The following is a 56,686-nucleotide window of genomic DNA, read 5'->3' on the forward strand; positions in this document are numbered from 1 at the left end:
TCTCCAGCGGCAGCACCAGATACCGGCCTTCGGCGAGCTGCTCTCGCCAAGCCGGGGAGAGGTCCCAGCAGTTGTGGGTGATCACGCTGCCGTCGAAGCCACCGCGCGGCAGGTGCCCGGGTGCGCCCCGGCCGCCGTCGCCGAGCAGCACCGTCACCTGTCCGCGGCCGGCCTCCGCGGTGAACCGCCGGGTGCGCTGGACGACGTACGGGTCGAGGTCCACGGTGACCACGCGCCCGGCCGGTCCGACGACGTCGGCGATCAGTTCGGCGTTGTAGCCGCCGGAACCGGCCTCGAATACCGTCATCCCGGGCTCCAGGCGCAGCTTCTCGATCATGCCGGCTTGCAGCCAGGGCGCGCTCACCGAACTGACCGCCGTCCCCGACTCGTCCCGGCTGGTGACCACGGCAAGATTGTCGTCGTAAGCGGTCCGCAACGGGCTTTCCGGGGTGAACCGGTGTCGCGGCACCGTCCTCAGCGCCCTTTGGACCGCGGCGGAGGGCGCCCGGCCTCCGGAAACGACGCGCTCGGCCATCTCCTGCCGCAGCCGGACCGCTTCGGCCGGTTCGCCGCCGACAGCCGGGGGCGCGTCCGCGTGCGGGTAGGAGTGCACCGGTGGCAGGCCGGGCAGGACGCCGGGCCAAACCGCTTCCAGTGCGTGGGCGGTGGGCGTGAAGAGGGCGCCGAGGCCGGAGAGGGCGTGCAGGTCGTGCCATTCCCACCGCCGGAACCGGTGTGGTTCGGGCAGGGCGGGTGTCCCGCCCCACGCACTCATGCGGACCACCGCGGACAGGCGCCGGACGTCCGCCCTGTCGTCGTGGAGGACGGCCAGCAGGTGGGCGTCGCCGATGCCGGCCGTCAGGCCGGTCTCCTCGGCCAGCTCCCGCACGGCCGCCGCCGGGAAGGACTCTCCGGCCTCGACGCGCCCGCCGGGCAGCTCCCACATGCCCCGCGTCGACCGGCCGAGCAGCACGCGCCCGGAGCCGTCGGTGACCACCGCGCACACACCGACGACGGACTGCGGCTCCGGCCTGCCCTTCTCCACCGCGGCGAAGTCACGGGCGGGGCCGCGCAGCACGAGGAACGCCAGGCCCTCCGCGTCGAACCGCTCCACCTGCGACCAGCCCTCCGCCAGCAGGCTGATCTCCTCCTCGTCCAGCGCGATGTGCCGCCGCTCCTCGGGCGTGGTCGCCACCACCGGGGTGATCACCACCAGCGCGCCGCCCACGTGCAGGCGGGCGGCGAGGCTGTGCAGGACCCGGCTGCGGTCGTGCAGGAAGGGGAACACCAGGCGCAGGGTGATCAGGTCGTAGCCGTCGTCGCTCAGCTCTGCGGGATCGTCGCGCTCGAAGTCCAGGCACAGCCACCGCACCCGCACGGCGTTCGCGCGTTCCTTCCGGGCACGCGTCAGGGCGCCCTCGGCGAAGTCGACCGCATCGACGGTGTAGCCGAGTCCGGCGAGGAAGACGGCGAGTTCGCCGGTTCCGCAGCCCAGCTCCAGAGCGCGCCCGCCGTCCGGGGCGGGCGCGTGCCGGGTCAGCAGGTCTCTCTCCGCGTCGCGGAGCGGACGGAAGCCGCGATCGTCGTCGTAGTGCCGGGACCAGTCGGCTCGGTCGTATGCCACGGGGCACTCCTAGTCAGCGGTGGTGTACGGCGGTTGGGGAGCAGGGAGGCACGGCATCAGGTCAGATGCGGTGGCTCCGCCGGGTATCCGGCACCTGGGGAAGCCAGGCGACCGCGTCGTCACGGAAGCTCTGGTCGACCGGCACGAGGCCGGAGGCGTCATCCAGCGCCGAGAGAGTGATCGCGATGCCGCCGGCCCCGTCGTCGAGCGCGCACAACTGGCTGCCGCAGTCCGGGCAGACGCCGCGCAGACCGGCCTCCTCCCATAACTCCCGTCTGGCCGTGTCCTCCAGGGACCGGTCCCCCGGTTCACGGCCGCCGCCGAGCAGGGACCATGACCCTGGCTCCCAGGTGCCGGGATGTCGTCCCGCAGGTGCAGCAGGTATGCGCCCGCTCCGTTGTGAATCAGAGTCGAAGCGTTCGCCCGCGGCGGTTGGCCGGTCGGGGCTGCGTCGGTCTGTGTGGTCTGTTCGGTCATGGATGCCCCGTCCTTGCTTCGGAGTGGGAGACCACGGAGGCGGCCTGGTGGCCGGCCGTTGGCGGGTGGGCATCGGGGCCCAATTGCCTTCGAGAGTCCTGAGTTGCTGCTGCGAGCCAGTCAGTTACACGATCGAGGAGGCCCGCCACCAGGGACATGAGCTGCCGCAGTTCGATCCGAAGGGGGAAGCGCGAGGACGTACCGAGGGCTCATGGCGTCTCCGGAGGGAGCCTTGATGGGTACAGGTGCTCTAAAGAACGGCCCTTTTCGCTCCCCGTAACGGGTGAAGAGGGAGCAGATCGTGGACGGGTGTTCCCTTTGATGGTGAAGGGCAGGCGAGGCGGGGCACCCCTCCCCGCCGCCCCCGCGATGGCCGTGCTTCGAGGTCTCCGGGGGCGGGCTCAGGCTCTGGGGCCTGTCGGGAGGGCGGTCTGATATGGGGGCTCTTGCCGGATATTGGGTTGATCATCGTCTTGTTCTGTTTTGGGAGGTTACGTGTATCCTCCTCAGAGGCAGATCCCGAGCGTCATGGGACTGGGAGGCATGATGAAGAAGATCATCGCGATAGCGTTCGTCACCGCACTGTTCGGCGCCGGCAGTGCCGGTATTGCCTCTGCGGCCTCGGCTGAGCCAGGGCCCCCGCCGGGTCGTGGCATCGTCACCACGACGTTCCACTGCCCCTCCCCGCGCGGCACCTTCGCGATCACGGCGGACCCGTGGGTGATGGGTCAGTACGAGTGGTATTACGGCGGGCAAGGCTGCACGTACAGCACGTAGCCGTCGGCGCCCTCGGCGCCTTCCGTTCCGGTCCTGCTCCGGACTCCGATTCCTCCGGCCTTCTCCGGGCCTCCCACTGGCACACGCCGAGGCACTCGGGTGTGCGCGGTTGGGCACGTTCCGGTCGAGGGGATGCAGGGCTCGGTGCGCCCGTGGCCCCGTTTGCCTGCACACCCGGGCACCTGCGCACTCGTGCACGGCGTTGCGGGTGCGCGTGATCTGTACGGGCCCGAGCCCCTGACCGCCGTAGAGTACGGAGGACGGGACCTGACCGGAGCCATCGGGCCTTCCTGCGGCGGCAGTTGTGGGCGGTGGCGTGCGGATGGGGCGCGGTTTCGGCGGTGCGTGGCGGTCGGCCTTCGCACGGGTCGCCTTGATGGCGGCGAGCGGCGCGGTGGCCCGCGTGGGGGCGTCGAGGGGCCGGGCGTTGGTGGGTGCCCGAGAAGGCCGGTCGTCGGGAACGAAACGCACCGCGCATCGGCCGTCAGGAATGTTCTGGGTGGCTTGATGGCGTGGCTGTTGCTGCGTTCTTGCGCGTATGCCGTCGCGGACGCACTAGGGGAGGGATGGAGATGTATCTGATGAGTTCCGGAGCAGGTGCGGGGCCGGGGGAGAGGGCGGGCGCGGCGGATCATGTCGCCGGCCGGGGCCGGGGGTGTGGTCATGATTCATGAGGTGGATGAGGCGCTGCGGCGGGTGCTGCGGGCGGGGGCGTTGCCGGACGGGGCGGGGGATGTCGCGTTCGAGGCGCCGAGCCGTGACTGGGCGGCGCGGCGCAACACGCCCACGCTCAACGCGTATCTCTACGACATCCGCGAGAACGTGGCCCGCCGTGAGCGCGGGGCGATCGCCGAGCGGGATGCGAGCGGCATGGTGGTGCGCCGGCGTCAGCCGCCGCGCTGGTTCCGGCTGTCTTACCTGGTCACGGCGTGGACCAGCCGTCCGGAGGACGAGCACCGGCTGTTGTCGGCCGCGCTGGGCTGCCTGCTCGGGCAGGAAACCCTGCCCCCGGAGGCACTGACGGACGCCCTCCGGAACCTGGAGGCGACCATCCCGATCACCGTTGCGGTGCCGCCCGCCGAGTCGCGCTCGATCGCCGACATCTGGTCCGCGCTCGGGGGCGAACTCAAACCGTCCCTGGATGTGGTGATCACCGTGCCCTTCCCGGTCACGCCGTCGTACGAGGTGGCGCCGCCGGTCACCCAGGGCGCGGCGGTGGTCGTCCGGAGCGTGGACGGCTCGCCGGACGACTCGCGGCTCCGGATGCTCCGGTCGGCTCCGGACGGTGCGCCGTCGGGGACGGGCTCCCGCGAGGGCGAGCGGTGAGCGGCACCACGGTGGGGGGTACGGCAGGGCCTGGGGGCGCGAGTGGTGCGTTGCTGGGGCGGCTGGCGGTGCTGCGGGAGGGGGTGGCGGCGCTCGTCGAGCGGCGGAGCGACGGTGATCCCACGGCTGCGGATCCGCTGCGCGGGCTGTATGTGACGGCGGAGACGGCACGGCGGCTGGCCGCGCGGCCTTCGCCGGCCGCCTCGGGTGAGATGCCGGAGGACGAGGCGTGGGTGGGGGAGGCGGCCGGGCTCTCGGTGGATCGGGTCGGGGTGCTCGCCGGGCGGTTCGGGCTGTCAGGGCTGGATCTGCGGGTTCTCCTGGCCGCACTCGCGCCTGACGTGGACCGGCACTTCGAGCCGCTCTACGGCTACCTCAACGACGATGTCGGGCGCCGTCGGGCCACCGTCGCCCTGGCGCTGGAGCTCGCCGGCACCGGCCCGCACGAGCCCGCGGCGCGTGCCCGGTTCCATCCCGCGGCGCCGTTGCGGTCCGGTGAGCTGCTCGTCGTCGAGGAGGAGGACCGGCCGTTGCCCAGCCGGGCGCTGCGGGTGCCGGAGCGGGTGGTGGCCCATCTGCTGGGGGACGACGGGCTCGATCCCGAACTGTGGGGTGCGGGAGTGGAGTTGCTGCCGCCCGGGGCGGGTGCCGGGGCGGGCCCGGACGCCGCCGGAGGTGGTGACGAGCGCGCGTTCTTCGGGCGGCTCGCCGCGCTCGTGGGGGAGCGGCCGATCGCCGTACACCTGCGGGAGCGGCGGGCCGGGGCCGTTGCCGGGCCGGTGACCGATGAGGTGCGGCGCGTCGGGCTGCCCGTATTGCGGTACCGGCCGGACGGCAGCCAGGACGGCAGTCACGGAGACGGTGCGGGGCGGCCGGTGGGTGCGCTGGTGCGCGAGGCGCGGTTGCGGGGGGCGGTGCTCGTCGTGGGGCCGCTGCCGGAGCGGGCCGGAGGGCTCGTACGGGCGCTGGCGGGGCGGGAGGTGCCGGTGGTGTTCTTCGGGAGCGAGCCGTACGACCCCGGGTGGGCCCCCGAGGCCGGCCTGCTGGCGCTGGACGCGCCGGACGGGGCGGTGGCGGCGGCCGATGTGTGGCGTGCCGAACTGGGCGCGGTGAGCGATGCGGCCGGTCTCGGTGCCGTGGACGGGGAGTTCGATCTCGGGGCGGCCGTGGCGCCGTACCGGCTGGCCGCCGGGCAGATCCGCCGGGCGGCCCGTGCGGCCGGTGCTCTCGCCGCGTTCGACGGGACGCCGCTGACCGCCGCCCACGTCCAGCGCAGCGCGCGTCAGCAGTCCGCCCCGCTGCTGGACCGGCACGCCCGGCGCGTCCGGCCCGCCGTCGGCTTCGACGGGCTGGTGCTGCCGTCCGAGCCGCTGGGGCTGCTGCACGAACTGGTGCAGCGGGCCCGGCACCGGGAGCAGGTGCTCGGCGGGTGGGGGCTGCGTACCGGCGGGGGCAGGGGCAGGGGTGTGGTGGCCCTGTTCGCCGGGGAGTCCGGCACCGGCAAGACGCTCTCCGCCGAGGTCGTGGCCGGTGAACTGGGCCTGGACCTGTATGTGGTGGAGCTGTCCGCGGTGGTGGACAAGTACGTGGGGGAGACGGAGAAGAACCTGGAACGGATCTTCTCCGAGGCCGACCGCACGGACGCCCTGCTGCTCTTCGACGAGGCCGACGCCGTCTTCGGCAAGCGCTCGGAGGTCAAGAGTTCGCACGACCGCTACGCCAACCTGGAGAGTGCGTATCTGCTCCAGCGGCTGGAGGCGTTCGACGGGATCGCCGTGCTCACCACCAACCTGCGGGCCAACATCGACGACGCGTTCACCCGGCGGCTGGACCTGGTGGTCGACTTCCCGTTCCCGGACGCCGAGCAGCGGATCGCGCTGTGGCGGTCCTGCCTGACGGCCGCGCCCTGTGCGGACGACCTCGGACTGGACGCCTGCGCCAAGGAGTTCGAGCTGTCCGGCGGGGCGATCCGCTCGGCCGCGGTGACCGCCGGCTACCTGGCCGCGGGCCGTGGCGAGCCGGTGTCGGCCGAGGACATCCGGGCCGGGGCGCGGCGCGAATACCGCAAGATGGGGCGGCTGGTGCCGGACGCGTCACCTTTGTGGGACTGAGCCGCCTGGCCGTCCGCGTCACGTCAGCGGGCACGAGCGTCCCGGGTGGCCGGGCGGCCCGCCCCGCTGGGAGGCAGGGCGGGCCGCCACGGTGCCTACGCTGACGCGCATGGACCAGAAGACGGAGCCGGAGACCGAGAAGGACCCGGAGACAGACCCGGAGCTGGAGCCGGAGATTCCGTTGGCCGGGGGCCGGATCACAGAGGGTGTGGTCCGGGTCGGGGACACGGTGCGGCGGCCGGTCGGGCCGCATTCGCCGTTCGTGCACCGACTGCTCCGGCATCTGGCGGACACCGGCTCCGACGCCGCGCCGAGGCTGCTCGGGATCGACCCCAGGGGCCGCGAGATCCTCAGCTTCCAGCAGGGGGCGACCGTGACCGAGTTCCGGGCCCGTGACTGGTCGCCGGCCCAGATCTCCGCCGCGGCGCGTCTGCTGCGCCGGCTGCACGACGCGACCGCCGGCACGCCGGTCGCGGGCGGCGAGGAGACGGTGTGCCACAACGACTTCTCCCCGCTCAACGTCGCCTTCGTCGACGGCCTGCCGGTGCGCGCCTTCGACTTCGACCAGGCCGCCCCCGGCCCCCGCACACGTGACCTCGCGTACGCCGCCTGGCTGTGGCTGCTCGGCGCCGACATCGCCGGGCCGCTCGACCATCAGCTGGCCCTCCTGCGTACCTTCCTCGACGCGTACGGGCCGGCGGACGAGCGCCGTCGGGGCCGCCGGGCCCGGTGACGGCTCACGGACCGTCGGAGATCTTCCAGTCCTGCTGTTCGTTGGGCCCGTCGGAGCACTGCCAGGTGATGGCGCCCTTGTCGTTCTGCATGTCGGTGAGGCACTCGTTGTTGGACATGTTGACGATGCGGGTGCGGCCGTTGTCCGTGTCCTCCAGCCGCCACTTCTGGTGCTCGCCGAGTTTGCCCGACTCCAGGTTCTCCGCGGAGACACCCTCGATCTGGACCTGGTTGGTGTTCTCCTTCAGGTCGACGACGCTGCCCGGTGCGCTGGCCGCCTCCAGGGAGACCGAGTTGTTCTCGGGGTAGTGATGGATGATCCACCACTGGTTGCGGCCGAACTCCTCGCCCGTCCACCGCGGGTTCTGGCCGACCTGTGTGCCGTCCTCCTGACCGCCCTGGTTGACCTGGAGGTACCAGCCTTCGCCCGAGGCGTCCCGGATGGTCTGGGCCTGGGGACCCTCGTCCTTCTGCTCGTCGCCGCCCTCGGGCTTTTCGTCCTTCGGCTCCTGCGGGGGAGGCGCGGAGGGGGAGGGCTGCTCGGGCGGCGGCGAGGGCGCCGGTTTCGTGGGCTGCTCGATGGGGCGTCCGACGGGGCCGGGCTTGTCCTTCGCGCTGGTGGCCACCGAGGGCTGGGCCGTGAACCACAGCGCCACGAAGGCCAGCGTCGCCGCCAGCAGCAGCGAGCACACCGCCATCGCCCAGCGCGGCAGGACGGACGGCTGGACGTAGGTGCCGCGCAGTTCGGCCGGCTCCGGTACGCCGGCCCGCAGCGCCGAGACCGTGAAGGGATGTTTGTTGGTGCCGCCGACCCAGCTGACCCGACCGGGGCGGATGTTGAGCCGGGCGAAGGCGGCGCGCCCCGGGGCGACCTGCACCGAGCTCGGCACGGCCTCGACGGAGAGCGCGTCCCCGTTCTCCCGGCCGGAGAGCGAGACGGTCAGCGGCTGGTTGCCGAGGTTGTCGATGGCGACCGCCGCTTTGGCGCGCCATCGGCCCTGCACGGTCAACGGGACCAGTTCGCTGCGGAGTTCGGTGAAGGTGCCGACCGTCACCTGCCCCTCGACCACATCGCGGATCTCGGGGTGCTCGGCCGGCTCGACGCGGATGCCGAAGGGCGTCGGCCCGGCCACGGCGTCCGGTGTCCGCGGGGGCGCGAAGACGACCTCCGCGGTGCCCTCCGCCCCCGGATAGAGCCGCAGCACGTCCGGCTCCACCCGCGTCCACCCCGCGGGGTCGCCGGCCGGCCGCAGCCGGTACTCCTCGACGGTGTCGCCCGTGTTGCGGATGCGTAGCCGTACGCGCGCGACGGAACCCGGGTCGACGGTGATCGCGGCCGGTTCCAGTGAAGTCCACATACTCACCCGGGCAGTCAACCCGTCCGGCGGGCGCGGGTCAGTGTCCGAACGGGCAGAGCCAGGGGCAGAGGCGGGTGTCCCGATGGCCGGTCACGCGGCGAGCGGCGCCCCTCGTGCCCGAACGGGCAGGCGCCCTGCCCGTGGCGGGGCCCGTTCGTCTCTATGGCCGGGCGCGCCCGCCCGCCAGGATCGAAAGCGTAGAAGCGGCACAAGAGCGGCAGCGGTGACCGGCAGCGAACAGCGCCGGTCGGCAGTGAGCGGGACGGGGGATCGACATGCGGGCACAGGACCGGCGGCAGGAAGCCGGAGGTGAGCGCCCGGGGGCGGCGCACGCGGCGTGTCCGGTGGCCCCGGCCGCTGCCGGGACGGCCCGCCGGACGGCCGGGGCCGGGGAGGCCCGGCACGTTGTTCAGCGCACCCGGCCGGTCGCGGGCACCGACCGCGGCGACGGGGCCGGTGCCAGGGTCTTCGAGCGCTCCGGCCGGTCCGAGCGGGAGGCGCAGGCGCATGCCCCGCGGGCGATGAGCCGCCGCACCGCGCCCGTGCGGCACACCGAAGAGCCGTGGCGCACCGCGCAGCCGGGGTCGTCGAGGCCCGTGCACATCCCGTACGACGTCTCCCCCTGAGCGCGATGCCGCCTCCGCCCTCTTTCCACCCTCATGCCTACTAGGAGCAACGTCCCATGCCCAACTACCTGTCGCCCGGCGTCTACGTCGAGGAGGTCGCCAGCGGATCCCGGCCCATCGAAGGCGTCGGAACGTCCGTTGCCGCCTTCGTCGGGCTGGCGCCCACCGGCCCGCTGAACGATCCGACGCTGGTGACGAACTGGTCCCAGTACGTGGCGGCCTTCGGGGAGTTCACGGACGGGTACTACCTGGCGCATTCCGTGTACGGCTTCTTCAACAACGGCGGGACGGCGGCGTACGTCGTACGCGTGGGCGGTGCCCCGGACGGCACGGAACCCGCCGCGGCCGTACAGAGCGCGCCCAGGGCGCTGACCGCCGGGGAGCCGGTGGCGCTGGGCACCTTCAAGGTCGCCGCGATCGCGCCCGCTTCCGCCGGCGGGGCGCTCTCCGTCGAGGTGCAGGACGCCGAGGGCGAGGGCGGCGCCGACCGCTTCAAGCTGGTCGTCAAGGACGGCGACAAGGCCGTCGAGAGCTTCGACGTCAGCGCGAAGAAGAGCGCCCGCAACTACGTCGTCACGCAGGTGAAGCAGCGCTCGAAGACGATCGTCGTCGAAGAGGCCGCCGCGGCCGCGCAGTTGACGAAGCCGGACGCCCAGAGCGTCACCCTGGCCCCGCCCGCCCCGGCACCCGCAGCCCCCGCGGCGTCCGGCGCCGTCGAGCGGCTGGACTCCGGCCGGTTCATCGGCGACTCCGCCGACCGCACCGGATTCGGCGGCCTGGAGGCGCTCGACGAGGTCAACATGGTCGCCGTACCGGACCTGATGGCCGCCTACCAGCAGGGCCTGATCGACGAGGAGCAGGTCAAGGCCGTCCAGCTCGGGCTCATCGCGCACTGCGAGCTGATGGGCGACCGGATGGCCGTCCTCGACCCGCCGCCCGCCCTGAACGCCCGTGACATCCGCAAGTGGCGCCAGGAGATCGCGGGGTACGACTCCCGGTACGCCGCGCTCTACTACCCGTGGATCAAGGTCTTCGACCCGACCTCCGGCCAGTCGCGCATCGTGCCGCCGTCCGGCCACATGGCCGGCGTGTGGGCCCGCAACGACAGCGAGCGGGGTGTCCACAAGGCGCCGGCCAATGAGATCGTCCGCGGGGCGGTCGATCTGGAACTGCAGATCACCCGTGGTGAGCAGGACCTGCTCAACCCGGTCGGGGTGAACTGCATTCGCGCCTTCCCCGGACGCGGAATCCGGGTGTGGGGCGCGCGGACCCTGGCGTCCGACCCGGCGTGGCGCTACCTGAACGTCCGGCGCTACTTCAACTACCTCGAAGAGTCGATTCTCATCGGGACCCAGTGGGTGGTGTTCGAGCCGAACGACGAGGCGCTGTGGGCCCGCATCCGGCGCAACATCTCGGCGTTCCTGGTCAACGAGTGGCGCTCGGGCGCACTGTTCGGGCAGCGGCCCGAGGACGCCTTCTACGTCAAGTGTGACGCCGAGACCAACCCCGTCGAATCCGTCGACCTGGGACGGGTCGTGTGCGAGATCGGCATCGCGCCGGTCAAGCCCGCCGAATTCGTGGTCTTCCGGCTGGCGCAGTTCTCCGGCGGCGGCGGGGAGCTGGAGGAGTAGCCCTCCGGGTCTCTCCCCCTCCGCTCCTCTCCCGAACCGACATCCCTTCACCGCAACAGGAGTAAAACCCCGTGTCCCTTCAGCCCGGTGATGCTCTCACCTCACACAATTTCGGCCTGCAGATCGACGGTGTGATGGTCGAATATCTGCAGGAGGTCAGCGGCCTGACCATGGAACAGGACGTCATCGAATACCAGCAGGTCTCGGCGGACGGAAAGCCCGTCGTGAAGAAGATGCCCGGCACGAAGAAGGCCGGCGAATGCACGGTGACCCGCGGTATGACGCAGAGCGGCGCGTTCAGCGAATGGATCAACAAGTCCATCGCGGGCGACATGGGTTCGGCCCGTAAGAACGCCACGATCATGATGATGGACTACCAGAACAACCCGGTGAAGCGTTACAACATGCGCAACGCCTGGTGCAGCAAGGTGGAGACCAGCGGGGTCAAGGCGGGCGACGCGGCCGCACTGACCGAGCAGGTCACCATCGTCTTCGAAGAGCTGGTCATCGAATAATGCGGCGCGCAGGCCCGGGGGCGCAGACGGCCACCACGGCGAACATGGCGAATGCGGCGGGCGCGGCAGGGGCTCCAGGCACGACGAGCACGGCGCATGCGTCCGGGCCGGCGGGTGCGTCGCCTGGAGTGAGTTCGTCCCCTGCCATGGATGCATCCCGTGCGGCCGGTCGTGAACCGCTGCGGACGGAATTCGAGTTCGAGCTGCCGCGCGGATTCGTGGACGAGTCCGGCACCGTCCACCGCAATGGCGCGATGCGTCTGGCGACGGCACGGGACGAATTGATTCCGCTGCGGGACGTCCGCGTACGGGAGAACCCGGCATACCTGTCGGTCGTGCTGCTGGGCCGGGTCATCACCCGGCTCGGCACGCTCGGGTCCGTGCACGACGGCACGGTGGAGAACATGTTCGCCTCCGACCTTGCCTTTCTGCAGGACTTCTACCGGCAGATCAACGCCGAGGGACACACCCGCGCCGCCGTGGCCTGCCCGCACTGCGAGGAGTCCTTCGAGGTGGAGCTGGCCGGGAGCCGCCTGGGGGAATCGTGACGTACGCGACCGATCGGATCGAGGAGGAAGTTGCCTACCTCGCCTACCACTTCCACTGGGGGCTGGACGACATTCTCGACCTCGAACACGCCGACCGGCGCGCGTACGTGGCGCAGAGCGCGGCCCTGGTCGAACGGGCCGAAGGGAAGCAGTGACGGGGATGGGCATGTTCGGGTGGCTGCGGGGGCCACGGAGCGCGCGCGGCGCGGAGCGGCCGGCTGCGCCGGAGGGCGCGGCGGCGGCGATGGATGCCGCGGCCGGGAGCGAGGGGATCGGCGGGAGTGAGGCGGCGCAGGGGATCCGCAGGGGGCCGGTGGGTGGCTGGGCTGCCGTGCCGCCGGTCCAGAGGGTCCTGGGGGCGCCCCGTACCGTCGCGGAGACCGGCTTCGCCGCGTCGTCGCTGAGCGCGCACCGCGATCCGTCGTTCGGCGGCGAGTTGGGGCACGACGTGCGTGCCTCGGCACCTGGCGGGACGCTCCGGGGTGTCCTCACGCCGGTTCCGGTGACGGGTGCCGGGGCCCCTGGCCGCCTTGAACTGCCGGCCCTGCGACTGCCGGTGGTGGGGCGGGGGAGCGGGGAGGCGGAGACCGGAGGGGCCGGCGACTCCGGAGAGTTCGGTGTGGTGGGCAGGAGCGGTGGATTTCCGGGGGCGGTTGGTGCTGGGGCGGCGGGTTCGGCGGGTGCTGGGCCGATGCGGCGTGCGACGGGCGTGCAGCGTGTGCGGGCGGTGACGCCTGAGGCGTTGCTGTCGTCGGCTGCGACTTCGGCTTCGACTTCCGCTGCGACTGCGATTGCGGCTTCGACCTCGGCTTCGACGTCGGCTTCGGCTGTTGCGTCGCCTGTGGCCGGGGAGCCGTCGGCGTCTTCCGCGTCGTCCGGTTCCTCTGCGTCGTCTGTGACCTCCGCGTCGTCCGTGGCGTCTGCCGCCTCCACGGGGGGCGCGGCGGCTGTGTCGGCGGCGGGCTCTGGGGCGCCTGTGCCGGTGGGCAGGGCGCGGGGAGCGCGGCGTCCCGCATTGATGTCGGCGCCCCGGGCGGTCGGTCTGCCGGTGCGTCGGGTGGCGGTGGTGGGCCGGGCCCAGAGCCCTGCGGAGCCGGCGTCCGCGGCACGGGGTGCGGCGGAGCCGGCACAGGACGCGGCGGCGCCGGCGTCCGCCGTGGCGGTGCCGCCCGTTGGTGCAGAGCCGGGGCCCCTGGCCGATGACCGGCCCCCAGCTGTCCCGGGCCCGAATCCCCCGTCGGGGCCCGGGACACCCGCCGCGGCCTCCGGGAACGCAGCGGAGTCGTCGGCCCCCGTCGCCGCCCGCCCGGAGAACGCCGGGCGGGCAGTGCAGCGACGGCCGGCCGTGCGCCGGGTACGCCGCTCCGCCCCGGAGTCGGGAGCCGCTCCCGCGGTGGCCCCCGACGGGAGCGGCCCTGAGCGGGGTGCCGGCCCCGTGGCCGCATCGACGAGTCCGGCCGGTGGTGAGGACGTTCCGTCTGCGCCGGCTGCAGGGTCGCCTGCACCGGTGGTCCAGCGGCTTGCTACGTCCCCGGCGGTGGCGCCGCCTGGTCCCGCCTCGGTGCCCGGTCCCGCTTCGGCGTCCGGTCCTGTTTCGACACCTGCGCCTACGGCCGCGTCCGGGGGAGTGCAGGCGTCCGGGCCTGCGAACGCGGCTGAGCCTGCGAGCGCCTCCGGGCCTGCGCGCGCGCCGGGGGCTGTGACTGCGCCTCGGTCTGCGCCTACGCCTGCGCCTGCGCCCGGGACGGTGTCGGTGTCCCGGGCGATGCCCACGTCCGCGCCGGTGCAGGCGTCTGCCCCTGTGCAGATGCCCGGGTCCCCGGCCGTGTCGGGACCCCTGTCGGCTTCCGTGCCTACGGCCGCACCCGAGCCTGTGTCGTCATCCGCGCCCCCTGCCGTATCCGTGCCTCCGGTCGAATCCGGGACCCGCGCGGCATCCCCGGCTGCGTCCACGTCCCCGTCCGCTCCGCGCGCCATCGGGCCGGGCGCGCAGGAGAGCCGGACGGAGCGTCCTCGAACTCGTCCCGCTGTGCAGCGTTCTACGGCAACACCGACTCCACGTCCGGGACTTGGGGCTCCACTCCAGCCGCCCCGTCGGCCCGTCCAGCAGGAACGGCTGCCCGGGTCCGCCGGACGGGAAGCCACCACATCGCGGACGGAGGCAGCAGGTATCGGGATGACGTCCCAAGGAAACCCCACTGCCCCGGTGTCCGCTGCCCCTGTGCCTCCTGCCCCGGGCGACGAATCCGTCCGTAGGCCGGCGCGCTCCGCTCCGGCGGATGACCGTCCGGTGGCGCCGCAACGATCGGCGAGGACCGACGTGCCCCCGGTACGGGCACGCAGCACAGGAGACGCGCCCTCGGGAACGGCGCCCCATGCTGAGGGTGCGTCCTCAGCACCGGTACGCGGCGTCGAGAGGGGTACCCCGCCACCGGCACGCGCTGGTCGGCGACGGCCGTTGATCGGCGCACCGCTCAAGCCTGGTGAGCCGTCGGGAAGTGCCGCGACGCCGGCGGCCGTGCAGCGTGCGACCGCCGCGCCGGCCACTCCTGCGCGCAATCGCCATGCCGTCCGCCCGTCCGGTCCCTCCGATGGCGGGTCCGTCCCTGTGGAGGCAGCGTCGGACGCCGCCGGGCGGGCTGCCGTACAACGCGTCGCCACGCCTGCTGCGACGCGCCCCACGCACGGTGGGGCGGACGCGTCGGCGCCTACGCCGCAGGCGCGGTCCGGCCTCGCGGCACCCGCGACTCCCGTACCGGCGCCGGCCGAGCCGATGGCCGAGCCGACGGCCGTGGCGACGAACCGGGGCGGTGCCGGGGTTTCCGTGCCCGGGACGCGGCCCTTGCCACGTACGCCGGTTGAGGATCGGCCGACCGAACGAGGCCCGCTGCCGGGTGTGCGGCGCGCGCCTCTCGCGACGGCTCGGGCACTGACCGCCCGGGAGCCCGCCCACCGGAACACGGGAAGCGCCGGAACCGTCGGAGGCACCGGAGGCACCGGATCCGCCGGTCCCATCAGTGCACCGGTGCCGGTACCGATGCCGGGAAGGGGGCCAGGTCCAGGGCCGGAGCCTCGTCGTCAGGCCATGCCCGCAGTGCCCCTGCGTGCACTGACGGGTGGCCTGCCCGAGACGCCGGCCGGCCCGACGTCCCCGCCCTCGGCTCACCAGCCGCCGGCTGCCTCACCGCTCGCTCACCCGCGGCCGGTCCAGCGAACCTCCGCTGCCGCACCGATCTCAGCCCACGCCCCGACCCTCGCGCCGGCCCACCCCCTCGCGCCGGCCCAGGCCCACGCCCCGTCGTCGTCCTCAGCCCCGGCTGTGCAACGGCGCATCGCCACGTCATCCACGTCACCGGCGCCGCTGGTCGTCCCGCTGGCCGTGCCCACGCGCATGCCCTCGCCCCCGACCAGCCCCCCGCCCCCGACCGTGACCACCCGCCCGCCCCAACCGCTGCAACGCACCAGCAGCCCCACGACAAGCTCCCCCGTGACAAGCCTCCTCACGGCCCCTTCGGCGCACACCGCGATCCACGTCCCCACAAGCCCCGCAGCAACCATGCCGACACGGACCACGAGCCCGACCCAGATCACGAGCACGACCCAGACCGCGAGCACCACCCAGACCGCGACACGGCCCACACCAAGGGCCACCACCAGCACTCCCGCAACCGCCCCCACCAACACCCCGCCGGCAGCCTCCACACCACCCCCACCCCCCCTCCAGCGCACCGGTTCCACCACCCACCGACCCGCCACCCCGTCATCACGCCCCACACCCACCACGCCACCCCCACCCCCGGCTCCCGCCCCACCCCCGCCCCGTCCGCGCCCGCCACCCCCGCCGAGCTCGATGAGCTCGCCCGGCGGCTGGTGGCGCCGCTGTCGCGGTTGCTGCGGGCGGAGTTGCGCAGCGACCGGGAACGGATCGGCCGCCTGCGGGACCGCGGCCGCTGAGCAGACCAGCCGCACGCCCCGGAACACCGCCACCCGCCCAACCCGATCCCACCCCCGACACGATCCGCCCCGACCCCAACCAGATCCCGATCCGCCCCGACCCAAAACGTCCACCCGCCCCACCCCAGAAAGCCCACCTCATGCCCGCGCCCAAGGACCCCGGATCCACCGTCTTCTTCAAGCTGTCCATCGACGGGCAGGACCTCGGCCTGTTCAACGGCTGTGACGGGCTGGCCTCCGAGGTGGAGGTGGAGCAGCGGCAGGAGGGCGGCAACAACGGATTCGTCTGGCAGTTGCCGACCCGCGTGACGTTCTCCACGATCCGGCTCACCCGCCCCCTCACCGCCGACACCGCCCGCGTGGCGGCCTGGATCTCCTCCCTCGCCACCGGTATCCGCAGGCCGACCGCGCAGATCGCGGCCCTGCGCGCGGACGGGTCGATCGTCGCGCAGTGGGGGCTGGTCGAGGTGCTGCCCGTGCGGTGGCAGGGGCCGAGCCTGGACCCGGCCAGTCCGGGGGTGGCGACCGAGACGCTGGAGATCGCGCACCACGGGTTCACCGACGCGGGGGGTGCCTGAGATGGCCGCGCCGACCGGCGGGAAGGCGGGGGCGAGTCTCGTACGGGCCGCGCTCGCGATCCATCAGCCGCCCACCGATCTCGGCGGCTCCATCGGCGGCCGGATCGGCGAGGTGGAGTTCCAGTTCAACCCGACGCAGTTGCAGCTGGGGCGGGAGGCGGAGTGGCACACCCAGGCCGCGGTCGCGTACACGCGCGGCGCGCCGCCGAAGTTCACCGGCACCCGGCCCGCCACCCTCCAGCTGGAGGTGTTCCTGGACGCCTCCGGGACCCCGAACGCCGGGAAGGTGCAGAAGCAGGTGGAACTCCTGCTCTCGTGCTGCGAGGTGACGCCGCAGAGCGTCAACTCCAAGCGGCCCTCGCCCCCGTGGGTCCGGTTCTCCTGGGGGGCGTTCAACACCGTGCAGTTCGTCGCGTACGTGACGAGCGTGCAGGCCACCTACACCCTGTTCAACCCCACCGGGGAGCCGATCCGCGCCACCTGCGCGCTGTCCCTGACCGAGGTGGCCATGCCCACCAAGGGGCAGAACCCCACCTCCGGCGCGCTCTCCGCCCGCCGTATCCACCGCACGGTCGCGGGTGACTCGCTCGCCTCGCTGGCCTGGCGGGAGTACGGGGACGCGACCCGCTGGCGGCTGATCGCCGAGGCCAACGAGATCGACGATCCGATGCGGCTGCGGCCGGGCACCGAGCTGCTGCTGCCCGCCGCCGACGAAGCCCCGCCCGAAGGCCGTCTCCCGCACGGCCCCTCAGGCCACCCCACCTTCCAGGAGACCCACCGATGAGCGAGAAGACGTACACCAGCGTCCTGCACGTCGAGATCGGCGGGACGGTACTGCCCGACAAGCTCGCCACCCTCCTCACCGAGGGCTGGGTGGACGCCAGCGTCAACGTGCCCTCCGCCTTCCAGCTCACCTTCGCCGACCGCGGCTCCGACATCCTGCAGACCTTCCCGCAGCTGAAGATCGGCGCGAAGGCGGTGCTGTCGCCCTTCACCGACGGGCAGCGCGGCACCCCCATGCTGACCGGCGAGATCACCGCGCTGGAGGTGGACGCGGACGCGAGCGGCAAGTCCCTGGTGGTACGGGGCTACGACCCGGGGCACCGGCTGCTGCGCAACCGCCGGGTCGCCGGCTACCCCCAGATGACCGCGAGCGACATCGTGCGCCGCCTGGCCGGCCGCAACAAGCTCTCCCTCGGCACGGTGGAGGCCACCCGCACCGTCTACGAGCTGGCCACCCAGCCCAATATCACCGACTGGGACTTCCTGCTGCGCCTGGCCCAGGAGAACGACGTCCACCTGTCCTTCGACCCGTACGGCAAACTGCGGTTCGGCAAGCTCGCCCCCGCCTCCTCCGCGCCGGCGGACACCACACCGGCCGCGCAGAGCCCGTACGTCCTGGAGTTCGGGCACAACGCGCTGCACAGCCGGATCGCCGTCACCGCCGCCGGGCAGGTCGCCAAGGCGGGCGCGCGCGGCTGGAACATGCGCGCCAAGCGCGCCCTGACCGCCGAGTCCCCGGCCACGACGAGCAAGGACATCGTCGCCGACATCGCGCCCGGAGCCCTCAGCAGGCCCTTCGGTGCCGCCGAACTGACCGCCACGGACACCCCGTTCACCACCCAGGCGCAGGTCACCCACGCCGCCCGCGCGCTCGCCGACGACGTGGCGGGCTCCTTCGCCGAGCTGGAGGTCGCGGTCACCGGGAATCCGCAGCTGGCGCCGGGCCGGCCGGTCGCGCTCAAGGGCGCCGGCTTCCCGTTCGAGGGGAAGTACACCGCGACCGGAGTGCGCCATGTCTTCGAGTCCGGGCGGCAGTTCACCACCTGGCTGACCGTCTCGGGGCGGCAGTTCCGGTCGCTGTACGGGCTGGCGTCCGGCGGGGCGGAGGCGGCGCCGCCCATGCCGGGCGTGGCGATGGCGCTGGTCAGCAACGCCAAGGACCCGCTGAAGCTGGGCCGGGTCAGGCTGCGCTTCCCCTGGCTGTCGGACACCTACGAGAGCGACTGGTGCCGGGTCGCGCAGCTGGGCGGCGTCCGGGGCGGCGGACTGATCCTGCCGGAGGTCGGCGACGAGGTGCTGTGCGCCTTCGACCGGGGCTCGCTGGAGCACCCGTACGTGCTCGCCGGACTCTACAACGGCATCGACAAGCCGACCCGGCAGACGGACGGGCTGCCCGCGGTGGATCCGACCAGCGGCCGGGTCAACTGGCGCTCCCTCGCCTCGCGCAGCGGCCACACCGTCGAACTCGTCGACGCCAAGTCCCGGATGAAGAGCGGCATCCGGCTGCAGACCGGCAACGGCAAGCTCACCGTCCACATGGACGAGACGCGCACCCAGGTCACCATCCGCAGCGACGGCTCCGTCTCCATCACCGGCACCCGGAACGTGAGCATCAAGGCGGGCGGCAACCTGTCGCTGACCGCGGGCGGCTCGCTGACGATGAGCGCCGGCGGGGCGGTCGACATCAAGGCGGGCGCGAAGTTCGGCGTCGCGGCGGGCGCCGTGGCGGACATCAACGCGACCGGCGCCATCAGCCTCAAGTCGGCCGGCGCGGTGGCCGTCAACTCGGTCGGCGCGGTCTCCGTCTCCGCGGTCGGCGCGGTGGCCGTCAACGCGGGCGCCGCGGCGGCCATCAACTCGCCGGCCACGGTCACGCTGAACGCACCGGCCGTCCTGCGCAACGGCATTCCCTTCTAGGAGTCCGAGAAAGGTGAGGGACATGCATCTCAAGGGGGCCACCGGACATGAGTGAACAGTTCGTCGGCGCGGGCTGGACCTTCCCGCTGCGCACCGACCCGGCCGGCGGGATCGCACTGGCCCGCAGGGAGCGGGAGATCGAGGAGTCGATCCGGCTCGTCCTGGCCACCGCGCCCGGTGAGCGGCCGATGCGGCCGGAATTCGGCTGCGCCGTCCACGACATGGTCTTCGCGCCGGTCAACGAGGCCACGGCCGGCCGCATCCGCTACGAGGTGCGGTCCTCGCTCGACCGCTGGGAGCCGCGCATCGAGGTCCAGGACGTCGAGGTGAGCCCGGCGCCCGACGAGCCGACCGTGCTGTTCATCGACGTCCGCTACAGCGTGCGCGGCACCAACAACCCGCGCAGCCTCGTCTTCCCCTTCTACGTGATCCCGTCCGCGGACGCACCGTCCACCGAAAGCGAAGCCTGATGGCCCTGCCCGCACCCCACCTCGACGACCGCCGCTTCCAGCAGTTCGTCGACGACGCCAAGCGCTATGTCCAGCAGCGCTGCCCCGAGTGGACCGACCACAACGTCTCGGACCCGGGCGTGACCCTCATCGAGGCCGTCGCGCACATGGCCGACCAGATCGTCTACCGCCTCAACCGGGTACCGGAGAAGAACCACCTGGCCTTCCTCGACCTGCTCGGCGTCACCCTCTTCCCGCCCTCCGCGGCCCGCGCCGACGTCACCTTCTGGCTCTCCGCCCCGCAGGCCGAGCCCGTGGTGCTGCCCGCGGGGACGGAGGTGGCCACCGGCCGCACCGAGTCCGAGGAGTCGGTGTCCTTCGCCACCGAGGACGACCTGACGGTGGTGCCCTGCGAACTGGCGGCCGTGCTGCGGCAGGAGGCGGGAGCCACCCCCGAGGACCGCGGTGACGACATCTTCGCCGGCACCGACGTCGCCGTCTTCGCTCCTGCCCCCCGGCCCGGCGACACCCTGCTGTTCGGGCTGTCGGCGGCGGTGCCGCGGTGCGCGGCCGTCCTGCGGCTGGACAGCCGGGTGGACGGCGTCGGCGTCGACCCGCGTCAGCCCCCGCTGGTCTGGGAGGCCTGGACCGCCGACGGGTGGACCGGGTGCGAGCTGGCGGAGGACACCACCGGCGGCCTCAACCGCCCCGGCGAGGTCGTCCTGCACGTCCCCGCCGGGCACATCGTCTCGCGCGTGGGACGGACCGACTCCGCCTGGCTGCGCTGCCGGGTCGTCGAGGCCGCGCCCGGCCAGCCCTTCTACAGCGCCTCGCCGACCGTCCGGTCCGCCTCCGCCTTCACCATCGGGGGCACGACCGCGGTCGCGCACGCCGACGTGGTGCGGGACGAACCGCTCGGCGAGTCCACGGGCGTGCCCGGCCAGCGGCTGCGCCTGGCCCACGCCCCCGTCGTCGCCGACCGTCCGCCGCTGCGCCTGGAGGTCTCCGACGGGGACGGCTGGCAGGAGTGGCAGGTCGTCTCCGACTTCGCGGCCTCCGGTCCGTACGACCGGCACCTCACCCTCGACGCGACCACCGGCGAGATCGCCTTCGGCCCCTCGGTACGCCAACCGGACGGCACGACCACCCAGTTCGGGGCCGTACCGCCCAAGGGCGCGGTGCTCCGTGCCGCGCACTACCGCACCGGCGGCGGGCGGGCGGGAAATGTGGCGCGCGGCGCGATCCAGGTGCTGCGCAGCTCCATCCCGTACGTGGCGCGGGTGGAGAACCGGGAAGCCGCGCGCGGCGGGGTCGACGGCGAGACGGTGCAGGAGGCGAAGGTGCGGGCGCCGATCGCGCTGCGCGCCCAGGAACGCGCCGTGACCGCCCGCGACTACGAGGAGCTGGCGGGACGCGCGGCCCCCGAAGCGGCCCGGATCGCCTGCCTCGCGGTCGATCCCGCCGAGCCCGCCCCGGGCACCGGCGCGGCGGGCCAGGGCGGCGCGGCGAGCCGGACCGGGGAGAACGCCGTCCGCGTCCTGGTCGTCCCCCAGGCCGTCCCCGACCGCGGCGGGCGCCTGCGCTTCGAGCAGCTGGTGCCCGGCGAGGAACTCCTCGGCCGGATCACCCGCTTCCTGGACGAGCGCCGCCCCCTGGGCACCCGCCTCGCGGTCGGCCCGCCCTTCTACCAGGGCGTCACGGTCGTCGCGACGCTGCACTCCTTCCGGGCGGCGCGCGCCGAGCGGGTACGGGCCGAGGCCCTGGACGCGCTGTACGCCTACCTCGACCCGCTGACCGGCGGCGCGCACGGCGAGGGCTGGCCGTTCGGCCGTCCGCTGCGCTCCGGCGAGATCTTCGCGGCCCTGCAGCGCGTCCCCGGCGTGGAACTCGTCGACGAGGTCCTGCTGCACCCCGCCGACCCGCTCACCGGCCGCCGCGGCGACGCCACCGACCGCATCGAACTGGCCCCGTCCGCCGTGCTGTTCCCGTTCGACCACCGCGTCCGCGTGATCGAGGCGCGATGAGGGGCACCACCGCGGGGCTGCCCTCCCCGCACCCGCTGGGCGCGGCGCTGCCCGCCGTCTACGCCGACGACGACTTCACCCAGCGCTTCGTGGCGGGACTCGACGTCGTCCTCGCCCCGCTCTTCCACGTGCTGGACTGCCTGGAGAGCTACTTCACGCCCGCCCTCGCGCCGGAGGACTTCGTCGACTGGCTGACGACCTGGGTCGGCACCGAACTCGACGGGACGGAGCCGCCGGCCACCCGGCGCCGCGCGGTGGCCACGGCCGTCGCGCTGCACCGGGTCCGCGGCACCCGGCGCGGCCTGTCCGAAGCCGTCCACCTGGCCTTCGGCGTCCGCCCGGAGATCATCGAGAGCGGCGGCGCGGCCTGGTCCGCCCGCCCCCTCGGCCCGTTCCCCGGCTCCCCGCACTCCGGCCTGCGGGTGATCCTGCGGGTCGACGACCCCGCCGGCGCCGACCCGCACCGCCTGCACGCCGTCGTCGCGGCGGCCCGCCCCGCGCACCTCCCCTTCACGGTCGAGGTGACCGCGCGGTCCGCCCCCGGCGCCCTCCCCGAAGCCATGCCCGACGCCACCTCCGAAGGAACCTGACCCATGGCCACCGATCACACCACCTGCCCGGACTGCGGCGCTCCGGCTCCCCAGACGGGGCAGTCGTTCTGCGACTCCTGCGGGGCCTTTCTGCGCTGGGAGCGGCCCACGGCGTCGACGTCCGGGCCGCCCCCCTCGTCCGCGGCCGCGCCGCCGGCACCGTCGGGGCCGTCCGGGGCGTCGTCTCCGGCACCGCCGTCCGCCTCCGGACCGGCCGCGGCGGGCGCGCACCCCGCGCCGAACGGCCCGTACGCCGCCCCCGGCCACCCCGCCGAACCGGGCGCCGCCGCACGGACCGACGCCGCCGCGCCCCGGACCGGCCCGGCCGCCCCCGCCGCCGGGCACGCCACCGCTCCCGCCGCCGCCCCGCAACAGGGCAGCGAGGACCCGACCGCCCCGCTCCCGCCGGTCGACGGCGGCGACGGGGGAGCGGCCCCCTCCCGGCCCGCCCCGCACACCCCGGAGCGTCCGGACGGCGCCGACCCCTCGCACGACCCGGCCCACCCGCAAGGCCAAGGCACCCCGCCCCACCGCCCGGCCGGCCAGGGCAACGTCTCCGAAACCGGCATCCGCGCCCTCCTGGTGCCCGTGCCGGACGCCTCGCCCCTCGTCGCCCCGTCGGCACCCGGCAGTGTGCTGCCCGGCCGGCCCGACGCGGCCCGGCCGCGGGTCCGTACCCCGCAGGCCGCCCCCGAGCCCGTCGACGGCACGCCCTGCCCGAGCTGCGCCAAGCCCAACCGGCCGGGCCGGCACTTCTGTCACAGCTGCGCCACCCCCCTGAACGACATCGCCCGCCCGGAGGCCGAGGGCCCGTACGCCGGAGAGCGCCCGAAGCTGCACCGCGACCGCACCCGGTGGATCGCCCGTGCCGTCGTCGCGGTCGTGATCGCCGGCGTCGTGGCCGGGGGCATCATCGGCGGACCGCCGGCCGCGCGGGCCGTTCAGGACCACTTCGCCGAGCGCGTCCCGGTGCCCGCCGCCACCTGGAAGGCCTCGCACTCCGGCCCCCGGAACGGCCCGAAGCTCGCCTTCGACGGCTACTCCAACACCTGGTGGGGGACGGGCTATTCGGGCGCCTCCACCGGCCAGTACCTGGAGGCCGGATTCGGCCAGCCCACCGATCTGCTGAACGTGGTGATCACGCCCGGTGCCTCCGCGCGCACCCCGCAGGCCGCCGACCCGGCCCGCCCGCACGAGTTCGACGTGATCGTGACGGACTCCGCGGGCAAGCGGCACCTCTCGCACTACCGGGTCAACGACGGCGGGCCGCAGCGGATCGACGTGCGGGTACGGGACGCGATGACCGTACGGCTGGTGCTGCGCTCCGCGTACGGCGCCACGGACAAGAAGCAAGTGGCCATCGCCGAGCTGGAGTTCTTCGGCCGCTCGACCGGATAGCGGCGGCCGGTCGCGGCGGAGGCTGCTTCGGCCCGCGAACGGCCGGAGCCGGGAAGAGCCCTCGTGGCACGGGGGAGACCGGCCCTTCCCGGCAGACCCATCGTCGGCCGTCCGCCGCCGTGGCCCCCAGGGCCGAACGGCCCTCTTCCGCACCGCATTTGGCCCTCCGGGCGAGGTGGCGGGGCCCTGGTCCGGGCCTGCGGCGGATGGCCGGTCGGCGCCGGTGCCCGCCGGCGTCCCCGTACTGATCACGTAGGCTGCCGAGCAGACGTACGGGATCTTTGGAGCGGCACGGTCATGTCGGAATCGCAGCAGTTCGCACCGGCCATGAGTGGTCCGCACGGGCCGCAGCTGCACGAACCGGACCGGGTGCGCGGCCTGCTCGACGCCGTGATGAGCCTGGGCCGGGGGCTCGAACTCCCGCAGGTGCTCAAGGGCATCGTGGAGGCCGCGGTCACCCTCACCGACGCGGAGTACGGGGCGCTGGGCGTGGTCGGGGACGGGCAGCTGTCGCAGTTCCTGCCCGTCGGGATGTCCGACGAGCTGATCGGGCTGATCGGCCGGACGCCGTGCGGCCGCGGCATCCTCGGGGAGCTGATCCGCAATCCGGAGCCGCTGCGGCTCGCCGACCTGACGGAGCATCCGCACAGCTTCGGATTTCCGGCCGACCATCCCCCGATGCGGACCTTCCTCGGAGTGCCGGTCCGGGTCCGCGAGGAGGTGTTCGGCAACCTCTACCTCACCGAGAAGCGCGGCGGCGGCTCGTTCGACGCGGACGACGAGGCGGTGCTGACCACGCTGTCCACCGCGGCGGGTGTGGCCATCGACAACGCCCGTATGTACCACGAGAGCCGCCGCCGCGAACGGTGGCTGGAGGCGCTCGGCGAGATCACCCGCAGCCTGCTGTCCGGCACCGCCGCCGACGAGGTGCTGCGGCTGATCGCCGAGCGGGCGCGGGAGGTCGCGGGGGCGGACTGCGCGGCGGTGCTGCTGCCGGTGCCCTCGTCCGCGGACCAGCTGTCGGTGGCGGTGGCCTGCGGCACGGGCGCGAGCCGGATCCTCGGGCTGCGGGTGCCGGCCGACGCGTCCCTGTCCGGAATGGCCGCCCGCAGCGGCCGGCCGGTGGTCAGCGCCGACTTACGGGACGACCCGCGGGCGTACCCGCTCGGCCCGGACGCGGCCGGCGACGGTACCGGCCACCGGGACGCGGACGGGGACGGTACCGGGCAGCGGGAAGGGGAGGACACCGGGCACCGGGAGGGGGACGGTGCCGGGCGCCGGGACGGGGACGAGGGCCCGGACGGTGCCGCGTCGCGGGGGGAGCCCGCGGAGCGGCACGGGCCGGTGATCGCCGTCCCCCTTCAGCTGGACACCGGCTGCGGCGCGCTGCGGCTGAGCCGTCTGGCCGGGCGGCCCGCCTTCGACGACGCCGAGGTCGCCCTGATATCGGGCTTCGCCGACCAGGCCGTGATCGCCCTGGAACTCGCCCGCCGGCGGGCCGAGTCGGAGGAGCTGACGGTCCTTCACGACCGCGACCGGATCGCCCGGGACCTGCACGACCTCGCCATCCAGCGGCTGTTCGCGACCGGCATCACCCTGCAGAGCGCGACCCGGCTGATCGACCGCCCGGAGGCCGTCGAACGGGTCGGCCGCGCGGTGAACGACCTGGACACCACCATCAAGATCATCCGGTCCACCATCTTCGGACTGCGCACCACCGGCGACGGCAAGGGCGGCCGCGGTCTGCGGCGCGACCTGACCGAGACCGTGCAGCGGGCGGCCGCCGCCCTCGGCTTCAGCCCGGCGCTGCGGATCGACGGACCGGTGGACGCCGCGATCCCCGACGACCTGGCCCCGCACCTCCTGGCGGTGGCCGCGGAGGCCCTCAGCAACGCCACCCGGCACGCCCGCGCCCGCCACCTGGACGTGACACTGTCGGTGACCGCGGCCGCGGTGACGCTGACCGTGACGGACGACGGGGCCGGGGTCGGCGCGGAGCCGCACACCGGAGGTCTGGCCAACATGCGGGCCCGGGCCGAGATGCACGGCGGCCGCCTGGCCGTCGAGACCCCGGAGGGCGGCGGCACCCGCATCGTCTGGACGGTACCCCTGCGGACGGTGCCCCAGCCCGGTTGACCGGATCGCGTCCGGCCTGAGCCGTCCGGCTCGATGCGGTCGGTCCGACGCCTCCGGTCCGACGCCTCCGGCCCGACGCCTCCGGCCCGACGCGTCCGACCCGATCCGTACGACCCGGATCAGGCCCCTCCGGTCCCCGCTGCCGCCCTCACGCCCGGGGCCCCTTCAGCCGTTCGACGACCATCGCCGCCTGGACCCGGCGGCCCACCCCCAGCTTGGAGAGGATCGCGGAGACCCGGTTCTTGACCGTCTTCTCCGACAGGTACAGCCGGTCCGCGATCTGGCGGTTCGTCAGGCCCTCGCCGATCAGGTCCAGCACCTCCCGTTCGCGCGGGGAGAGCCGGTCGAGTTCGGATGGCTCGGCCTCGGCGGTCCGGGACCGGTCCGGGGCGCGCAGGCGCTCCATCACCCGTGCCGCGGTGCGCGGGTCCAGCATCGACTGCCCCGCGGCGACCGTGCGGACCGCGCGCACCAGCGCGGTGCCGTCGATCTGCTTGAGCACATAGCCGGCCGCCCCGGCCATGATGGCGTCGAACAGCGCCTCGTCGTCGTCGAAGGACGTCAGCATCAGGCAGGCCAGCTCCGGCAGGCGGGCCCGCAACTCCCGGCAGACCTCGATCCCCTCGTGGTCGCCGCCGGGCCCATCGGTGCCGCCCAGCCGGACGTCGAGCACCGCCACCTGCGGCCGGGCCGCCGGCACCCGGGCCAGGGCCTGCCGGGCGTCCCCCGCCTCCCCGACGACCTCGATGTCCTCCTCCGCCTCCAACAGGTCCCGCACACCGCGGCGGACCACCTCGTGGTCGTCCAGGATGAAGACGCGCAGCGGCGCCCCGGGGACGACGACGGGCGCGGCGGGGGCAGGGGGAACGGGCTGCTGGTTCATGCACTCTCGCTCGGTGGTTCGCGCGGATGGGCGGGGCACAAGGGTCCCGACCACGAGGTTCGCCGGACCCGGTGGTCCCGGGCAAGGGCCGAACGGCCCTGGGGGATCGGGGCCCTTCGGGACCGGCACCGCGTTGCGACACTGGCGCTCCCGTCAGGAGGTCGATCCCATGCAGCAGTCCTACCACCGGTCATTGCGCTCCGCCCCGGCCGTGCCGCCCGCTCGGTCCGTGCCCTCCGTGCCCTCCGCTCGGTCCGTGCCCTCCGCGCCGTCCGCCCCGTCCCAGCGGTCCGCCGCGGACACCGTCGGCGGCGAGTACCACGCCCTCCTCGCCCGGCACGACGCGATGCGGCTGCGGCGCCGCATGCTCGGCCAGGGCCGGGCACCCGGACCGGGCCGGACGGCCGCCGGCTACGACGGCGCCGCCGACCAGCGCCTGATCACCCAGTACCTCGACCTGGTCACGCCGTTCGCCGACCTGATCGCCCGCCTCTACGACGAGATGTTCGCCCGCTGGCCCTACCTGCGGACGCTGTTCCCCGCGTCCATGGACTTCCAGCGGGCGCATCTGGCCCGCGCCTTCTGGTACCTGATCGAGCATCTGCACCGCCCCGACGAGGTGGCCGCCCGCTTCCGGCAGCTCGGCCACGACCACCGCAAGCTCGGGGTGCGGCCGGTGCACTACGAGGCGTTCGAGGAAGCACTGTGCGTGGCGCTGCGGCGCACGGCCGGGCCCCGCTGGGCCGAGGCGGTGGAAGAGGCATGGGTGCGGATGGTGCGGCTCGCCGTCGCGTCCATGGTCGAGGGCGCCGACGCCGCGCTCGCCGAACCCCCCTGCTGGCAGGCCACGGTGACGTCCCATGAGCGGCGCCGCCCGGACCTCGCCGTGCTGCGGGTCCGGCCGCACGAGCCGTACCCGTACCGGGCCGGCCAGTTCGCGGCGGTCGAGTCCCCGCTGATGCCCCAGGCGTGGCGGCACTACTCCCTCGCGTCGGCCCCGGCGCCGGACGGCGAAGTGGCGCTCCACATCCGGCGCACCGGCCCCGGCGGGGTCAGCGACGCCCTGGTCGGCGGCACCCGGGTCGGCGACACCCTGCGGCTGGGCCCGGCACACGGCACGATGACGCTCCGGGACGAGGACCGCTCCCGCGATCTGCTGATGGTGGCGGGCGGGACGGGCTGGGCGCCGATCAAGGCCCTGCTGGAGGAGTGGGCGGGCCGCCGCCGCGGGCCCGGTGGCCTTCCCCAGCGCCCGGCCGGCCGGGTTCACCTCTTCGTCGGTGCCCGCAGCCGCGCCGAGCTGTACGACGCGGCGGCGCTGGCCGAGTTGGCGGCACGCCACGACCGGCTGCGGGTGGTCCGGGTGCTGGACGACGACGTCGTCCCGGAGGGCGGCTTCCCGCATGCCGGGTACGGTCCGCTGGCCGAGGCGGTGGCCCGGGACGGGGAGTGGTCGCCCGGCCTCGCCTTCGTCAGCGGACCGGCGGCCATGGTCGGCGCGACGGTCGCACGGCTGACCGCGGCCGGCATGCCGGCCGACCGCATCCGCCACGACCCGGTGCCCGACCCGCGCCCGGACCGCTGACTCCCGAGGGCGTCCGCCGCGCCGCGTACCCGGATGACGGGACGGAGCCCGGCGCGCCGGAGTGACGTCCACCGGGCCCCGCAGGGCACACGCCCCTACCGGACGCCCGCCGCCGCCCGCCGCCCGCCGCGGAGTCCGACGGCCCCCGGGACGGACCGAACGGCCCCTGGCGGGTCGCGGGCCGAGGATCTTCTACTGACGGGAGACGCCCCCGGCACGCTGACGGCCGGGACCCGTTCGCTCGGCGCGTCAGCAGCTCACAAGGACAGGGAGCACCCGTGAACCACTTCCCGGCCCGGCACACCGCCGAGGCCGCCACCGACGCCGTACTGGTGGCCCGCGCCGACCGCGAGGCGTCCCGCCGCCGCACCGAACTGGACCGCGCCGAGTCCCTCCGCCTGCTGGGCAGCGTCTCGCTGGGCCGGATCGTCTTCACCCAGGACGCGCTGCCGGCCATCCGCCCGGTCAACCACCTCCTCCACCACGGCGAGGTGATCATCCGCACCCATGAGGGCGCGGCGCTGGCCGGCCTGACCGGGCACGCGGGCGACGAGGGCGTGGTCGTCGCCTACGAGGCCGACGCCATCGACCCGGCCACGCACTGCGGCTGGAGCGTGGTGGTGACCGGCTACTGCCAGCTGGTGACCGACCCCGACGACCTGGCGCACTACCGGGCGCTGCTGCACCCATGGGCCGATCACCGGATGTCCTACGCGCTACGGATCCGCCCGGACCTGGTCACGGGGCTGCGACTGTCCCCGAGGCCGGGCGGCTGACGGGGGCTCAGGCTCAGGACGGCGCGGACGCGGGCCCGTAAGACTCAGCCGCCCGCCGCCAGCCTTGTGCGCCCTCGCGCGGTCGTCAGCCCTCCCCTCCCGCGCCGGGTGTGACGGATCCCGGCCGGGTGAAGTCCGTGTACCAGTTGGTGGGACCGGCCTCCGAGCTGGGACTGGGCTCGGTGCTCGCGGCGGTCGAACTCAAGCGAGAGCCTCGACCACGCGGCCTCCGAACTGCTGCGGCTGGGACCGGAGGTGGAGGTCCTCGCCCCGGCCGCAGTGCGGGACCGCATCACGGCGACGATCCGTGCCATGGCGGCCCTCTACGGCTGAAGCGCCCGCCGGGGACGACGTCCCCGCGCGCCCCGCCGGCACGACGGCCCTGCCCGCCTGCCCGCCTGCCCGCCTGCCCGGCACAACGGCCTCGCCCGCCCGCCCTTCCCCGGGGAACGCCGCGGTCCCCGGACGGGCGCCTCACCCTGCAGTCACGCCACTCCACCTCCTCCGGAAACTTTTTCAACACGCCACCCATCCGCGGGCGTTGCTGCTCCGAATCACGGTCGGCACCTCGCCGAGGTGTCGGTCTCGAACCCTGACGACGTGCGGTCTTCCCCCTTCCCCTGGGGAGACCGCCGGAAAAGGATCGAACGTGATAGCCAAGCGCACCAGCCGCCTCGCCGCACTCGTCGCTCTTCCCGCCGCCCTGGCCCTCACCGTGGGCGCCTCGTCCCAGGCCGTCGCCCAGGGCACCGGAGCGTTCCAGATCAATCTGGCGCAGCTGAACAACTCCGGTTCCAAGGGCACGGCGATGCTCAGCCTCCAGGGCAACCGGCTGACCGTGAAGATCGAGTCCGAGGGCCTCGTCCCCGGACAGCCCTCGGCCCAGCACCTCCACGGCTCCACCGACGGCCATGACTTCCACTGCCCGGACGCGAGCGATGACACCAACGGCGACGGTGTCCTCGACAACACCGAGGCCACGGTCGACTACGGCAACATCAACATCTCCCTCACCACCAAGGGCCCCACCGACATGATGAGCGGCCTCGCCGTCGACCGCATGCCCGTGGCGGACGCGCAGGGCAAGCTCTCCTACCAGCGCACGATCCCCGTCTCCCAGGCGGTGGTCGACCACATCAAGGACCTGCACATCGTGCAGCACGGCATCGACCGCAACAACAACAAGAAGTACGACTTCGACGGCGCGGGCAAGAGCGAACTCGATCCCAAATTGCCCCAGGAGGCCACCGCGCCGACCAACTGCGGCGAGGTCAAGGGCGCCGCGGTGGGCTCCATCCCCGTCGGCGGGGTCGAGACCGGAACCGGGCCCGTCAAGGAGCAAGGGGTGCCGATCGCCATGATGGGCGCCGGAGGCGTCGCCTTCGTGGCGGTGACCGGAGCGCTGGCCCTCGCGCGACGGCGCAGGAGCGTGCTCGCCACCGGGTGGCGCGGGAACAACGGGGGTGCCGCGTGAGCCGCCGCAGCGAGAACACCGTGCCGACCGTACGCCGCCGGGGCCACCGCCTGCTCGGCTGCGCCCTCGCCGCGGCCTGCGCGAGCGTGCTGCTCGCCGGGTGCGGAGGGCAGGACGCGGCGGCGCCGCCCCCGTCGCTCCCCCCGGGGCAGTCGCCGGCCCCGGGCGGGGACACCTCCCACGACGGGGCGAGCGGCGGCGGATCCGGCAGCCGGGCCGCCGCCAGTATGCCGAAGTCGGTTCCCGAACGGCTCTCCATCCCCTCGCTGCAGGTCTCCTCCACGCTGGAGACGCTGGGGCAGCACACGAACGGGACCATGGAGACCCCGCGCGATCCCGACAAGGCCGGCTGGTACCGGCCGGGGCCGACGCCCGGCTCCCGGGGACCGGCCGTGATCGCCGGCCATGTCACCTGGAACGGCAAGCCGTCGGTGTTCGAGAAGCTGTCGACGATGAAGGCCGGTGACACCATCGAGGTCGCCCGGCAGGACGGGAAGACCGCGAAGTTCACCGTCGACCGGGTCGCCCAGTACCCGAAGAACAAGTTCCCCACGGTCGAGGTGTACAAGAACCTCGACCACGCCGGCCTCCGCCTGATCACCTGCGGCGGCCGGTACAACGAGGGCCGGCACTACTACCCGGACAACGTGGTGGTGTTCGCCAGCCTCACGGGCAGCGCGTAGGCCGCAGCGGTGAGAGCGGGCCGGCGGCCCGGCGTCCCCCGCGGACGGCCGGGCCGCCGGATCGCGCGCGCCGGGCAACCGACATACTGCGTGCGATCGTTCTGCTCCACCCGAAGGGAACCCCGCACCGTGACCTCCACCCCCTCCCTCGTCACACGCACCCGTGTCGTCATCGTCGGCGCCGGGCCCGCCGGGCTCACCGTGGCGAACCTGCTGCGCGCCGCCGGAGTCGACTGTGTGCTGCTGGAGGCGGAGAGCAGGGAGTTCATCGAGCGGCGCCCGCGCGCCGGGTTCATCGAGGAGTGGGTGGTGCACGCGCTGACCCGCCACGGCCTGGCCGACCGGCTGCTCGAACGGGCCGAAAGGCAGGGGGAGTTCGAGTTCCGCTTCGAGGGCGAGCGGCACACCGTGCGGACGGGGGAGCTGTCGGGTCGGCGCCACTACGTCTATCCGCAGCCGCTGTTGGTGACCGACCTCGTGGCGTCGTATGCGGACAAGGCGGGCGGGGAGGTGCGCTTCGGCGTACGCGAGGTGGAGCTGCACGACATCGACGGGGACCGGCCTGCGGTCTCCTACACCGACCCGGCGACCGGCGCCCGGCACCGCGTCGAGTGCGACTTCATCGCGGGCTGCGACGGCGCGCGCGGGGTGAGCCGGGCGGCCATACCCGACGGCCGGACGGTCCTCACCCGCCACGACCACGGCGTCGCCTGGCTCGCGCTCCTCGCCGAGGCGCCGCCGTCCGCCGACGGTGTGGTCTTCGGTATCCACGAGCGCGGATTCGGTGCCCACATGGCCCGCAGCCCCGAGGTCACCCGCTACTACCTCGAGGTCGACCCCGGCGAGGACGCCGGGAACTGGCCGCACGCCCGGGTGTGGGACGAGCTGCAGACCCGGCTCGCCGCCGCCGGCGCACCGCCGCTGACCGAAGGACCGCTGATCGAGAAGGTGGTCCTGGACATGCACGACTACGTCGTGGAGCCGATGTCCTACGGCCGGGTCTACCTGGCGGGCGAATCGGCGCATCTCGTCGCGCCGATCGCCGCCAAGGGCATGAACCTCGCGATCCATGACGCGCTGCTCCTCGGCGAGGCGCTGATCGCGCACTACCGGGGCGACGACAGCGGCCTCGAAGGCTATGGGGAGGCCGCTCTGCGGCGGATCTGGCAGTACATGGAGTTCTCGCAATGGCTCTCCCGCGTGCTGCACGGCGCCTCGTCCGGCGACCGGTTCCGGGCGGGCACGGCGTCCGCGCGCCTGCGGCGGCTGCTGGGTTCCGAGTCCGCGGCGCGGGCCTTCGCGGGGCTGTACCACGGCGAGGGCGCCGATCTGTAGGGTCGGGGGTGTACGTACCCGCACCGCACCTCCGTGGGGTGATTCACAACCCGGAGCGGGGTGGGCCCCGGTGGGCCGGGTACGCGGCCTCATGATCACCGGGCGGGACACCGGTGTGAAGTGGTAGAAAGTCGGCGAAAAGCATCGCTGAGACTCCGAGGAAGGGAGACGCCCATGTCATCCAAGCGCCGTCGTAAGAAGAAGGCCCGTCGCAAGAACGGTGCCAACCACGGCAAGCGGCCCCAGTCCTGAACTGAGGGCGCCGGCCGGAGGACCTCCCCGAGAGGGGGTTCTCTGTGGGCTCCTCGCCTCCGCTCCGGCGGACGCGAGGAGCCCACAGTGGTCAGCGCACCGTGGTCACGGCCTGGTCAGCGCCTCGGCTATGCGCTGGGTGGCCTGCGCCTGGGTGGCGTCGCGACGGACCGGGTTGAACGAGAGGACCGCGCGCCGCTGTTGATCGCGGGTGGCGAACAGGGCCGAGCAGTAGCCGTACCGTTCACCGGTCTTGCCCCAGAGGGTGATGCCGTTCAGCGTGACGGTCTGCAGGCCGGCGCTGTAACGCGCGGGACTGCCGTCCAGCATGCGCACCTCGCCGGGAGGCAGGGTGAACATCCGCTCCAGCTCCCGGGGCGGCAGGAGTTCACCCGAGAACAGGGCGGTCAGGAACCGGTCCAGATCGCCGGTGTGGGAGATCATCTCGCCCTCTCCCCAGGCGAGCGACTGGTCGAACGCGGTGATGTCCCGCAGTGCACCGTCCGTCATCTTCAGATAGCCGTGCACATGGGGCCCATGGATGCGCGGGTCGTCGCCGGGCACACGGGTGTGCCGCAGGCCCAGCGGGCGCAGCAGGCGAGCGGTGATCACCTCGCCGTAGCGGCGCCCCGTCAGCGCCTCGATCAGGAGCGCCAGCAGGACGTAGTTGATGCCCCGGTACTCCTGCCGGGTGCCCGGGGCGAACTTCATGGCATCGTTCGGGATCAGCGCCACGATCCGGTGGGGCGTCCACCGGTCGTAGCGGTGCCGCACGAGGGTCTCCGGGACGGAGAGGTCGTAGGGCAGCTCCCGCTCGTCGGGGAGACCACTGGTGTGCCGCAGCAACTGCAGCACCGTGATCGGCGGGAAGCGCGACGGGAGCAGGCCCGGCAGGAACCGCTGGACGGGCGTCTCCAGCGAGAGGCGGCGTTCGGCCGCGAGCTGCAGCACCACCGTCGCCACGAACACCTTGGTGATACTGCCGATCCGGAAGGTGTCCCGCTCATGGATCGCCCGGCCGCTGACCCGGTCGGCGACGCCCGCGGTGCCGTACCACCGCCCCGCCGAGCCGCTCACCCGCAGCTGGGACCCGGTCAGCTGCGGATGCGCCAGGTCGCCTATGGCGGCCCGCAGCGCCGGGACGTTCAGCGGGGGAACGGGCGCGGGCGCCGGACCGGGCCGCGGCGGCGGACCGTCCGATGAGCGGGCCGCGGTCGGCCGGGCGGCGGCCCGCGCGGGGCCCGCGGTCGCGACGGCCACCGCACCGGCCAGCGCGGTGCCCACAACTGCCCTGCGGGACAAGGGAGAAGGACTCATGTCGAACAGCTTTCCGGAGTCCGCCCGTACCGGCCTCAGGGATCTCCCTGAACCGCCCCTGATCCGCCACGAGCGCATCCCTGAGCCCCTGCGGGTACGCCCCTGAGCCGTTCCGGACGCGGTCCCGAACCGGCTCCGGACACGCCCCTGACAACACGCCCCTGACAACGCGCCCCGAGCCGCGCGTCTCCACGCCGCCTGTTCGCGGTCCGGCTCGCCGCCCGGTCGCCGCGTGCCCGCCCGGCAGCCGAGTAGAGGGAGCCGTGGCCGAGGCTTAGCGTGGAGGGAGTTCCCACACGGAGGGGGCCTGCCATGTCACTCGGCCAGCGGGAGAGCGCCGCCGGCGGGCGGCTGTCGCAGTTGCTCGACAGCCCCGTCCTCGGGATGACGCCCTGGATCGCGATGTCCGTGCTGGTCGGGCCGGGCCGCTACGAACTGGCGGTCGCCATCGCGCTGGCCCTCGCCGTGGCGATCGTCGTCATCGGCCGGAGACGGCGGCCCGGGAGTTCCTTCAAAATCCTGGAGATCGCCGATGTCGTCTTCTTCGCGGCGTTGGCGGTCATCGGCATCGTCGCCTCCCCGGGCACCCTTCGCTGGCTGGAGAATTACTCGGGAGAGGTTTCGAATATCGCGCTCCTGGCGATTTCCCTCGGCTCCATGGCGATCGGAGTGCCCTTCACCGTGCAGTACGCCAGGGAACAAGTACCCCGCGAGTTCTGGGACAATCCCAGATTCCTGCGCACCAATTACTACATCACGGGAGTGTGGGGTGCCGCTTTCGGGGTGGCGGCAATAGCGGGCGCCTATGGCGATCTGGTGCTGCACAATTCCAATAACCTGTGGACGGGGTGGATCATCCAAATCGCCGCCATCATCGTCGCGCTCCGTTTCACCGAGTGGTATCCGGACGTCGTACGCGCGCGGGCCCGCCGCGAAGCAGGGCAGCCGGGACCGGAGGAACCGCCGGTCAGCGACCTGCTCCTGCCGCTCGTCGGCTATCTCACCCCGGTGGGCATCATCGTCCTCGCCTTCGGGGCGGGGCCCACGTGGCTGGGCATCGCGCTGATCGTCGTGGGGGTGCTGCTCGTCAAATCGTTGAACCGGCCCTCGCCGGCCGGGCCCGATGCGGGCGGCAGCGCATGACGGGCGGGTAAATGCCCCGGTTGGCGCCCGCCGGTACCCGGTGACCTAGACTCGATGGATGATCTTCATTGTCGTCAAGTTCCCCGTGAAGCCCGAGCACGCCGAAGAGTGGCCGCAGCACGTCGAATCCTTCACCAGCGCCACCCGCGCCGAGCCCGGCAACCTGTGGTTCGAATGGTCCCGCAGCATCGAGGACCCGAACACCTATGTCCTGGTCGAGGCATTCAAGGACGACGCCGCCGAGGCGCACGTCAATTCCGACCACTTCCGCGCCGGAATCGAGACGATGCGCCCGCTGCTGCGCCGCACCCCGGACATCGTCAGCACCACCATCGAGGGCGCGAACGGCTGGAGCGCGATGGGCGAGATCACCATCGACTGACGCCCGCTACGGAGCGGCCCGGCCGGCCCGCGACGAGGACCCGGCCGGCCCGCGATGCCGAGGTCGCCAACTGCCCGATCCGCTAGGCCGACGGCACCAAGTGCCCGACGAACCAGTCCCGGGCGAGTTCGGCGACCTGCTGCAGGGCACCGCTCTCCTCGAAGAGATGGGTGGCGCCGGGCACGATTTCCAGCCGGGTCTCCGCCCGCAGGGCCGCCTCGGCCTCGCGGTTGAGGTCGAGGACCAAGGGGTCGTTGCCGCCCACGATGAGCAGTGTCGGCGCCCGTACGCCGGGGAGCAGCGGCCCGGCGAGGTCGGGGCGGCCGCCGCGGGAGACCACGGCACCGATGTCCGCGTCGGGGGCGGCGGCCGCCCGCAGCGCCGCCGCCGCCCCGGTGCTGGCTCCGAAGTAGCCCACCGGACCGGCGAAGCGGCCGCGCAGCCACCCGGTGGCGTCCGTCAGCCGCCCGGCGAGGGTCTCGATGTCGAAGACGTTCGCCCGGTTGGCTTCCTCTGCCGGTGTGAGCAGGTCGAAGAGCAGGGTGCCCAGACCCGCCTCGTTGAGGGCGGCGGCGACCAGCCGGTTGCGCGGGCTGTGCCGGCTGCTGCCCGAGCCGTGGGCGAACATCACCACGGCCCCGGCGCCCGCCGGCACGGTGAGGTCCCCGGTGAGCCGGAACCCGGCGGCGTCGATCGCCACCTCCTCCGCGATGTCCGTCTCCGGATCCGCCCCTTCCGGGGCTCCGGCGGTCGGCCCGGGGCCGGCCGACGCCCGTGCCAGCAGTGCGACGACCTCGTCGTCCGGGGTCTGGGAGAAGTCCTGGTACCACTCGCCGACGGCGGAGAAGGAGAACGGGGTGGAGAGGCAGACGAATTCATCGGCCGCGCCGCGCAGCCGCTCGGCCGCGTCCGGCGGCGCCACGGGCACCGCGAGCACCACCCGGGCCGCGCCGTGCGCCCGTACCACCTCGCAGGCGGCCGCCGCGGTGGCGCCCGTCGCGATCCCGTCGTCCACGACGACGGCCGTCCGGCCGGCGAGGTCGAGCCGTGGCCGCCCGGCGCGGAAGCGCTCCGCCTGCCGGGTCAGCTCGGCCGCCTCGGCGTGCTCCACGGATGCCAGGTCCGCCTCGTCGAGCCGGCCACGGCGCACGATGTCGTCGCTGATCACCCGTACGCCGCCCTCGCCGATGGCGCCGAAGCCCAGCTCGCGCTGGTAGGGAACCCCCAGCTTGCGGACCACGATCACATCGAGCGGGGCCCGCAGCGCCCGGGCCACTTGGAAGGCCACCGGGACCCCGCCGCGCGGCAGGCCCAGCACGACGGGCTCTTCCCCCTGCAGGTGCCGCAGCGATCCGGCGAGGCGCTGCCCCGCGTCCGCGCGGTCGGTGAACAGCACAGTGTGCACCCCCTAGCCAGGGGAGACGATTTGCCGCGTCCACACCTCACTTCGAAGTAACCCCATCCACGGGGGCTTCGCAAGTCGGGCCGCCGTGGTGCCAGGAGGCCGGCCCGGCTCCGGACGGCGGTGGTTACCGTCGGCGTATGAAGGGAATCCGAGCGGTCCTGATCGACATCGACGGCGTGCTCACCGTGTCCTGGAAGGCGCTGCCCGGCGCGGTGGCGGCCATGGCACGGCTGCGCGCCGCGGGGCTCCCGCTGGTGCTGGTCACCAACACCACCTCGCGGACCCGCGCCGCGGTCGCCGGGCGGCTGGCCGGAGAGGGATTTCCCGTCGGCGTCGACGACATTCTGACCGCGCCCGCCGTCACCGCCGCCTACCTGCGCGAACACCATCCGCAGGCCCGCTGCCGGCTGATCAACACCGGAGATGTCGGGGAGGATCTGGCCGGCGCGTCCCCCGTAGGCCGTGGACGCGGGCCGGTCAGCGTGTCGCGGTGTCCTCGGCGCGCCGGTAGTGGAGGAGGACGACGCCGTTGCCGAAGGACCGGGTCCCGGCGAGCCGCAGCGGGGTCCTGGCGTCGGTGGCCGGGAACAGCGGCTTGCCCCGGCCGATGAGGACCGGGTGGACGTGGACGCGGTACTCGTCGATCAGATCGTGCGCCATGAAGGCGGCGGCGAGACCGGCGCCGCCGAGCGCCATGTCCCCGCCCGGCTGCGCCTTCAGCGCCATGATCTCCTCGGGGACGACATCGCGCATGACGCGGGTGTTCCCGTCGGCCCGTTCCAGGGTCCGGGAGAAAACGATCTTGGGCATCTCCCGCCAGATCCCGGCGAACTCGGCCATCGGCCCCGAGAGGGAGGGATCGGCGTCCGCGGTCGGCCAGAAACCCGCCATGAGTTCATGGGTGACCCGGCCGCTCAGGAAGGCGCCCATCGTCTTGAGGTGGTCGTTGAAGTACTGGTGCAGCTCGTCGTCCACCTGGTGCCAGTCGATCTCGCGGTCCGGTCCCTCGATGAAACCGTCCAGGGACACCGACATGGACAAGACGATCTTTCTCATCACGGTCCTCGCTGCGGTTCTCGGGGGCGGCGCCCGTCGGCCGGACAAGGGGGCGCCGCAGGGCACGGGTCGGCGTCGGAGTGCACCGGACGGCGCCCGGAGTGCGCGGGCCGGCGCCGGAGGGCTCCAGTGTGCCCGGAACAGGGGCGACGGGGGCCGATACGCGCGGACGACCGGCCGGGACGGCGTCCGCCGGGCACTACGCGTCGTCGAGCAGCGCCGCGATCCCCTCGGCCGTCCAGTGCCCCGCGGCCCCCGGGCAGCCGGCGAGGTACGCGGCGGCCCGGCGCGGGCTCCAGCCGTGGGAGGCGACGATTCCGGCCGCGATGTGCCGGAGGTAGGCCGCCGAGGGCGGGTTCACCGCGACGTCCCGGCTGCTCCAGGGGGCCGTGAGGGTCAGCACCGGGTAGCCGTCCAGCAGCCCGGCGCACACCAGGGTCTCGTACCTGCCGGGGCCGCTCCGGGCCCGGCCGCGGGCGAGGGCCTCCGTAAGGTCGAGGTCCGCGCCGGGCTCGCGGTGCATCTCCTGAGCGGCGATGTCGGAGAACTGGGCGAGCGTCAGCAGATAGCCACGGGCGGGCAGTTCACCGCCGCCGGAGCGCGGGCCGGCCGTGCCGTCGGCGGGCGGGAGGCCGGGACCGGGGTCGTAGAAGGCGCTGCCGCCGGTCCACACCCGCGATTCGGTGGCGAAGTACAGCTGACCGGGCAGCAGCAGCGGTGCCGTGCGCGCGGGGCCGCGGGGGTCCCGGCAGCCGGGGTGGGTGCGCAGCCCGCCGGGGGGCCGCCCGCCGGCCAGATAGCAGGTCAGCCGGTCGAGATGCATGTTGGAGCCGTAGGCCGCGTACCAGAGGCGGTCGGCGGGGGCGAGGCGGCGGACGCCGCCGGCGGAGGGCCCGAGGGCTTCGGGACGTCGGGGCCTGATCACGCCCTCACGCTACGCGGACGGGCCCGCAGCCGGCGCCGCCCCCGGCGGGCACGGCGGCATCCGCGGCCGGGCGGCCGTGGCACCGGGCGAGGCATGGACGGCGCAGCCCGGAACGGTGAACGGCACCTGAACGGCACGGAAGCCCCACCCCGACATGGCTTGATCATTTCCCCTACGGGTTTTGTCGCGAGTGGTCTGGAGAAGCGCACTGCACGGACAGGACCGGTCCGAACGACAGCCGGTGCCCGGTGATCGACCGGACGCCGGGGGACGGAGGCAGTGTGGCGGACGAGGTGTCAGGGCGACTGGAGGCCGGGATACGCAGGGCGGGGGCGGCCGGCCGGCGTGCCGCGGCGCCCGCCCCCTCTCCCGCGCCGGACGGGAGCCGGCGTCATCTGCTCACGGCCGCGGCGGCCGCGGGACTGGGGCTGCTCACGGCATGCGGAGGGACCTCCTCCCGCGCGGACGACGCCGCGCCCAAGGCTCCACCGCCCGGCGGCTCCTCGCCTTCCTCCTCCGCCGGGTCCGGCTCCCCGAGCCGCTCCGGCGCGGCGACCGCACCCCACTCCGCCCGCCCGTCGAAGCGGCGCCGCCCCGAACTTCCGCGTGGCGGACGGACGTTGTTCCCGCACTACCGGCTGGTCGGGTTCTGCGGTCTGCCGGGGGCGGCGGCGCTCGGCAGGCTCGGGACCGGTGACCCGGAGAAGCGGGCCGCCGAGGCGGAGAAGGTGGCGCACTCGTACGCCGCGGGCCGCGAACCCCTGCCGGTGCTCGAACTCCTGGCGACGGTGGCCAATGCCTCGGCCGGTCCGGACGGCACCTACCGCTCCCGGACGGCCCCGGCCACCATCCGCCGCTTCCACCGCCTGGCCCGTGACCGGCGCGCGCTGCTGCTGCTGAACATCCAGCCGGGCCGCGCGTCGGTGCTCGACGAGGTCAAGGCGCTGCGCGACTGGCTCGTCCACCCCGATGTGGGGATAGCGCTCGACCCGGAGTGGGAGATGGGCTCCGGCCAGGTGCCCGGCGACACCTACGGGCACACCGACGGCCATGAGCTGACCAAGGTGGCGCGCTACCTGTCCGGGCTGGTGCGGGCGCACGACCTGCCGGAGAAGCCGCTGGTCTTCCATCAGGTCGCCACGTCCGTCGTGGGCGACCAGTCCGCCCTGCGGCCGCAGCCCGGTGTGGCGCTCATCAAGAGCGCCGACGGCATCGGCTCGCCGGGCCTGAAGCGCGGGACCTGGGGGCGGCTGGTCAAGGACCTGCCCGACGGCCTCCACACCGGCTTCAAGCTGTTCTACGAGGAGGACGCGAAGGGCAGCCGCCTGATGACCCCGAAGGAGGTGCTGGCCCTGCGGCCGCAGCCGGAGTACGTGATGTACGAGTGAGCCGGGCGGTCCGCCGTGCGCGCCGAGGGCGCCCGTGGGCGGGCCCCGGTCCGGAGTCCGGGACCGGGCTCCGGACCCGGAGAAGCGGCCGCCCGGTGCGCCGGGCGGCCGCCGTGGGTCGTGCCTTGGTTCCGCCTCCGCGGTGCCGGCCGGTGACCCGCCGTCAGTACGGGTGCTTGTCCGGCCGGTTCGTCCAGGTCGCGTACGACTCGGCGCCCATCTCCGGGTAGATCTGCTCGATCTTGATCCGGCGCTGGTCGAGCGGCTTCTTGAAGTCCTCGTACTGGAACGAGTCGTCGAAGCCGATCTTCGCGGTGTCCTCGAGGTCGCAGCTGTAGTAGACGGCGTCGATCCGCGACCAGTAGATGGCGCTCATGCACATGGGGCAGGGGGCGCCGCTGATGTAGATCGACGTGCCCTGGAGCATCCGGGCCCGCTCCGGCACCGGGTCCGGCGATCCGGGCGGCCGCGGGACGTACTCCAGCGTGCTCTCGTTCTGGTGCTCCACGGCGATGCTCGGCGCCTCGGGGTTGAGGATCTGGATCGCCTTCCGGATCGTCTCCATCTCGGCGTGCGCGGTGGGGTCGCCGGTCAGCAGCACACGGTTCTGCCCGCGGGCGACGATGCTCCCGTCCCGGGTCAGTACCGCGCCGAACGGGCCGCCCCAGCCGTTCTCCACGGATTCCGTGGCGAGCCGTACGGCCTCTGCGAGAAGTTCTTTGTGTTCCATTCGGAGTCTCCGATCGGCATCGATTCCTCTGCGGAGCGGAATAGGCAATTGCCCCATTTGCCGGGTAAATCTCTTATGTACTAGGCTACTCAAGGTGAGTGCCCGTGCAAGCCGTGGTTCCGCGGCAGACAGCGCCACCGTGGTGACCTCGCAGAAGGTGCGCGAGGGCCGGACCGACGAGTATCAGCGCTGGCAGGACAGGACAAATCAGGCCGCCCGCGAATTCGAGGGTTTCGTGGGCGCAGAGGTGTACCCTCCCGGGCCCGGCGAAGAGAACGAATGGGTCGCCGTATTCCAGTTTTCCGGAATGGACCGGCTGACCGCCTGGCTGGATTCCGGCCGTCGGCAGGCACTGCTCGACGAAGCGCGCGGGCTTTTCGAGGGCCCTCCCACGGCGGAGGTGCTCCACGGCGGCACCCCCGCGCAGCCGGCTCCCGACGTCGTCACCGCGGTCATCTCCCACGACGTGAAGCCGGGATCCGAGCAGGGCTTCCTCAACTGGCAGCAGAAGACCCTCAAGGCGCAGGAGAAGGCACCGGGCTTCATGGGGTCCGAACTCTTCAAACCGGTGGAGGGCGTGCAGGAACACTGGGTCGTCGTCTTCCGCTTCGACTCCCGCGAGCACCTCGACGCGTGGCTCGCCTCCGATGTGCGCGCGAAACTGCTGAAGGAGGGCAGCAGATACTTCACCTCGTACGACGTCCGCAAGGTCGGTTCGGCGTTCAGCGGCTGGTTCCGGTTCGACCGCGGCAGGGCCGATGTGCCGCCCAACTGGAAACAGGCGATGTCCGTCGTCCTGGCGCTCTATCCGACGGTCATGGTCCTCAACCTCACCGTGGGGGTGGGGCTGGAGAAGCTCACCGTCCGCGAGTACATCGGCCTGTTCCTCTCCAACGTCCTGAGCGTCAGCGCGCTGACCTGGCTGCTGATGCCGCTCGTGAACCGGGTGTTCGCCTTCTGGCTGGTGCCCTCCCGGGTCGCCGGCAACCGCCGGGCGCAGGTGCTGGGCCTCGGGCTGGTGGTGCTCGGCTACCTGGTGTGCATCGGTGTCTTCGGCCTGATCACCCGCCAGATCTGGTGAGGAGGCCGTCATGGGCCCACGGGGAGCGAACCCGGCGGGGGACCCGGGGGGCACGCTGATCCGGCGCGGCGAGGCCGGATACGAGCGGGCCCGGACCGCCGCGGTGTGGAACGAACGGCGGCCCCGGCGCTTCCCCGACGTCATCGTGCGCGCCGCCACGGAGGCGGATGTCGCCCACGCCGTCGGCCACGCCCGTGCCAAGGGGCTGCGGATCTCGACGTACTCCGGCGGGCACAACTGGTCCGGCTCGCCGCTGCGCGACCACGGGCTGCTGCTCGACCTCTCCGCGCTCCGGGAGTGCCGCGTCGCGCCCGCGACCGGCGACGGCCCGGCGACGGCCACGGTGCAGCCCGCCGCCACCGGCCGGGACCTGGTCGCCGCCCTGACCCCGCAGGACCTGGCCTTTCCGGTGGGCCACTGCCCCACCGTGGCGGTCGGCGGGTTTCTGCTCAGCGGCGGCCTGGGCTGGAACTCCCGTGCCTGGGGGCCGTCCTGCGCCGACGTCCGAGAGATCCGGGCCGTCACCGCCGACGGCCGGACGGTCACCTGCAGCGAGACCGAGAACCCCGACCTCTTCTGGGCCGCGCGGGGCGCCGGACCGGGCTTCTGCGCCCTCGTCACCCGCTTCCGTCTCGCCCTGCACCCCCACCCCGCCTCGATCATGACGGCCTCCCTGGCCTTCCCGCTGGCCGAGGTCGCCCGGGTGACGCGGTGGGCGGCCCGGACCGCTCTCGGGAGCCCGCCCTACGTCGAGACGTCCCTCCTCCTCGCGCCGTCCGGACCGCCCACCGCCACGGCCCCGGCAGGCCCCCGGATCACGGTCGCCGCGACGGCGTTCGCCACCACGCCGGGCGACGCCCGGCAGGCGCTGCGGCCGTTCGCCGACTGCCCCTTCGGCGAACTCGCCGCCGACCGGCAGGAGGCCGCGCCGACCACCTTCGCCGCCCTGCACGAGGGTGCGGCGGCCGCCTGGCCGCCGGCCCACCGGTACGCGGCGGACACCCTGTGGTCGCCGGAGGACCCCGCCACCCAGCTGACCCGTATCGCCGACGCGGTGGCCCGCGCCCCGTCCGCCAAGTCCCTGGTGCTCGCGCCCGTGCAGCCGGTCTCCGAGGACCCCGCCCTGCTGCGCAACATGGCCTTCTCCCCGCTCGGCGCGTCCTACCTCGTCTGCTACGCCGTCTGGGAGGACCCGGCCGAGGACGCGGTCCAGGAGCGCTGGCTGCGCGAGACCATGGCCGGCGTGAATCCGCGGGGCGACGGCTTCCACTACATCGCCGAGACCGACCTGGAGGCCGACGCCGCGCGGGCCCGCCGCTCGTACACCCCCGCCGCCTGGGACCGCCTGCAGGAAATCAAGGCGCAGTGGGACCCGGACAACCTCTTCCATTCGTACCTCGCGCCCTGACCCGGGCGGGTACGGGCGCGGGCCGCCGCCACCGTGTCCGTACCCGCCCGGGGCCCGCCGCCGGGGAAGCGCCGACGGCGCCGCGGGGGCACCATGGCCCTATGCTGCTGGCCGTTCTCGCACAGGTCTCGGCGGACGTCGCCGCCACCTCGGCGCGTTCGCGGAAGATCGCCCTGCTGGCCGGGCTGTTCCGGGCCGCCGCCCCGCAGGACGTCCCGGTGGTCATCCCCTACCTGGCCGGGCGGCTGCCCCAGGGGCGGATCGGGGTCGGCTGGAGCGTGCTGCGCGAACCGGTCGCGGCCGCGGAGCGCGCCACGCTGACCGTAGGGGACGTCGATACGGCGCTGACCGCGCTGGCCGGGGTCTCCGGCGCCGGGGCGCAGGGGGAGCGGCGCCGGCTGGTCCACGAGCTGCTGGCCGCCGCGACGCGGGAGGAACAGCGGTTCCTGGCCGGCCTGCTCACCGGCGAGGTGCGGCAGGGCGCGCTGGACGCCATCGCGGTCGAAGGGCTCGCCGCCGCCACCGAGGTGCCCGCGGCCGACGTCCGCCGGGCCGTGATGCTGGCGGGATCCCTGCCGGACGTCGCACGGGCGCTGCTCGCCGAGGGGCCGCCGGCCCTCGCGGAGTTCCGGCTCACCGTCGGGCGGCCCGTGGGGCCGATGCTGGCGCACAGCGCCAGGACGGTGGCCGAGGCGGTGGACCGGCTCGGCGCCTGCGCGGTGGAGGAGAAGCTCGACGGCATCCGCGTACAGGTGCACCGGGACGGCCCGGACGTGCATATCCACACCCGCACCCTCGACGAGGTCACCGACCGGCTCCCCGAGGTCACCGCCGTCGCCCGGGAGCTGCCCGCCGACCGCTTCATCCTCGACGGCGAGGTGATCGCCCTGGACGCCGAGGGCCGCCCGGTGCCGTTCCAGCGGGTCGCGGGACGGTTCGGCTCGCGGGTGGACGTCGGTGCGGCGCGCGCCGCCCTGCCGCTGTCCCCGGTCTTCTTCGACGTCCTGTCGGTCGACGGCCGCGACCTGCTGGAACTGCCCGGCGAGCAGCGGCACACGGAGCTGGCCCGGCTGGTGCCCGGGCATCTGCGGGTGCGCCGCCAGGTCGTCGCGGACCCGTCCGACGCCACGGCCCGCGCGGCCGCGGAGGACTTCTGGTCCCGGACCCTGCGCCGCGGCCACGAGGGCGTCGTCGTCAAGGCGTTGGACGCTCCCTACAGCGCCGGCCGCCGGGGCGCCGCCTGGCTGAAGGTGAAGCCCGTGCACACCCTGGACCTGGTGGTGCTCGCGGCGGAGTGGGGCCATGGCCGGCGCACCGGGAAACTCTCCAACCTCCACCTCGGGGCGCGCGGCCCGGACGGCGGGTTCGTCATGCTGGGCAAGACCTTCAAGGGGCTCACCGACGCCACCCTCGCCTGGCAGACCGAGCGGCTGCGGGAGCTCGCCGTGGCGGACGACGGCCATGTCGTGACGGTGCGTCCGGAACTCGTCGTCGAGATCGCCTACGACGGCCTGCAGACCTCCACGCGCTACCCGGCGGGCGTGACCCTGCGCTTCGCGCGGGTGGTGCGCTACCGGGAGGACAAGACGGCGGCCCAGGCGGACACCGTCGCGACGGTGCTCGGCGCGCACGACGGCGGAGAGGCGTAGCCGCCGTGGCGGGGAAGCGCAGTGCCGGGCTGCTGCTCTACCGGCACACGGCGGACGGCGTCGAGGTGCTGCTGGCGCACATGGGCGGGCCGCTGTGGGAGCGGCGGGAGGCCGCGGCGTGGTCGGTGCCCAAGGGCGAGTACGTACCGCCGGAGGAGGCGTGGGACGCGGCCCGGCGGGAGTTCGCCGAGGAGCTGGGGATGCCGCCGCCCGACGGGCCCTGCCTCGCCCTGGGCGAGGCCCGCCAGCCGAGCGGCAAGGTGGTGACGGTGTGGGCCGTCGAGAGCGACCTCGACCCGGAGCGGATCGTGCCGGGGACCTTCGAGATGGAGTGGCCGCGCGGCTCCGGGTACACCGGCACCTTCCCCGAGATCGACCGGGTCGCCTGGTGCACCCCGCAACAGGCCCACGAGCGGCTGGTGGCGGGCCAGCGGGTGTTCCTGGAGCGGCTGGCGCGGGCGCTCGCGAGCCCGGCCTGAACCCGGGCGCCCCGCGCTCCCCGCCTTCACCACCCGCGCACACCGAAGGCCACAAGCCGCCCTGGACACCTCCCTTGACGCCGGGCAGGCTTGCCGCGGGGCCGGGTGACGGGCCCCGAACGGGGGGCCCTGGCAACGGGGTCATGAGCATGCCGCGGGGGCCGCATGTTGCGCATTCACTTCGACGACCGGGATGTCGCGCGGGTACAGATCGCCGCCGAGCCGGACCCACTGTGGGAAACGGTGCTGGCCATGCACCACCTGGTGCCGCCGGGACACGGGGCGCCGGTGTACGGGGCCTGGCGGGCCCGGGCCCGCCGCGAACTCGACGAGCGGGGCCTGACCCGCGCCGCCCGGCTGATCAGCGTGCTGGCCCCGCCAGACGCCCGCTACTTCCCGGACTTCCTCACCCCCGACGCGGCCCGCGACGGGCTGGCCGCGGGCCTGGAGGCGCTGCGGGACACCCCCCGGGTGCGGCTGACCGCGGAATCGGCCCGGGCGGGGCTCCCGGCCCGGCTCCCGCGCTGGACCGGCGCGCTGGCCGCGGGGAGCCGCGAGCCCCTCGACGCGCTCGCCGACGCCTTCCAGGAGGTGTACCGCGCGGTGGTCGCCCCCGACTGGACGGGGGCGGCCGCCACGGTCGACTGCGACCGCGGCAGCCGTACCCGCATGCTCTGCCGCGGCGGCGTCGACGCCCTGCTCCACACCTTCCGGCCCGCGCTCCGCTGGGAGCCGCCGGTGCTGCACGTCGACTACCCGCGCGAGCGCGACCTGCGCCTGAACGGACGCGGACTGCGGCTGATCCCCTCCCACTTCTGCTGGCGCAGACCCATCGCCCTGGCGGACCCCGGCCTCCCGCCGGTCCTGGTCTATCCCGTCCAGCACCCCGCGGACTGGGCGCCGGCCGCCACCCGCGACTGTCATCCGCAGGCGCTGTCCGTCCTCCTCGGCCGCACCCGGGCCCGGATCCTCGCCGCGCTCGACGCCCCCGCCACCACCGGTGAACTGGCCCGCCGCTTACGGGTCTCGGCGCCCTCGGCCAGCGAGCACGTGAGCGCCCTGCGCGAGGCCAGCCTCGCCCGCAGCCGGCGCGACGGAGGCTCGGTCATCCACGCCCTCACACCGCTCGGCACGGCGCTCCTGCACGGCGAACTCGCCCCCGCGCGCCGGGCGGTCGGCCCGGCGCTCAGCGGGCGCCGGCTCACGGCCGTACCTGGATCTTCCTCCCCTCGCCCGCCCGGAAGCGGGACAGCGCCTCGGCATAGCGGTCCAGCGGCAGGCGGTCGCTGATGAAGACCTCCGGGTCCAGGGCACCGGCCGCGAACAGCTCGGCGGCCCGTTCGTAGCTGTGCAGCACGGCCATCGAGCCGGTGATGGTGATCTCCTGGTTGTAGATCCGGTAGGGCTCGATGGTGGCGCGCGCGGCGTAGTCGGCGACGCCGAACTGGAGGAAGGTGCCGCCCTTGCCGACCCGCCCCAGGGCGTCCTGGATGGCGCGTTCGTTGCCGGTGGCGTCGATGACCACGTCCCAGCCGCGCGGGCGGTCCAGCTCGTCGGCGGAACCGGCCGCGTTGCTGCAGCCCAGGGTGCGGGCGGTGGCGAGCCGGGCGGGGTTGATGTCGACGACGTCGACGCCGGCCGCGCCGGTGCGCTTGGCGAGTTCGAGCATCATCAGGCCCATCGTGCCCGAGCCGTAGATCAGGACGTGGGTGCCCAACTGCTGGGAGCGCAGGATGTCGTAGCCGCGCACGGCGCAGGAGAGCGGCTCGATGAGGGCGGCGTCCTCGGTCCGGACGTGGTCGGGCAGCTTGACGCAGTTCGCGACCGGGGCGACGGCGAACTCGGCGGCGCCGCCCGCCGTGGTCACCCCGATGGCGGCCCAGCGCTCACAGAGGTTGTTGCGGCCGATGCGGCAGTAGTGGCACTCGTGGCAGTAGAGGGAGGGGTCGACCGCCACCCGGTCGCCCTCGGCGAGTTCGGTGACCTCGCCGCCCCTCGCCACGACGGTGCCGGCGAACTCATGGCCCGGCACGACGGGCAGCGTCGGGGCGAACTCCCCCTGGAGGATGTGCAGATCGGTACCGCACAGCCCGCAGGCGGCGACGGACACCACGACCTCGCGGGGGCCGGGCGTCGGGTCCGCGACGGTGGCGACCTCGACCTTGCCGGGCGCGCTGATCACTGCGGCTTTCATTTCACGGCTCCAAGCGACAGGCCCTGGACCAGTTTGTCCTGGGCGGCGAACCCGGCGATGAGCACCGGGAGGGAGATGACGGTGGCGGCGGCGCACACCTTGGCCAGGAACAGGCCCTGGCTGGTCACGAGCCCGGTCAGGAACACCGGCGAGGTGCCGGCCACGACACCGGTCAGGACCCGGGCGAACAGCAGCTCGTTCCAGCTGAAGATGAAGGAGATCAGGGCCGTCGCCGCGATCCCCGGCATGGCGACCGGCGCGACGATCCGGGTCAGGGTGGTGGCCAGCCCCGCCCCGTCGATGGAGGCGGCCTCCAGCATCTCCACCGGGACCTCGGCGAGGAACGAGCGCATCATCCACACCGCGATCGGCAGGTTCATCGAGGTGTAGAGGATGACCAGCAGCCAGATGCTGTCGAGCATCCCGGTGTTCTGCGCGACGAGGTAGACCGGCAGCAGCCCGGCCACCAGCGGCAGCATCTTCGTCGACAGGAAGAAGAAGAGGACGTCGCTCCACTTGCGCACCGGTTTGATGGCCAGCGCGTAGGCGGCGGGCACCGCCAGCAGCAGCACCAGCAGGGTGGAGACGACGGAGGCGGTCAGCGAGTTGACCAGCGGGGGCCAGGGGCTGACGCCGCTACCCGTCGCCCCGAAGAACTCGCGGTAGCCGTGCAGGCTGAGCCCGGCCCCGACGCTCGGCGGGTTGGTCGCCGCGTCCGTCTCGCTGTGGAAGGACGTCAGCACCATCCAGGCGACGGGCAGGAAGAAGGCGATGCCGCACAGCCAGGCCGCCAGGCCCAGCAGGCTGCCGGTGCGCCGCCGGCGCCGGGCGGCGGGGGACCCGGCGCGTCCGCGAACCGTGGACAGGGTGGTCATGACGTGACCTCCTCGCGCAGCAGGGACGACACGGTGCGCAGTGCGAAGGTCGCCACCAGCAGCGAACACAGCACCACCACCACGCCCTGCGCGGACGCCCGTCCGTAGTCGTGGGACTGGTAGACGGTCTGGTAGATGGTGTACGGAAGGTTGGCGGTGCCCAGGCCGCCGGACGTGATGGTGAACACCGCGTCGAAGTTCTGCACCACGTACACCGTGCCCAGCAGCGCGGCCAGTTCGAGGTAGCGGCGCAGATGCGGCAGGGTCAGGTAGCGGAAGATGTCCCAGGCCGAGGCGCCGTCCATCCGGGCCGCCTCGACGGCGTCCGACGCCCGGCTCTGCAGCCCGGCCAGCAGGATCAGCATCATGAACGGTGTCCACTGCCAGATCAGCGACATCTCCACCGCGGCCAGCGGCGAGTCGGTCATCCAGTCCGGCTGCGGCGGATGCTCGCTGCCGAACAGCCGCCATATCCAGGTCAGCGAGCCGTTGAGCAGCCCGTACGAGGCGTTGTACAGCGCGTGCTTCCACAGCAGCGCGGAGGCGACCGGCACGATGAGGAACGGCGTGATGAGCAGGGTGCGGACGATGCCCCGCCCGCGGAAGCCGCGGTCCAGCAGCAGCGCCAGACCGAGCCCGAGCAGCAGGCTGACCAGCACCACGGTCACGGTCAGCAGCACCGTCGTGCCCACCGACGCCCGCATCGCCGGGTCGGTGAAGACGGCGCGGTAGTTGTCGAGGGCGGCGAAGCCGCGGTTGTCGGGGGCCAGCGCGTTCCAGCGGGTGAAGGAGATCACCACGGTGGCCAGGAACGGGAGTTGGGTGACGACGACGAGGAAGACCAGCGCGGGGAGGAGGGGTGCACGGCGGGCCCAGTCCTTCGCCCGCCCGGTGCGACGGGCGCGGACGTTCGGACCGCGGGGAGCGGGCACGAGGGCCGCGTCGGCCGCCGGGGCCGGCTCAGTGGTGTGCGTAGGCATCGGACACCTCCTGCGCCAGTCGCCGGCTCTTCTTCAGGGCCTCCGGCACGCTCTGCTTGCCGGCGATGGCCGCGCTGATCTCGGTCGAGACCTTGGTCCCCAGGTCGGCGAACTCGGGGATGCCGACGAACTGGATCCCGGGGGCCGGGCGCGGCTGTACGCCGGGGTCGCGGGGCCGCGCCGAGTTGATCGCCCGCTCGGTCGGGACGGCGAACGCCCCGGCCTCCTTGGCGTACTCCGGGTTGCGGTAGAGGGAGGCCCGCTTGCCGCCGGGCACCCGTGACCAGCCCAGCTCGCGGCCGACCAGCCGCTCGTAGCCCTTGCCCGAGGCCCAGCGCACGAACCGCCAGGCCGCGTCCTGGTGGGTACTGGCCTTCTGCACGCCCCAGGCCCAGGTGAACAGCCAGCCCGCCGCACGGGTCCGTTCCACCGGCGCCGGCGCGTAGCCGACCTTGCCGGCCACCTTGGAGCCGCCGCTCTCCAGCGACCCGGCGCCGGCCGTGGCGTCGTACCACATGGCGACCTTGCCCTGCTGCATGTCGTTGAGGCACTCGGTGTAGCCGGCCTGCGGGGCGCCCGCCTGGCCGTGCCGGCGCACCAGGTCGACGTAGAACTTGGTGGCCTCGGTGAAGGCGGGGCTGTCGACCTGCTGCCGCCAGTCCTTGTCGAACCAGGTGCCGCCGAAGGTGTTGACGACGGTGGTCAGCGGGGCCGCCAGCTGGCCCCAGCCGGGCTGGCCGCGCAGGCAGATGCCCTTCAGGCCCTTGCGGGAGCCGTCCAGCTTGGCGGCGAGGCCGGCGACCTGGTGCCAGGTGGGCCGGGCGGGCATCTTCAGCCCGGCGGCCTTGAGGAGGTCCTTGCGGTACATCAGGAAGGACGACTCGCCGTAGAACGGCTCCGCGTAGACCTTGCCGTCGGCGGCGGTGAGGGAGGAGCGGACCGGCGGCAGGATGTCGCCCTGGTCGAAGGTACGGTCCTTCGCGGCCCGTTCACCGAGGGGGCTGAGCCAGCCGTTGCGGGCGTAGATGGGCGTCTCGTAGTTGCTGACGCTGGCCACGTCGTACTGCCCGGCCTGGCTGGAGAAGTCCTGGCTCATCTTGTCGCGCAGGTCGTCCTCCGGCAGCACGGTGAAGTGGACCTTGATGCCGGTCTCCTTGGTGAAGTGCTCGGCGGTGAGCCGCTGCAGGTCCACCATCTGCGGGTTGTTGACCATCAGGACGTTGAGGGTGTGACGGCTGTCGTTGCCCGCGTCGCCGGCGCCGCGGTAGCAGCCGGCGGTGGTCAGCGCCAGGGCGGCGGCGAGGGCGGTCAGCCCTAGGGAGCGGCCGCCGCGGCCTGGTCCGGGGGGTCTTGCTCTCACGGCTCGTACCTTTCGGGGGGACGGGGAGTGGGGGAGGGGGACATGGGACGGGGACGGGGGACGTCCGGCGGAGCCGTACCGGCGGGCGACTCCGAGGCGTACGACACCGGTGTGCGGGCACGCCGGGGAGCCGTCCGGCGGCCGGGGCGGCCGTCGGCGGTCGGTGTGGGGGACGGGGGATGGGGGTCCGGGCTGCGGGGCCGGTGGTCCGGGCGGCCCCGCCCCGGTCAGACCCGGAGCACCTGCGGCCCCAGGAGCGAGTAGCGATGTGCCTCCGGCGCGGACAGCCCCGCGTCGGTGACGATCACGTCGAAGTCACGCACCTCGGCGAACCGGCAGAAGCTGCCGGCGCCGAACTTGCTGTGCACCCCGACCAGCACCCGCCGCCGCGAGGAGCGCACGGCCTGCTCCTTCACCTCGGCGACCGCCGGATCCGGGGTGGTCAGGCCGTACTCCCGGGAGATGCCGTTCGCCCCCAGGAAGGCCAGGTCGATCACGAAGCGGGAGAGCATGTCCCGTGCCCAGGACCCGACCGTCGCCTGGGTCCCCGAGCGCACCCGCCCACCGGCCAGCAGGACGGTGGTGGACTCGGACGCCGCGACGAGCGACGCGGTGCGCAGCGACGCGGTGATCACGGTCAGCGGGCGGTCGGCGGGCAGCAGCGTGGCGACCAGCTCGGGGGTGTAGCCCTCGTCGACGAACACCGTCTCGGCCTCGCCCACCAGCGACACGGCGGCCGCCGCGATCCGGCGTTTCTCCTCCACCTGCTGGGTCTCCCGCCGGGCCAGCGTGGTCTCGAACCCGGCGCTCTCGACCGGATACGCCGCGCCGTGCGTCCGCCGGATCAGCCCCCGGCGCTCCAGCTCGCTCAGATCGCGCCGTACGGTCTCGCGGGCGACCCCGAACTCCTCCGCGGCATCGGCGACCTCGACCCGGCCGGACCGCCGGGCGAGCGCGAGGATGCGGTGCTGGCGTTCCTCGGCCCTCATAGCTCACTCCTGCCCGAATTCTTACGGTTTCCGGCTTCCGTTCGGTCACGGGGCTGCCCGTTTCCGCCCGTATCAGGTTTATAGCAACCGCAACGGTGCGGATGCCTGCCCGCGACGGGGGAAAACGTGACCGTTTCTGCCCGCTCCGGTGCGCTGTCACCTTGGCCACCTGCACGAACGGGTGCCCGTCCGGCCCCGTCAGCGGGCCCGCGCGGCCCCTGTGGGCCCGGTTGCCCGGGGTGGTCCGTTGTGCGCCGGCGGGCCGCAGCGGTGGTGCCGGAGACGGCGGCGCTTAGTCTGGACGGCATGAGCTCGGAGATGCGGTCGTTGGCGGTCACTGCGATCGTGCAGGCGGAGGAGTGCGCGGTCCTGCGCGTCAGCGGGGACCTGGACCTCCGCACCGAGCAGGCGTTCCTCGCCGAGGCGCGGTCCGTGGTGTCGGCCGGCCACCGCTTCCTGGTGCTCGACCTGACCGCGCTGCGCTTCTGCGACTCACGCGGGCTGAGCTGCCTGCTCGCCCTGGAGTGGCTGTGCCGGCGCCTGGAGGGCAGGCTGCTGCTGGCCTCGCTCGGCGTACGGATGCTGCGGCTGCTGGTCGGCACCCAGTCCCTGAGTGTCTTCTCCTGCTACCCCACCGTCGGCCATGCGCTGGCCACGGTCCCCGACGCCAGCCGCCCGGCGTGGCCGCCCGTGGCGGAGGACCCGTCGGAGGACAAGGACGACATGTGACAACGGCGGCCGGGCGGCCGGGCCCGCCGGTGCGGGCCCTCGCTACTCGGCCCGGCCGAGGTCGCGGACGAGCGTGGGGGAGGGGCGGGGGATCTCGCCGAAGTCCTCGTCGTCGCCGTCCACCACGAGCCGGTTGATCACGTTCTCCAGGGCGCTCGGCAGGGTCGGGGCGAGCCCGCTGTGCCACTGGACGAGCAGGTTGTGGCGGGCCGCGTCCGGCAGCAGCTGCTTCTCGTCGAAGGCGGCCGCCGACCGGTGCTCCTCGTCGGGCGCGTGCGCGGCCTGCTCGCGCCAGTAGGCGGCGTCGCGGTACTCGCCGTTGCGGCGGTGGGAGAGGTAGAGGCAGTAGGCGGCGGTCCGGCTGCCGGCCCCGGCGCCGAAGTGCCACCAGAAGTGGGCCGCGTCATGGCGTCCGGTGATGTGCAGCAGACAGGCGAAGACCAGCGCGCCCTCGGGGTCGATGTGGTGCTCGTCCACCAGCCGTTCCAGGCTCGCCGCGGCCGCCGCCGCGTTGACGACCAGCGCACAGGCCAGCTGGAGTTCGTGGGTGGCCTCGTCGCGGGCGCTGGGGTAGGGGCTGGGCGCGCCACGGCCCGCCCGGACCGCCCGCCCCGCCATTGTCCGGCCCTGCGCCGCGCCCCCCGCCAGGGCGGGGGCCCCGAGGCCGCCGGGCACGCCTGCCGTGTCGAGGTCGCGGAACCCCGCGAGATCGTCGATGCCGGACACCGCCGCGGCGGCGCTGAGCAGCGTCTCGACGGTCTCCCTGCGGCCCGTGGGAAGGATGTGCGACATGGTCAGTTCCCCCTGGAATATCCCTGATCGATACCGAGCGCGGCAGCGAGCTTGCGCTTGCCGCGGCTTGCGTAGGAGCGGACGGTGACTTCGTCGACGCCGAGCAGGGAGCCGATCTGCGCGTCGCTGTACCCGATGACATGACGCAGCACGATGACATCGCACTGCCGCTCCGGCAGCCGGGTGATGGCCGCGTACAGCCCCAACTGGCTCTCCAGCATGGCGAACTGCTGCTGGCACTCGCGCAGCAGCGCATGGGTCACGACGGCGAAGGCGGCGGTCTCGGTGAGCGCGGTGGGCTGGTGGTGGTCGTAGAGCCACTCCACGACGCTCTCCTTGAGGACCGACCAGGCGTACGCCTCCACCGACGCCTGCCGTAGCGCGTGCGGCCACAGCCGGCCCAGCTGCCCGTACGCCGCCCGGGTCACCTCGCGCGCCGCCGCCTCGCTGCCGGTGTGCAGATAGGCGTACGTCAGCCACTTGCGCGCATGTGTCGCCAGGAACGCCTCGAAGGTGATCGAGAGCTGCCGGTCGGCCGGATCCGGCGTGAGGGCCGGGAGCGAACAGCGGGGGAGCGCGGCTAACTCCGCCGTATGGACATGCGCCGGGGCGCACGCCGGTAGCAATCGGTCCCGGTCTGCGCTCACGAGCAGTCCTCGTTCCGTTTCGCCGTGCACCGAGCCGGGCGCCGAAGCACCGCCGGCCGCGGGAGGACGGGTTGCCCTCACCCTCCAATGAACCGGAAAGCGGGCCCTTTTGTGGCATCGGGCGGGCAAAAATATGCCGCTGCGTATTCATATGACTACGCGTGACCGTGGCACGTGCCAACCGGGGTGCGCCGGCCGGTCCGGGCGCCGGAAACCTCCACGTGCGCGCCCCGGCATGATCCGGGGCGTACGGGGCAGTGCTCCAACGGCCGGGCGCACGGCGGCGATTGGCGCGCCGCCCGGAGTGCGCGGGTCATGAGGGGGCGTTACCGTACGCCGGGGAGGCGCGCCGGAGCGGCAGGGAGCCGCCGGCCGTACTGGGGAGGCAGCAGACGATGAGCGAGCACGGATCCGTGGTGGACCTCCAGCTGGACCGGGCCCACTCGTCCCGGATCTACGACTACTTCCTGGGCGGCAAGACCAACTTCCTGGCCGACCGGATGGCCGCCGGCGAGGTGCTGGGGGTCTTCCCCGCCGCGCTGGTCGCCGCCCGCATCAACCGCGAGTTCATGCACCGCGCCACCCGCGTCGTCGCCGCGTCCGGCCTGCGGCAGTTCCTCGACATCGGCACCGGCATCCCCACCCCGCCGAACCTCCACGACGTCGCCCAGGGCGTCGCCGCCGACGCCCGGGTCGTCTACACCGACAACGACCCGATCGTCCTCGCGCACGCCGCGGCCCTGCTGCTCAGCACCCCCGAGGGCCGCACCGCGTACGTCCAGGCCGACGTTACCGACCCGGCCGGCATCCTCACCGCGCCCCAGCTCCTCGCCACCCTCGACCTGACCCGCCCGGTCGCGCTCAGCCTCAACGCCCTGATGCACTTCGTCCCCGACGACGGCCAGGACCGCGCCCACGCCATCGTCGAGACGCTCAAGGCCGCGCTCCCCAGCGGCAGCACGCTCGCGATGAGCCATGCGACGCCGGACTTCAGCCCCGGGGCGATGGGCGAGATCATCAAGATCTACGGCGACGCGGGCACCCGGCTCCAGTTCCGCTCCCGCGCCGCCTTCCTGCGCTTCTTCGACGGCTGGGAGCTGCTGGAGCCGGGCGTCACCCTCTCCCACCAGTGGCGCCCCGACCGCCCCGAGGACGCCACCCATGTCACCGACGCGGAGGCCGCCTGCTACGCGGGCGTGGCCCGCAAGCCCTGAACGCGGGGCGAGCAGGCGGCCGTTCGCGCGCCGGGCTCACTCCTTGCGGTAGCCGTACGCCTCCCCGGCCGCCGCCGCGACCGCGTCCAGATCCGCGCCGGAGGACGCGGTGACCACGGCCGCCACCGCGCCCTCGACGAACGGCGCGTCCACCAGCCGGGCGCCCGCGGGAAGTTCGTCGCCCTCGGCGACCAGGGACTTCACCGTCAGCACGGCGCTGCCCAGGTCGACCAGGATCGCCACGCCCGCGCCGCGGTCGACCGTCCGCGCCGCCTTGACGATCAGCTCCGCGCTGGTGCCCAGCCCGCCGTCCGGGGTACCGCCCGCGGCGGCCACCGGTGCCGTGTCGCCGCCGCCGGCCAGCCCGGCCGCCATCGCCGCCACGGACTCCGCGACCGGGCCGCTGTGCGACACCAGCACCACTCCGACCGGCGCGCCCTGGCCGCCGGCCGCGCCGCCCGTCGTCTCCGCGCTCACTTGGCCACCTCCGCGAGGGTCGCGAACAGCAGCGCCGAGGAGGTCGCCCCCGGGTCCTGGTGCCCGATGCTGCGCTCCCCGAGGTAGCTCGCCCTGCCCTTCCTGGCCTGCAGCGGCACGGTCGCCAGCGCCCCCTGCTCGGCCGCCTCGGCCGCCGCGGCGAACGACGCCGACAGCGCCGTGACGCCCGGCACCAGCGCGTCGAGCATCGTCTTGTCGCCCGGCGCCGACCCGCCGAGCTGCCCCACCGCGTCGACCCCGGCGGCCAGCCCCGACCGCAGCTCCTCGACCGACACCTGCGGCGCGTCGCCCAGCACCTTGCCGGCCCGCCGCAGCAGCGTGCCGTACAGCGGCCCGGACGCCCCGCCCACACTGGAGATCAACTGCCGCCCGGCGGCGGTCAGCGCCGCGCCGGGGGTCGCCGGCGGCTCGGCCTCCAGCGTCTTGACCACGGCCGCGAAGCCGCGCTGCATGTTCCTTCCGTGGTCGGCGTCACCGATGGGGGAGTCGAGCTCGGTGAGCCGGTCGGCCTCCCGGTCGATGACGGCGGCGGCCGCCGTCATCCAGCGTACGAAGAACGCGGCATCCAGCACCGTTTCGGACACGGACTACTCTCCTTGGTTGTTCGGGACTGAGCGAAGAAAGCGGAGTCGTACGGCCGCTGGAGCGGGCGGCGACCCCCTACGGACACGGCTGCGGTCTCACCGCCCCCAGCGGAGCGCGGGCGTCTGCACCGGGGCGTCCCACAGCCGCAGCAGTTCCCCGTCCACCTGGCACAGCGTCACCGAGCAGCCCGCCATGTCCAGCGACGTCACGTAGTTCCCCACGAGCGTGCGGGCCACGGCCACCCCCCGCTCGTCGAGCACCCGGCGCACTTCGGCGTTGAATCCGTACAGCTCCAGCAGCGGGGTCGACCCCATGCCG

Annotated in this window: 53 protein-coding genes and 3 pseudogenes (2 of these 56 cut by a window edge); 35 read left to right on the forward strand and 21 right to left on the reverse strand. The window is 73.6% G+C overall.

Annotated features, from left to right (window positions below):
* The 3 genes and pseudogenes from fxlM to K7396_RS30590 all read right to left on the reverse strand — a co-directional run.
* Positions 1-1,624, reverse strand: the 5' portion of a protein-coding gene (fxlM, locus tag K7396_RS30580; protein ID WP_086715275.1) for a methyltransferase, FxLD system. Its footprint begins 716 nt before the window's first position; the window shows 1,624 of its 2,340 coding nt (coding positions 1-1,624); the start codon lies at positions 1,622-1,624; its stop codon lies off the left edge, out of view.
* Positions 1,625-1,685: 61 nt separating this feature from the next.
* On the reverse strand, positions 1,686-1,841 hold the full coding sequence (locus K7396_RS30585) for a hypothetical protein (RefSeq protein WP_223660464.1): 156 nt from the start codon (positions 1,839-1,841) through the stop codon (positions 1,686-1,688).
* A gap of 72 nt (positions 1,842-1,913) precedes the next feature.
* Positions 1,914-2,174 (reverse strand): annotated as a pseudogene (locus K7396_RS30590) (hypothetical protein); the annotation flags it as partial.
* Between the two features lie 470 nt (positions 2,175-2,644).
* Here K7396_RS30590 and K7396_RS30595 point away from each other — a divergent pair.
* The 4 genes from K7396_RS30595 (at position 2,645) to K7396_RS30610 (ending at position 7,048) form a co-directional block, all read left to right on the forward strand.
* Positions 2,645-2,878 (forward strand): hypothetical protein, encoded by a 234-nt coding sequence (locus K7396_RS30595; RefSeq protein WP_143588998.1) that lies wholly within the window; start codon positions 2,645-2,647, stop codon positions 2,876-2,878.
* Positions 2,879-3,541: 663 nt separating this feature from the next.
* Positions 3,542-4,204, forward strand: coding sequence for a DUF4255 domain-containing protein (locus K7396_RS30600; protein ID WP_152105066.1), 663 nt, complete (start codon positions 3,542-3,544; stop codon positions 4,202-4,204).
* Entirely contained in the window at positions 4,201-6,315 is a 2,115-nt protein-coding gene (locus K7396_RS30605; protein ID WP_152105065.1) for an ATP-binding protein, read from the forward strand. The genes K7396_RS30600 and K7396_RS30605 overlap by 4 nt, the downstream gene beginning before the upstream one ends.
* Positions 6,316-6,424: 109 nt before the next feature.
* On the forward strand, positions 6,425-7,048 hold the full coding sequence (locus tag K7396_RS30610; protein ID WP_086721605.1) for a phosphotransferase: 624 nt from the start codon (positions 6,425-6,427) through the stop codon (positions 7,046-7,048).
* A 4-nt stretch (positions 7,049-7,052) separates the two neighbouring features.
* Here K7396_RS30610 and K7396_RS30615 read toward each other — a convergent pair whose 3' ends face one another.
* On the reverse strand, positions 7,053-8,405 hold the full coding sequence (locus K7396_RS30615; RefSeq protein ID WP_086721606.1) for an RICIN domain-containing protein: 1,353 nt from the start codon (positions 8,403-8,405) through the stop codon (positions 7,053-7,055).
* Between the two features lie 275 nt (positions 8,406-8,680).
* Between K7396_RS30615 and K7396_RS30620 the strand changes: the two genes are divergently transcribed.
* The 5 genes from K7396_RS30620 to K7396_RS30640 all read left to right on the forward strand — a co-directional run bounded on the left by K7396_RS30620 (position 8,681) and on the right by K7396_RS30640 (position 11,880).
* A complete protein-coding gene (locus K7396_RS30620; protein WP_143589286.1) occupies positions 8,681-9,031 on the forward strand; it encodes a hypothetical protein in 351 nt (116 codons plus the stop codon).
* Between the two features lie 56 nt (positions 9,032-9,087).
* Positions 9,088-10,662, forward strand: coding sequence for a phage tail sheath family protein (locus K7396_RS30625; protein WP_152105064.1), 1,575 nt, complete (start codon positions 9,088-9,090; stop codon positions 10,660-10,662).
* 71 nt (positions 10,663-10,733) lie between these two features.
* A complete protein-coding gene (locus K7396_RS30630) occupies positions 10,734-11,177 on the forward strand; it encodes a phage tail protein (protein ID WP_018087540.1) in 444 nt (147 codons plus the stop codon).
* A 146-nt stretch (positions 11,178-11,323) separates the two neighbouring features.
* Positions 11,324-11,725, forward strand: a complete 402-nt coding sequence (locus K7396_RS30635; RefSeq protein WP_107421259.1) for a hypothetical protein — start codon at positions 11,324-11,326, stop codon at positions 11,723-11,725.
* Complete coding sequence (locus K7396_RS30640; RefSeq protein ID WP_086721073.1) at positions 11,722-11,880, forward strand: DUF6760 family protein; 159 nt, start codon at positions 11,722-11,724, stop codon at positions 11,878-11,880. The genes K7396_RS30635 and K7396_RS30640 overlap by 4 nt, the downstream gene beginning before the upstream one ends.
* A gap of 3,037 nt (positions 11,881-14,917) precedes the next feature.
* Here K7396_RS30640 and K7396_RS30650 read toward each other — a convergent pair.
* A complete protein-coding gene (locus K7396_RS30650) occupies positions 14,918-15,427 on the reverse strand; it encodes a hypothetical protein (protein WP_223660249.1) in 510 nt (169 codons plus the stop codon).
* A gap of 392 nt (positions 15,428-15,819) precedes the next feature.
* Between K7396_RS30650 and K7396_RS30655 the strand changes: the two genes are divergently transcribed.
* From K7396_RS30655 to K7396_RS30690, 8 genes are all read left to right on the forward strand, one after another.
* Positions 15,820-16,257, forward strand: a complete 438-nt coding sequence (locus tag K7396_RS30655) for a phage tail protein (protein WP_152105063.1) — start codon at positions 15,820-15,822, stop codon at positions 16,255-16,257.
* Between the two features lies 1 nt (position 16,258).
* A complete protein-coding gene (locus K7396_RS30660) occupies positions 16,259-17,041 on the forward strand; it encodes a CIS tube protein (RefSeq protein ID WP_152105062.1) in 783 nt (260 codons plus the stop codon).
* Complete coding sequence (locus K7396_RS30665; RefSeq protein ID WP_086721464.1) at positions 17,038-18,957, forward strand: VgrG-related protein; 1,920 nt, start codon at positions 17,038-17,040, stop codon at positions 18,955-18,957. The genes K7396_RS30660 and K7396_RS30665 overlap by 4 nt, the downstream gene beginning before the upstream one ends.
* A gap of 47 nt (positions 18,958-19,004) precedes the next feature.
* Positions 19,005-19,427 carry a GPW/gp25 family protein gene (locus K7396_RS30670; protein ID WP_086721465.1) on the forward strand — a complete coding sequence of 141 codons (423 nt, stop codon included), beginning with the start codon at positions 19,005-19,007 and terminating at the stop codon, positions 19,425-19,427.
* On the forward strand, positions 19,427-21,430 hold the full coding sequence (locus tag K7396_RS30675) for a putative baseplate assembly protein (protein ID WP_086721466.1): 2,004 nt from the start codon (positions 19,427-19,429) through the stop codon (positions 21,428-21,430). The genes K7396_RS30670 and K7396_RS30675 overlap by 1 nt, the downstream gene beginning before the upstream one ends.
* Entirely contained in the window at positions 21,427-22,020 is a 594-nt protein-coding gene (locus tag K7396_RS30680; RefSeq protein WP_086721467.1) for a phage tail protein, read from the forward strand. The genes K7396_RS30675 and K7396_RS30680 overlap by 4 nt, the downstream gene beginning before the upstream one ends.
* Positions 22,021-22,023: 3 nt before the next feature.
* Complete coding sequence (locus K7396_RS30685) at positions 22,024-23,418, forward strand: NADase-type glycan-binding domain-containing protein (RefSeq protein WP_152105061.1); 1,395 nt, start codon at positions 22,024-22,026, stop codon at positions 23,416-23,418.
* 327 nt (positions 23,419-23,745) lie between these two features.
* Complete coding sequence (locus K7396_RS30690; RefSeq protein WP_086721412.1) at positions 23,746-25,554, forward strand: sensor histidine kinase; 1,809 nt, start codon at positions 23,746-23,748, stop codon at positions 25,552-25,554.
* Between the two features lie 148 nt (positions 25,555-25,702).
* Here the strand turns inward: K7396_RS30690 and K7396_RS30695 are convergent, their stop codons facing one another.
* Positions 25,703-26,437, reverse strand: coding sequence for a response regulator transcription factor (locus tag K7396_RS30695; protein WP_086721411.1), 735 nt, complete (start codon positions 26,435-26,437; stop codon positions 25,703-25,705).
* A gap of 256 nt (positions 26,438-26,693) precedes the next feature.
* On the opposite strand from K7396_RS30695, the gene K7396_RS30700 reads away from it, so the two are divergent.
* The 7 genes and pseudogenes from K7396_RS30700 (at position 26,694) to K7396_RS36015 (ending at position 32,542) form a co-directional block, all read left to right on the forward strand.
* Positions 26,694-28,022 (forward strand): globin domain-containing protein, encoded by a 1,329-nt coding sequence (locus K7396_RS30700; protein ID WP_373866963.1) that lies wholly within the window; start codon positions 26,694-26,696, stop codon positions 28,020-28,022.
* Positions 28,023-28,300: 278 nt separating this feature from the next.
* Positions 28,301-28,798, forward strand: a complete 498-nt coding sequence (locus K7396_RS30705) for a pyridoxamine 5'-phosphate oxidase family protein (protein ID WP_152105060.1) — start codon at positions 28,301-28,303, stop codon at positions 28,796-28,798.
* A 219-nt stretch (positions 28,799-29,017) separates the two neighbouring features.
* A pseudogene (locus K7396_RS30710) lies at positions 29,018-29,131 on the forward strand (WCX domain-containing protein); the annotation flags it as partial.
* 316 nt (positions 29,132-29,447) lie between these two features.
* A complete protein-coding gene (locus K7396_RS30715) occupies positions 29,448-30,272 on the forward strand; it encodes a hypothetical protein (protein WP_086718973.1) in 825 nt (274 codons plus the stop codon).
* A complete protein-coding gene (locus K7396_RS30720) occupies positions 30,269-30,955 on the forward strand; it encodes a class F sortase (RefSeq protein ID WP_223660250.1) in 687 nt (228 codons plus the stop codon). Before K7396_RS30715 ends, K7396_RS30720 begins: the two co-directional genes overlap by 4 nt.
* Positions 30,956-31,084: 129 nt before the next feature.
* The gene (locus K7396_RS30725; protein ID WP_086718972.1) at positions 31,085-32,290 is read left to right on the forward strand and encodes a 4-hydroxybenzoate 3-monooxygenase; all 1,206 of its coding nucleotides are present in this window, start codon (positions 31,085-31,087) and stop codon (positions 32,288-32,290) included.
* A 174-nt stretch (positions 32,291-32,464) separates the two neighbouring features.
* The gene (locus K7396_RS36015; RefSeq protein WP_370454205.1) at positions 32,465-32,542 is read left to right on the forward strand and encodes a 50S ribosomal protein bL37; all 78 of its coding nucleotides are present in this window, start codon (positions 32,465-32,467) and stop codon (positions 32,540-32,542) included.
* A gap of 105 nt (positions 32,543-32,647) precedes the next feature.
* Here the strand turns inward: K7396_RS36015 and K7396_RS30730 are convergent, their stop codons facing one another.
* Positions 32,648-33,859 (reverse strand): serine hydrolase domain-containing protein, encoded by a 1,212-nt coding sequence (locus K7396_RS30730; RefSeq protein WP_086718971.1) that lies wholly within the window; start codon positions 33,857-33,859, stop codon positions 32,648-32,650.
* A 312-nt stretch (positions 33,860-34,171) separates the two neighbouring features.
* On the opposite strand from K7396_RS30730, the gene K7396_RS30735 reads away from it, so the two are divergent.
* Positions 34,172-35,002 (forward strand): hypothetical protein, encoded by an 831-nt coding sequence (locus K7396_RS30735; protein WP_086718970.1) that lies wholly within the window; start codon positions 34,172-34,174, stop codon positions 35,000-35,002.
* A 58-nt stretch (positions 35,003-35,060) separates the two neighbouring features.
* The gene (locus tag K7396_RS30740; RefSeq protein ID WP_086718969.1) at positions 35,061-35,384 is read left to right on the forward strand and encodes a putative quinol monooxygenase; all 324 of its coding nucleotides are present in this window, start codon (positions 35,061-35,063) and stop codon (positions 35,382-35,384) included.
* An 82-nt stretch (positions 35,385-35,466) separates the two neighbouring features.
* Here K7396_RS30740 and K7396_RS30745 read toward each other — a convergent pair whose 3' ends face one another.
* Positions 35,467-36,780, reverse strand: coding sequence for a phosphoribosyltransferase (locus tag K7396_RS30745; RefSeq protein ID WP_086718976.1), 1,314 nt, complete (start codon positions 36,778-36,780; stop codon positions 35,467-35,469).
* 146 nt (positions 36,781-36,926) lie between these two features.
* Here K7396_RS30745 and K7396_RS30750 point away from each other — a divergent pair.
* Positions 36,927-37,247: pseudogene (locus tag K7396_RS30750) on the forward strand (TIGR01458 family HAD-type hydrolase); the annotation flags it as partial.
* Between the two features lie 19 nt (positions 37,248-37,266).
* Here the strand turns inward: K7396_RS30750 and K7396_RS30755 are convergent.
* Complete coding sequence (locus tag K7396_RS30755; RefSeq protein WP_086718968.1) at positions 37,267-37,845, reverse strand: dihydrofolate reductase family protein; 579 nt, start codon at positions 37,843-37,845, stop codon at positions 37,267-37,269.
* A gap of 199 nt (positions 37,846-38,044) precedes the next feature.
* Entirely contained in the window at positions 38,045-38,770 is a 726-nt protein-coding gene (locus K7396_RS30760) for a histone deacetylase (protein ID WP_174887004.1), read from the reverse strand.
* 281 nt (positions 38,771-39,051) lie between these two features.
* On the opposite strand from K7396_RS30760, the gene K7396_RS30765 reads away from it, so the two are divergent.
* Positions 39,052-40,158, forward strand: coding sequence for a hypothetical protein (locus K7396_RS30765; RefSeq protein WP_223660251.1), 1,107 nt, complete (start codon positions 39,052-39,054; stop codon positions 40,156-40,158).
* A gap of 163 nt (positions 40,159-40,321) precedes the next feature.
* On the opposite strand, the gene K7396_RS30770 is transcribed toward K7396_RS30765, so the two are convergent.
* Positions 40,322-40,888, reverse strand: a complete 567-nt coding sequence (locus K7396_RS30770) for a nucleoside deaminase (protein WP_086718966.1) — start codon at positions 40,886-40,888, stop codon at positions 40,322-40,324.
* A 94-nt stretch (positions 40,889-40,982) separates the two neighbouring features.
* On the opposite strand from K7396_RS30770, the gene K7396_RS30775 reads away from it, so the two are divergent.
* From K7396_RS30775 to K7396_RS30795, 5 genes are all read left to right on the forward strand, one after another.
* Complete coding sequence (locus K7396_RS30775; RefSeq protein WP_223660252.1) at positions 40,983-41,969, forward strand: antibiotic biosynthesis monooxygenase; 987 nt, start codon at positions 40,983-40,985, stop codon at positions 41,967-41,969.
* 10 nt (positions 41,970-41,979) lie between these two features.
* Positions 41,980-43,377 (forward strand): FAD-binding oxidoreductase, encoded by a 1,398-nt coding sequence (locus K7396_RS30780; RefSeq protein WP_086718965.1) that lies wholly within the window; start codon positions 41,980-41,982, stop codon positions 43,375-43,377.
* Positions 43,378-43,478: 101 nt separating this feature from the next.
* Positions 43,479-45,026, forward strand: a complete 1,548-nt coding sequence (locus tag K7396_RS30785; protein WP_086718964.1) for an ATP-dependent DNA ligase — start codon at positions 43,479-43,481, stop codon at positions 45,024-45,026.
* Positions 45,027-45,031: 5 nt separating this feature from the next.
* Positions 45,032-45,505, forward strand: a complete 474-nt coding sequence (locus tag K7396_RS30790) for an NUDIX domain-containing protein (protein ID WP_086718963.1) — start codon at positions 45,032-45,034, stop codon at positions 45,503-45,505.
* Positions 45,506-45,670: 165 nt separating this feature from the next.
* On the forward strand, positions 45,671-46,795 hold the full coding sequence (locus K7396_RS30795; RefSeq protein ID WP_152105059.1) for a helix-turn-helix domain-containing protein: 1,125 nt from the start codon (positions 45,671-45,673) through the stop codon (positions 46,793-46,795).
* Here K7396_RS30795 and K7396_RS30800 read toward each other — a convergent pair.
* The 5 genes from K7396_RS30800 to K7396_RS30820 all read right to left on the reverse strand — a co-directional run bounded on the left by K7396_RS30800 (position 46,707) and on the right by K7396_RS30820 (position 51,903).
* Positions 46,707-47,699, reverse strand: a complete 993-nt coding sequence (locus K7396_RS30800) for a zinc-dependent alcohol dehydrogenase family protein (protein ID WP_086720702.1) — start codon at positions 47,697-47,699, stop codon at positions 46,707-46,709. The two genes, K7396_RS30795 and K7396_RS30800, sit on opposite strands and share 89 nt — an antisense overlap.
* A complete protein-coding gene (locus tag K7396_RS30805; RefSeq protein WP_086720701.1) occupies positions 47,696-48,574 on the reverse strand; it encodes a carbohydrate ABC transporter permease in 879 nt (292 codons plus the stop codon). Before K7396_RS30805 ends, K7396_RS30800 begins: the two co-directional genes overlap by 4 nt.
* Positions 48,571-49,554: a carbohydrate ABC transporter permease gene (locus tag K7396_RS30810; protein WP_223660253.1), complete on the reverse strand. Its 984-nt coding sequence runs from the start codon at positions 49,552-49,554 to the stop codon at positions 48,571-48,573. The genes K7396_RS30805 and K7396_RS30810 overlap by 4 nt, the downstream gene beginning before the upstream one ends.
* Positions 49,535-50,914: an ABC transporter substrate-binding protein gene (locus tag K7396_RS30815; RefSeq protein ID WP_152105058.1), complete on the reverse strand. Its 1,380-nt coding sequence runs from the start codon at positions 50,912-50,914 to the stop codon at positions 49,535-49,537. The genes K7396_RS30810 and K7396_RS30815 overlap by 20 nt, the downstream gene beginning before the upstream one ends.
* 227 nt (positions 50,915-51,141) lie before the next feature.
* Positions 51,142-51,903, reverse strand: a complete 762-nt coding sequence (locus tag K7396_RS30820; protein WP_086715608.1) for a DeoR/GlpR family DNA-binding transcription regulator — start codon at positions 51,901-51,903, stop codon at positions 51,142-51,144.
* A 306-nt stretch (positions 51,904-52,209) separates the two neighbouring features.
* Here K7396_RS30820 and K7396_RS30825 point away from each other — a divergent pair, with 306 nt between their 5' ends.
* Positions 52,210-52,632: an STAS domain-containing protein gene (locus K7396_RS30825; protein WP_223660254.1), complete on the forward strand. Its 423-nt coding sequence runs from the start codon at positions 52,210-52,212 to the stop codon at positions 52,630-52,632.
* A gap of 42 nt (positions 52,633-52,674) precedes the next feature.
* Here the strand turns inward: K7396_RS30825 and K7396_RS30830 are convergent, their stop codons facing one another.
* Together K7396_RS30830 and K7396_RS30835 are read right to left on the reverse strand one after the other, a co-directional pair.
* Complete coding sequence (locus K7396_RS30830) at positions 52,675-53,424, reverse strand: hypothetical protein (protein WP_086715604.1); 750 nt, start codon at positions 53,422-53,424, stop codon at positions 52,675-52,677.
* Positions 53,425-53,426: 2 nt separating this feature from the next.
* Positions 53,427-54,071, reverse strand: a complete 645-nt coding sequence (locus tag K7396_RS30835; RefSeq protein ID WP_223660255.1) for an RNA polymerase sigma factor — start codon at positions 54,069-54,071, stop codon at positions 53,427-53,429.
* Positions 54,072-54,466: 395 nt separating this feature from the next.
* On the opposite strand from K7396_RS30835, the gene K7396_RS30840 reads away from it, so the two are divergent.
* Positions 54,467-55,285, forward strand: a complete 819-nt coding sequence (locus K7396_RS30840; protein ID WP_086715599.1) for an SAM-dependent methyltransferase — start codon at positions 54,467-54,469, stop codon at positions 55,283-55,285.
* Between the two features lie 36 nt (positions 55,286-55,321).
* On the opposite strand, the gene K7396_RS30845 is transcribed toward K7396_RS30840, so the two are convergent.
* From K7396_RS30845 to dhaK, 3 genes are all read right to left on the reverse strand, one after another.
* A complete protein-coding gene (locus K7396_RS30845; RefSeq protein WP_086715597.1) occupies positions 55,322-55,762 on the reverse strand; it encodes a PTS-dependent dihydroxyacetone kinase phosphotransferase subunit DhaM in 441 nt (146 codons plus the stop codon).
* On the reverse strand, positions 55,759-56,355 hold the full coding sequence (gene dhaL, locus K7396_RS30850) for a dihydroxyacetone kinase subunit DhaL (protein ID WP_086715610.1): 597 nt from the start codon (positions 56,353-56,355) through the stop codon (positions 55,759-55,761). The genes K7396_RS30845 and dhaL overlap by 4 nt, the downstream gene beginning before the upstream one ends.
* A 108-nt stretch (positions 56,356-56,463) precedes the next feature.
* Positions 56,464-56,686, reverse strand: partial view of a dihydroxyacetone kinase subunit DhaK gene (dhaK, locus tag K7396_RS30855; RefSeq protein WP_086715595.1) — the 3' portion only. It continues 770 nt past the right edge of the window; only the last 223 of its 993 coding nucleotides appear in the window; the start codon falls outside the window, past its right edge — the gene reads right to left on this strand; its stop codon occupies positions 56,464-56,466.

It is taken from the genome of Streptomyces angustmyceticus, assembly GCF_019933235.1.
Taxonomy (GTDB): Bacteria; Actinomycetota; Actinomycetes; order Streptomycetales; family Streptomycetaceae; genus Streptomyces; species Streptomyces angustmyceticus.

Excerpts from the sequence above, each read along its gene's own strand:
- K7396_RS30820 (WP_086715608.1), bottom strand. The coding sequence starts at position 51,903 with ATGAGGGCCGAGGAACGCCAGCACCGCATCCTCGCGCTCGCCCGGCGG.
- K7396_RS30785 (WP_086718964.1), top strand. The coding sequence starts at position 43,479 with ATGCTGCTGGCCGTTCTCGCACAGGTCTCGGCGGACGTCGCCGCCACC.
- K7396_RS30595 (WP_143588998.1), top strand. The coding sequence starts at position 2,645 with ATGATGAAGAAGATCATCGCGATAGCGTTCGTCACCGCACTGTTCGGC.
- K7396_RS30670 (WP_086721465.1), top strand. The coding sequence starts at position 19,005 with ATGAGTGAACAGTTCGTCGGCGCGGGCTGGACCTTCCCGCTGCGCACC.
- K7396_RS30610 (WP_086721605.1), top strand. The coding sequence starts at position 6,425 with ATGGACCAGAAGACGGAGCCGGAGACCGAGAAGGACCCGGAGACAGAC.
- K7396_RS30735 (WP_086718970.1), top strand. The coding sequence starts at position 34,172 with ATGTCACTCGGCCAGCGGGAGAGCGCCGCCGGCGGGCGGCTGTCGCAG.
- K7396_RS30695 (WP_086721411.1), bottom strand. The coding sequence starts at position 26,437 with ATGAACCAGCAGCCCGTTCCCCCTGCCCCCGCCGCGCCCGTCGTCGTC.
- K7396_RS30730 (WP_086718971.1), bottom strand. The coding sequence starts at position 33,859 with ATGAGTCCTTCTCCCTTGTCCCGCAGGGCAGTTGTGGGCACCGCGCTG.
- K7396_RS30825 (WP_223660254.1), top strand. The coding sequence starts at position 52,210 with ATGAGCTCGGAGATGCGGTCGTTGGCGGTCACTGCGATCGTGCAGGCG.
- K7396_RS30655 (WP_152105063.1), top strand. The coding sequence starts at position 15,820 with ATGCCCGCGCCCAAGGACCCCGGATCCACCGTCTTCTTCAAGCTGTCC.
- K7396_RS30665 (WP_086721464.1), top strand. The coding sequence starts at position 17,038 with ATGAGCGAGAAGACGTACACCAGCGTCCTGCACGTCGAGATCGGCGGG.
- K7396_RS30740 (WP_086718969.1), top strand. The coding sequence starts at position 35,061 with ATGATCTTCATTGTCGTCAAGTTCCCCGTGAAGCCCGAGCACGCCGAA.
- K7396_RS30675 (WP_086721466.1), top strand. The coding sequence starts at position 19,427 with ATGGCCCTGCCCGCACCCCACCTCGACGACCGCCGCTTCCAGCAGTTC.
- K7396_RS30615 (WP_086721606.1), bottom strand. The coding sequence starts at position 8,405 with ATGTGGACTTCACTGGAACCGGCCGCGATCACCGTCGACCCGGGTTCC.
- K7396_RS30625 (WP_152105064.1), top strand. The coding sequence starts at position 9,088 with ATGCCCAACTACCTGTCGCCCGGCGTCTACGTCGAGGAGGTCGCCAGC.
- K7396_RS30690 (WP_086721412.1), top strand. The coding sequence starts at position 23,746 with ATGAGTGGTCCGCACGGGCCGCAGCTGCACGAACCGGACCGGGTGCGC.
- K7396_RS30840 (WP_086715599.1), top strand. The coding sequence starts at position 54,467 with ATGAGCGAGCACGGATCCGTGGTGGACCTCCAGCTGGACCGGGCCCAC.
- K7396_RS30620 (WP_143589286.1), top strand. The coding sequence starts at position 8,681 with ATGCGGGCACAGGACCGGCGGCAGGAAGCCGGAGGTGAGCGCCCGGGG.
- K7396_RS30635 (WP_107421259.1), top strand. The coding sequence starts at position 11,324 with ATGGATGCATCCCGTGCGGCCGGTCGTGAACCGCTGCGGACGGAATTC.
- K7396_RS30780 (WP_086718965.1), top strand. The coding sequence starts at position 41,980 with ATGGGCCCACGGGGAGCGAACCCGGCGGGGGACCCGGGGGGCACGCTG.
- K7396_RS30680 (WP_086721467.1), top strand. The coding sequence starts at position 21,427 with ATGAGGGGCACCACCGCGGGGCTGCCCTCCCCGCACCCGCTGGGCGCG.
- K7396_RS30770 (WP_086718966.1), bottom strand. The coding sequence starts at position 40,888 with ATGGAACACAAAGAACTTCTCGCAGAGGCCGTACGGCTCGCCACGGAA.
- K7396_RS30830 (WP_086715604.1), bottom strand. The coding sequence starts at position 53,424 with ATGTCGCACATCCTTCCCACGGGCCGCAGGGAGACCGTCGAGACGCTG.
- K7396_RS30755 (WP_086718968.1), bottom strand. The coding sequence starts at position 37,845 with ATGAGAAAGATCGTCTTGTCCATGTCGGTGTCCCTGGACGGTTTCATC.
- K7396_RS30805 (WP_086720701.1), bottom strand. The coding sequence starts at position 48,574 with ATGACCACCCTGTCCACGGTTCGCGGACGCGCCGGGTCCCCCGCCGCC.
- K7396_RS30800 (WP_086720702.1), bottom strand. The coding sequence starts at position 47,699 with ATGAAAGCCGCAGTGATCAGCGCGCCCGGCAAGGTCGAGGTCGCCACC.
- K7396_RS36015 (WP_370454205.1), top strand. The coding sequence starts at position 32,465 with ATGTCATCCAAGCGCCGTCGTAAGAAGAAGGCCCGTCGCAAGAACGGT.
- K7396_RS30685 (WP_152105061.1), top strand. The coding sequence starts at position 22,024 with ATGGCCACCGATCACACCACCTGCCCGGACTGCGGCGCTCCGGCTCCC.
- K7396_RS30810 (WP_223660253.1), bottom strand. The coding sequence starts at position 49,554 with ATGCCTACGCACACCACTGAGCCGGCCCCGGCGGCCGACGCGGCCCTC.
- K7396_RS30600 (WP_152105066.1), top strand. The coding sequence starts at position 3,542 with ATGATTCATGAGGTGGATGAGGCGCTGCGGCGGGTGCTGCGGGCGGGG.
- K7396_RS30660 (WP_152105062.1), top strand. The coding sequence starts at position 16,259 with ATGGCCGCGCCGACCGGCGGGAAGGCGGGGGCGAGTCTCGTACGGGCC.
- K7396_RS30795 (WP_152105059.1), top strand. The coding sequence starts at position 45,671 with ATGTTGCGCATTCACTTCGACGACCGGGATGTCGCGCGGGTACAGATC.